64 protein-coding genes, 2 tRNA genes and 3 pseudogenes (1 of these 69 running past the window's edge) are annotated in these 56,461 nt (G+C 38.3%); 27 read left to right on the top strand and 42 right to left on the bottom strand.

Going from position 1 to position 56,461, the window contains the following annotated elements; all coding sequences use genetic code 11:
- The 4 genes in view from M1E96_RS08045 to M1E96_RS08030 are tightly spaced (at most 29 nt apart) and all read left to right on the top strand, a layout consistent with a single transcriptional unit that may run on beyond the window.
- On the top strand, positions 1 to 699 hold the 3' portion of the coding sequence (locus M1E96_RS08045; RefSeq protein WP_369427458.1) for a DNA adenine methylase. Its footprint begins 99 nt before the window's first position; 699 of the gene's 798 nt are visible here — the last part of the coding sequence; its start codon lies beyond the left edge, outside the window; the stop codon is at positions 697 to 699.
- Between the two features lie 11 nt (positions 700 to 710).
- The gene (locus tag M1E96_RS08040) at positions 711 to 1,283 is read left to right on the top strand and encodes a 3'-5' exonuclease (RefSeq protein ID WP_369427457.1); all 573 of its coding nucleotides are present in this window, start codon (positions 711 to 713) and stop codon (positions 1,281 to 1,283) included.
- Positions 1,284 to 1,312: 29 nt separating this feature from the next.
- The gene (locus M1E96_RS08035) at positions 1,313 to 1,528 is read left to right on the top strand and encodes a hypothetical protein (protein WP_163861181.1); all 216 of its coding nucleotides are present in this window, start codon (positions 1,313 to 1,315) and stop codon (positions 1,526 to 1,528) included.
- Positions 1,528 to 2,703 carry a tyrosine-type recombinase/integrase gene (locus M1E96_RS08030; protein WP_369427456.1) on the top strand — a complete coding sequence of 392 codons (1,176 nt, stop codon included), beginning with the start codon at positions 1,528 to 1,530 and terminating at the stop codon, positions 2,701 to 2,703. Before M1E96_RS08035 ends, M1E96_RS08030 begins: the two co-directional genes overlap by 1 nt.
- A 514-nt stretch (positions 2,704 to 3,217) precedes the next feature.
- Here the strand turns inward: M1E96_RS08030 and M1E96_RS08025 are convergent.
- On the bottom strand, positions 3,218 to 3,637 hold the full coding sequence (locus M1E96_RS08025) for a hypothetical protein (protein ID WP_272579995.1): 420 nt from the start codon (positions 3,635 to 3,637) through the stop codon (positions 3,218 to 3,220).
- Positions 3,638 to 3,914: 277 nt separating this feature from the next.
- Between M1E96_RS08025 and M1E96_RS08020 the strand changes: the two genes are divergently transcribed.
- Both M1E96_RS08020 and M1E96_RS08015 read left to right on the top strand, forming a co-directional pair.
- Positions 3,915 to 4,592, top strand: coding sequence for a DUF1345 domain-containing protein (locus M1E96_RS08020; protein WP_070927881.1), 678 nt, complete (start codon positions 3,915 to 3,917; stop codon positions 4,590 to 4,592).
- 15 nt (positions 4,593 to 4,607) lie between these two features.
- Positions 4,608 to 5,156 (top strand): DedA family protein, encoded by a 549-nt coding sequence (locus M1E96_RS08015; protein ID WP_319066556.1) that lies wholly within the window; start codon positions 4,608 to 4,610, stop codon positions 5,154 to 5,156.
- Between the two features lie 44 nt (positions 5,157 to 5,200).
- Here M1E96_RS08015 and M1E96_RS08010 read toward each other — a convergent pair whose 3' ends face one another.
- A complete protein-coding gene (locus M1E96_RS08010) occupies positions 5,201 to 5,935 on the bottom strand; it encodes a bifunctional 2-polyprenyl-6-hydroxyphenol methylase/3-demethylubiquinol 3-O-methyltransferase UbiG (RefSeq protein ID WP_272579993.1) in 735 nt (244 codons plus the stop codon).
- 340 nt (positions 5,936 to 6,275) lie between these two features.
- Here M1E96_RS08010 and M1E96_RS08005 point away from each other — a divergent pair, with 340 nt between their 5' ends.
- On the top strand, positions 6,276 to 6,695 hold the full coding sequence (locus tag M1E96_RS08005; RefSeq protein ID WP_070927877.1) for a GNAT family N-acetyltransferase: 420 nt from the start codon (positions 6,276 to 6,278) through the stop codon (positions 6,693 to 6,695).
- A gap of 25 nt (positions 6,696 to 6,720) precedes the next feature.
- Here M1E96_RS08005 and M1E96_RS08000 read toward each other — a convergent pair whose 3' ends face one another.
- Positions 6,721 to 7,254 carry a GNAT family N-acetyltransferase gene (locus M1E96_RS08000; RefSeq protein WP_349485295.1) on the bottom strand — a complete coding sequence of 178 codons (534 nt, stop codon included), beginning with the start codon at positions 7,252 to 7,254 and terminating at the stop codon, positions 6,721 to 6,723.
- 261 nt (positions 7,255 to 7,515) lie between these two features.
- Between M1E96_RS08000 and M1E96_RS07995 the strand changes: the two genes are divergently transcribed.
- Positions 7,516 to 7,776, top strand: a complete 261-nt coding sequence (locus M1E96_RS07995) for a DinI-like family protein (protein WP_070927874.1) — start codon at positions 7,516 to 7,518, stop codon at positions 7,774 to 7,776.
- A gap of 91 nt (positions 7,777 to 7,867) precedes the next feature.
- Here the strand turns inward: M1E96_RS07995 and M1E96_RS07990 are convergent, their stop codons facing one another.
- Positions 7,868 to 8,668, bottom strand: coding sequence for a MipA/OmpV family protein (locus M1E96_RS07990; RefSeq protein WP_272579991.1), 801 nt, complete (start codon positions 8,666 to 8,668; stop codon positions 7,868 to 7,870).
- A 22-nt stretch (positions 8,669 to 8,690) separates the two neighbouring features.
- Positions 8,691 to 8,933, bottom strand: coding sequence for a hypothetical protein (locus M1E96_RS07985; protein WP_272579990.1), 243 nt, complete (start codon positions 8,931 to 8,933; stop codon positions 8,691 to 8,693).
- Positions 8,934 to 9,253: 320 nt separating this feature from the next.
- Here M1E96_RS07985 and M1E96_RS07980 point away from each other — a divergent pair, with 320 nt between their 5' ends.
- The 4 genes from M1E96_RS07980 (at position 9,254) to M1E96_RS07965 (ending at position 12,904) form a co-directional block, all read left to right on the top strand.
- Positions 9,254 to 9,931 carry a response regulator gene (locus tag M1E96_RS07980; RefSeq protein ID WP_070927867.1) on the top strand — a complete coding sequence of 226 codons (678 nt, stop codon included), beginning with the start codon at positions 9,254 to 9,256 and terminating at the stop codon, positions 9,929 to 9,931.
- A complete protein-coding gene (locus M1E96_RS07975) occupies positions 9,921 to 11,282 on the top strand; it encodes an ATP-binding protein (RefSeq protein WP_272579989.1) in 1,362 nt (453 codons plus the stop codon). Before M1E96_RS07980 ends, M1E96_RS07975 begins: the two co-directional genes overlap by 11 nt.
- Before the next feature lie 88 nt (positions 11,283 to 11,370).
- Positions 11,371 to 11,952: a cysteine hydrolase family protein gene (locus M1E96_RS07970; protein WP_140178520.1), complete on the top strand. Its 582-nt coding sequence runs from the start codon at positions 11,371 to 11,373 to the stop codon at positions 11,950 to 11,952.
- A 376-nt stretch (positions 11,953 to 12,328) separates the two neighbouring features.
- Complete coding sequence (locus M1E96_RS07965; protein WP_140178523.1) at positions 12,329 to 12,904, top strand: DUF308 domain-containing protein; 576 nt, start codon at positions 12,329 to 12,331, stop codon at positions 12,902 to 12,904.
- 479 nt (positions 12,905 to 13,383) lie between these two features.
- On the opposite strand, the gene M1E96_RS07960 is transcribed toward M1E96_RS07965, so the two are convergent.
- Complete coding sequence (locus tag M1E96_RS07960; RefSeq protein ID WP_337979920.1) at positions 13,384 to 13,896, bottom strand: anti-virulence regulator CigR family protein; 513 nt, start codon at positions 13,894 to 13,896, stop codon at positions 13,384 to 13,386.
- A 437-nt stretch (positions 13,897 to 14,333) separates the two neighbouring features.
- On the opposite strand from M1E96_RS07960, the gene M1E96_RS07955 reads away from it, so the two are divergent.
- The 4 genes from M1E96_RS07955 to M1E96_RS07940 all read left to right on the top strand — a co-directional run bounded on the left by M1E96_RS07955 (position 14,334) and on the right by M1E96_RS07940 (position 19,731).
- A complete protein-coding gene (locus M1E96_RS07955; RefSeq protein ID WP_070927857.1) occupies positions 14,334 to 15,599 on the top strand; it encodes a mechanosensitive ion channel family protein in 1,266 nt (421 codons plus the stop codon).
- A gap of 289 nt (positions 15,600 to 15,888) precedes the next feature.
- Complete coding sequence (locus tag M1E96_RS07950; protein ID WP_369427455.1) at positions 15,889 to 18,324, top strand: DMSO/selenate family reductase complex A subunit; 2,436 nt, start codon at positions 15,889 to 15,891, stop codon at positions 18,322 to 18,324.
- An 11-nt stretch (positions 18,325 to 18,335) separates the two neighbouring features.
- Positions 18,336 to 18,953 (top strand): DMSO/selenate family reductase complex B subunit, encoded by a 618-nt coding sequence (locus M1E96_RS07945; protein ID WP_008910766.1) that lies wholly within the window; start codon positions 18,336 to 18,338, stop codon positions 18,951 to 18,953.
- A gap of 1 nt (position 18,954) precedes the next feature.
- Positions 18,955 to 19,731 carry a DmsC/YnfH family molybdoenzyme membrane anchor subunit gene (locus M1E96_RS07940; RefSeq protein WP_283125291.1) on the top strand — a complete coding sequence of 259 codons (777 nt, stop codon included), beginning with the start codon at positions 18,955 to 18,957 and terminating at the stop codon, positions 19,729 to 19,731.
- A gap of 86 nt (positions 19,732 to 19,817) precedes the next feature.
- Here the strand turns inward: M1E96_RS07940 and M1E96_RS07935 are convergent, their stop codons facing one another.
- Positions 19,818 to 20,360, bottom strand: a complete 543-nt coding sequence (locus tag M1E96_RS07935; RefSeq protein ID WP_070929291.1) for a DUF924 family protein — start codon at positions 20,358 to 20,360, stop codon at positions 19,818 to 19,820.
- 753 nt (positions 20,361 to 21,113) lie between these two features.
- Here M1E96_RS07935 and M1E96_RS07930 point away from each other — a divergent pair.
- Entirely contained in the window at positions 21,114 to 21,383 is a 270-nt protein-coding gene (locus M1E96_RS07930; protein ID WP_070929290.1) for a hypothetical protein, read from the top strand.
- 75 nt (positions 21,384 to 21,458) lie between these two features.
- Here M1E96_RS07930 and M1E96_RS07925 read toward each other — a convergent pair whose 3' ends face one another.
- The 5 genes from M1E96_RS07925 to M1E96_RS07905 are packed head-to-tail and all read right to left on the bottom strand — an operon-like array spanning position 21,459 to position 27,629.
- Positions 21,459 to 23,201 carry a biotin carboxylase N-terminal domain-containing protein gene (locus M1E96_RS07925; RefSeq protein WP_319066572.1) on the bottom strand — a complete coding sequence of 581 codons (1,743 nt, stop codon included), beginning with the start codon at positions 23,199 to 23,201 and terminating at the stop codon, positions 21,459 to 21,461.
- The gene (locus M1E96_RS07920) at positions 23,188 to 24,789 is read right to left on the bottom strand and encodes a 5-oxoprolinase/urea amidolyase family protein (protein ID WP_319066574.1); all 1,602 of its coding nucleotides are present in this window, start codon (positions 24,787 to 24,789) and stop codon (positions 23,188 to 23,190) included. Before M1E96_RS07920 ends, M1E96_RS07925 begins: the two co-directional genes overlap by 14 nt.
- A gap of 9 nt (positions 24,790 to 24,798) precedes the next feature.
- Positions 24,799 to 25,605 (bottom strand): putative hydro-lyase, encoded by an 807-nt coding sequence (locus M1E96_RS07915; RefSeq protein ID WP_070929288.1) that lies wholly within the window; start codon positions 25,603 to 25,605, stop codon positions 24,799 to 24,801.
- A complete protein-coding gene (locus M1E96_RS07910) occupies positions 25,602 to 26,375 on the bottom strand; it encodes a LamB/YcsF family protein (RefSeq protein WP_272579982.1) in 774 nt (257 codons plus the stop codon). The genes M1E96_RS07915 and M1E96_RS07910 overlap by 4 nt, the downstream gene beginning before the upstream one ends.
- 15 nt (positions 26,376 to 26,390) lie before the next feature.
- On the bottom strand, positions 26,391 to 27,629 hold the full coding sequence (locus tag M1E96_RS07905; protein WP_283125295.1) for an NRAMP family divalent metal transporter: 1,239 nt from the start codon (positions 27,627 to 27,629) through the stop codon (positions 26,391 to 26,393).
- A 522-nt stretch (positions 27,630 to 28,151) separates the two neighbouring features.
- On the opposite strand from M1E96_RS07905, the gene M1E96_RS07900 reads away from it, so the two are divergent.
- The 3 genes from M1E96_RS07900 to M1E96_RS07890 all read left to right on the top strand — a co-directional run bounded on the left by M1E96_RS07900 (position 28,152) and on the right by M1E96_RS07890 (position 31,996).
- Entirely contained in the window at positions 28,152 to 28,814 is a 663-nt protein-coding gene (locus tag M1E96_RS07900; RefSeq protein ID WP_319066575.1) for a GntR family transcriptional regulator, read from the top strand.
- A gap of 476 nt (positions 28,815 to 29,290) precedes the next feature.
- Positions 29,291 to 30,598: a glutamate/aspartate:proton symporter GltP gene (gene gltP / locus M1E96_RS07895; protein ID WP_140178551.1), complete on the top strand. Its 1,308-nt coding sequence runs from the start codon at positions 29,291 to 29,293 to the stop codon at positions 30,596 to 30,598.
- 498 nt (positions 30,599 to 31,096) lie between these two features.
- On the top strand, positions 31,097 to 31,996 hold the full coding sequence (locus tag M1E96_RS07890) for a glycoside hydrolase family 6 protein (RefSeq protein ID WP_319066576.1): 900 nt from the start codon (positions 31,097 to 31,099) through the stop codon (positions 31,994 to 31,996).
- A gap of 100 nt (positions 31,997 to 32,096) precedes the next feature.
- Here the strand turns inward: M1E96_RS07890 and catA are convergent, their stop codons facing one another.
- On the bottom strand, positions 32,097 to 32,738 hold the full coding sequence (gene catA, locus M1E96_RS07885; RefSeq protein ID WP_272579979.1) for a type A chloramphenicol O-acetyltransferase: 642 nt from the start codon (positions 32,736 to 32,738) through the stop codon (positions 32,097 to 32,099).
- A 317-nt stretch (positions 32,739 to 33,055) separates the two neighbouring features.
- On the opposite strand from catA, the gene M1E96_RS07880 reads away from it, so the two are divergent.
- A complete protein-coding gene (locus tag M1E96_RS07880) occupies positions 33,056 to 34,042 on the top strand; it encodes a glycosyltransferase family 2 protein (protein ID WP_369427454.1) in 987 nt (328 codons plus the stop codon).
- Between the two features lie 794 nt (positions 34,043 to 34,836).
- Here M1E96_RS07880 and M1E96_RS07875 read toward each other — a convergent pair.
- From M1E96_RS07875 to M1E96_RS07765, 23 genes and pseudogenes are all read right to left on the bottom strand, one after another.
- Positions 34,837 to 35,418, bottom strand: a complete 582-nt coding sequence (locus tag M1E96_RS07875) for a hypothetical protein (RefSeq protein WP_319066581.1) — start codon at positions 35,416 to 35,418, stop codon at positions 34,837 to 34,839.
- A 9-nt stretch (positions 35,419 to 35,427) separates the two neighbouring features.
- Positions 35,428 to 35,907, bottom strand: a complete 480-nt coding sequence (locus M1E96_RS07870) for an Hcp family type VI secretion system effector (RefSeq protein ID WP_319066583.1) — start codon at positions 35,905 to 35,907, stop codon at positions 35,428 to 35,430.
- Between the two features lie 317 nt (positions 35,908 to 36,224).
- On the bottom strand, positions 36,225 to 36,308 hold the full coding sequence (locus M1E96_RS07865; protein WP_369119633.1) for a tail fiber assembly protein: 84 nt from the start codon (positions 36,306 to 36,308) through the stop codon (positions 36,225 to 36,227).
- A 213-nt stretch (positions 36,309 to 36,521) separates the two neighbouring features.
- Positions 36,522 to 37,184 (bottom strand): hypothetical protein, encoded by a 663-nt coding sequence (locus M1E96_RS07860; protein ID WP_319066587.1) that lies wholly within the window; start codon positions 37,182 to 37,184, stop codon positions 36,522 to 36,524.
- Positions 37,181 to 37,729 carry a hypothetical protein gene (locus M1E96_RS07855; protein ID WP_369427453.1) on the bottom strand — a complete coding sequence of 183 codons (549 nt, stop codon included), beginning with the start codon at positions 37,727 to 37,729 and terminating at the stop codon, positions 37,181 to 37,183. Before M1E96_RS07855 ends, M1E96_RS07860 begins: the two co-directional genes overlap by 4 nt.
- A 9-nt stretch (positions 37,730 to 37,738) precedes the next feature.
- Positions 37,739 to 38,209 (bottom strand): hypothetical protein, encoded by a 471-nt coding sequence (locus M1E96_RS07850; RefSeq protein ID WP_319066591.1) that lies wholly within the window; start codon positions 38,207 to 38,209, stop codon positions 37,739 to 37,741.
- Positions 38,210 to 38,220: 11 nt separating this feature from the next.
- Complete coding sequence (locus M1E96_RS07845) at positions 38,221 to 39,045, bottom strand: hypothetical protein (protein WP_272579974.1); 825 nt, start codon at positions 39,043 to 39,045, stop codon at positions 38,221 to 38,223.
- On the bottom strand, positions 39,032 to 39,688 hold the full coding sequence (locus tag M1E96_RS07840; RefSeq protein ID WP_070929278.1) for a DUF2612 domain-containing protein: 657 nt from the start codon (positions 39,686 to 39,688) through the stop codon (positions 39,032 to 39,034). Before M1E96_RS07840 ends, M1E96_RS07845 begins: the two co-directional genes overlap by 14 nt.
- A complete protein-coding gene (locus M1E96_RS07835) occupies positions 39,681 to 40,805 on the bottom strand; it encodes a baseplate J/gp47 family protein (protein WP_319066595.1) in 1,125 nt (374 codons plus the stop codon). The genes M1E96_RS07840 and M1E96_RS07835 overlap by 8 nt, the downstream gene beginning before the upstream one ends.
- Positions 40,789 to 41,151 (bottom strand): hypothetical protein, encoded by a 363-nt coding sequence (locus M1E96_RS07830; RefSeq protein WP_319066596.1) that lies wholly within the window; start codon positions 41,149 to 41,151, stop codon positions 40,789 to 40,791. Before M1E96_RS07830 ends, M1E96_RS07835 begins: the two co-directional genes overlap by 17 nt.
- Positions 41,151 to 41,807 (bottom strand): Gp138 family membrane-puncturing spike protein, encoded by a 657-nt coding sequence (locus M1E96_RS07825; protein ID WP_140178589.1) that lies wholly within the window; start codon positions 41,805 to 41,807, stop codon positions 41,151 to 41,153. Before M1E96_RS07825 ends, M1E96_RS07830 begins: the two co-directional genes overlap by 1 nt.
- A complete protein-coding gene (locus M1E96_RS07820; protein ID WP_140178592.1) occupies positions 41,804 to 42,628 on the bottom strand; it encodes a hypothetical protein in 825 nt (274 codons plus the stop codon). The genes M1E96_RS07825 and M1E96_RS07820 overlap by 4 nt, the downstream gene beginning before the upstream one ends.
- Positions 42,603 to 42,941 carry a hypothetical protein gene (locus M1E96_RS07815; protein WP_272579971.1) on the bottom strand — a complete coding sequence of 113 codons (339 nt, stop codon included), beginning with the start codon at positions 42,939 to 42,941 and terminating at the stop codon, positions 42,603 to 42,605. Before M1E96_RS07815 ends, M1E96_RS07820 begins: the two co-directional genes overlap by 26 nt.
- Positions 42,938 to 43,678 carry a phage baseplate protein gene (locus M1E96_RS07810; RefSeq protein ID WP_319066600.1) on the bottom strand — a complete coding sequence of 247 codons (741 nt, stop codon included), beginning with the start codon at positions 43,676 to 43,678 and terminating at the stop codon, positions 42,938 to 42,940. Before M1E96_RS07810 ends, M1E96_RS07815 begins: the two co-directional genes overlap by 4 nt.
- A gap of 59 nt (positions 43,679 to 43,737) precedes the next feature.
- On the bottom strand, positions 43,738 to 45,522 hold the full coding sequence (locus tag M1E96_RS07805) for a hypothetical protein (RefSeq protein WP_319066601.1): 1,785 nt from the start codon (positions 45,520 to 45,522) through the stop codon (positions 43,738 to 43,740).
- 144 nt (positions 45,523 to 45,666) lie between these two features.
- Complete coding sequence (locus M1E96_RS07800; protein ID WP_070929271.1) at positions 45,667 to 46,059, bottom strand: putative phage tail assembly chaperone; 393 nt, start codon at positions 46,057 to 46,059, stop codon at positions 45,667 to 45,669.
- The gene (locus tag M1E96_RS07795) at positions 46,059 to 46,493 is read right to left on the bottom strand and encodes a phage protein (protein ID WP_319066604.1); all 435 of its coding nucleotides are present in this window, start codon (positions 46,491 to 46,493) and stop codon (positions 46,059 to 46,061) included. Before M1E96_RS07795 ends, M1E96_RS07800 begins: the two co-directional genes overlap by 1 nt.
- A 9-nt stretch (positions 46,494 to 46,502) precedes the next feature.
- Positions 46,503 to 47,952 (bottom strand): annotated as a pseudogene (locus M1E96_RS07790) (DUF3383 domain-containing protein).
- Positions 47,949 to 48,449: a hypothetical protein gene (locus tag M1E96_RS07785; RefSeq protein ID WP_140178603.1), complete on the bottom strand. Its 501-nt coding sequence runs from the start codon at positions 48,447 to 48,449 to the stop codon at positions 47,949 to 47,951. Before M1E96_RS07785 ends, M1E96_RS07790 begins: the two are co-directional and overlap by 4 nt.
- Before the next feature lie 88 nt (positions 48,450 to 48,537).
- Positions 48,538 to 48,819: a peptidase gene (locus tag M1E96_RS07780; protein ID WP_233445743.1), complete on the bottom strand. Its 282-nt coding sequence runs from the start codon at positions 48,817 to 48,819 to the stop codon at positions 48,538 to 48,540.
- A 259-nt stretch (positions 48,820 to 49,078) separates the two neighbouring features.
- Positions 49,079 to 49,471: a M15 family metallopeptidase gene (locus M1E96_RS07775; protein WP_272579967.1), complete on the bottom strand. Its 393-nt coding sequence runs from the start codon at positions 49,469 to 49,471 to the stop codon at positions 49,079 to 49,081.
- A gap of 2 nt (positions 49,472 to 49,473) precedes the next feature.
- Positions 49,474 to 49,815, bottom strand: a complete 342-nt coding sequence (locus M1E96_RS07770; protein ID WP_272579966.1) for a phage holin family protein — start codon at positions 49,813 to 49,815, stop codon at positions 49,474 to 49,476.
- 692 nt (positions 49,816 to 50,507) lie between these two features.
- Positions 50,508 to 50,942: an antiterminator Q family protein gene (locus tag M1E96_RS07765; protein ID WP_349485285.1), complete on the bottom strand. Its 435-nt coding sequence runs from the start codon at positions 50,940 to 50,942 to the stop codon at positions 50,508 to 50,510.
- A 187-nt stretch (positions 50,943 to 51,129) separates the two neighbouring features.
- Between M1E96_RS07765 and M1E96_RS07760 the strand changes: the two genes are divergently transcribed.
- The 4 genes from M1E96_RS07760 to M1E96_RS07745 all read left to right on the top strand — a co-directional run bounded on the left by M1E96_RS07760 (position 51,130) and on the right by M1E96_RS07745 (position 53,800).
- Positions 51,130 to 51,753, top strand: coding sequence for a LexA family transcriptional regulator (locus tag M1E96_RS07760; RefSeq protein ID WP_070929264.1), 624 nt, complete (start codon positions 51,130 to 51,132; stop codon positions 51,751 to 51,753).
- Between the two features lie 192 nt (positions 51,754 to 51,945).
- Positions 51,946 to 52,623, top strand: a complete 678-nt coding sequence (locus M1E96_RS07755) for a hypothetical protein (RefSeq protein WP_272579957.1) — start codon at positions 51,946 to 51,948, stop codon at positions 52,621 to 52,623.
- A gap of 158 nt (positions 52,624 to 52,781) precedes the next feature.
- Positions 52,782 to 53,006: an ANR family transcriptional regulator gene (locus M1E96_RS07750; RefSeq protein WP_070929263.1), complete on the top strand. Its 225-nt coding sequence runs from the start codon at positions 52,782 to 52,784 to the stop codon at positions 53,004 to 53,006.
- 212 nt (positions 53,007 to 53,218) lie between these two features.
- A complete protein-coding gene (locus M1E96_RS07745; RefSeq protein ID WP_272579956.1) occupies positions 53,219 to 53,800 on the top strand; it encodes a cytochrome b/b6 domain-containing protein in 582 nt (193 codons plus the stop codon).
- 44 nt (positions 53,801 to 53,844) lie between these two features.
- Here the strand turns inward: M1E96_RS07745 and M1E96_RS07740 are convergent, their stop codons facing one another.
- Positions 53,845 to 54,060 carry a YccJ family protein gene (locus tag M1E96_RS07740; RefSeq protein ID WP_070929261.1) on the bottom strand — a complete coding sequence of 72 codons (216 nt, stop codon included), beginning with the start codon at positions 54,058 to 54,060 and terminating at the stop codon, positions 53,845 to 53,847.
- A 510-nt stretch (positions 54,061 to 54,570) separates the two neighbouring features.
- On the opposite strand from M1E96_RS07740, the gene M1E96_RS07735 reads away from it, so the two are divergent.
- Positions 54,571 to 54,792, top strand: coding sequence for a hypothetical protein (locus M1E96_RS07735; protein WP_272579955.1), 222 nt, complete (start codon positions 54,571 to 54,573; stop codon positions 54,790 to 54,792).
- 23 nt (positions 54,793 to 54,815) lie between these two features.
- Here M1E96_RS07735 and M1E96_RS07730 read toward each other — a convergent pair.
- The 3 genes and pseudogenes from M1E96_RS07730 to M1E96_RS07720 all read right to left on the bottom strand — a co-directional run.
- Positions 54,816 to 54,998 (bottom strand): annotated as a pseudogene (locus M1E96_RS07730) (putative quinol monooxygenase); the annotation flags it as partial.
- A gap of 126 nt (positions 54,999 to 55,124) precedes the next feature.
- Positions 55,125 to 55,529 carry a lysozyme inhibitor LprI family protein gene (umoC, locus tag M1E96_RS07725; RefSeq protein ID WP_272579954.1) on the bottom strand — a complete coding sequence of 135 codons (405 nt, stop codon included), beginning with the start codon at positions 55,527 to 55,529 and terminating at the stop codon, positions 55,125 to 55,127.
- 149 nt (positions 55,530 to 55,678) lie between these two features.
- The gene (locus M1E96_RS07720; RefSeq protein WP_272579965.1) at positions 55,679 to 55,840 is read right to left on the bottom strand and encodes a hypothetical protein; all 162 of its coding nucleotides are present in this window, start codon (positions 55,838 to 55,840) and stop codon (positions 55,679 to 55,681) included.
- On the opposite strand from M1E96_RS07720, the pseudogene M1E96_RS07715 reads away from it, so the two are divergent.
- A pseudogene (locus M1E96_RS07715) lies at positions 55,817 to 56,062 on the top strand (tyrosine-type recombinase/integrase); the annotation flags it as partial. The gene M1E96_RS07720 and the pseudogene M1E96_RS07715 sit on opposite strands and share 24 nt — an antisense overlap.
- A 49-nt stretch (positions 56,063 to 56,111) precedes the next feature.
- Here M1E96_RS07715 and M1E96_RS07710 read toward each other — a convergent pair.
- Positions 56,112 to 56,187: transfer RNA gene (locus tag M1E96_RS07710), tRNA-Thr, on the bottom strand.
- A 5-nt stretch (positions 56,188 to 56,192) separates the two neighbouring features.
- Positions 56,193 to 56,280: transfer RNA gene (locus tag M1E96_RS07705), tRNA-Ser, on the bottom strand.
- Positions 56,281 to 56,461: the final 181 nt, after the last annotated feature.

Genomic DNA, 56,461 nt, shown 5'->3' with positions numbered 1-56,461 from the left:
GAGCCGTTTGGTGGTGCTGCATCGGTTCTTTTACGTAAGCCTCGCTCTGAAGCTGAAGTTTATAACGATTTAGATGATGAAATAGTAAATCTGTTTCGCGTTCTACGTGATAAAGACCAAGCTGAAAAACTTATTGATGCTTGCTTATTAACGCCCTATTCACGCACTGAATTTAATTGTGCTTATGATGTTTCAGGTTGCCCTATTGAACGAGCGCGTAAAACAATTGTGCGTGCCACTATGGGTTTTGGTAGTGCCGGTGCAACGAAAGGTAAAACAGGGTTTAGATTAGACACAAAACGTAATTCAGCGACAGCACAAAAAATATGGACACGGGCACCAGAAAACCTACTCGCTGTAGTTGAACGAATGCAAGGGGTATTAATTGAGAATCGTGACGCTGTTCAGTGCATGAAAGACCATGACACCGCCAGCACTTTACATTTTATTGATCCGCCTTATCTACACGAAACAAGGAGCATGAGAAGCGAAACATATCGGTACGAAATGAATGAATGGGGACACCAGCAATTAATAACCGTCGCTGGCCAGCTTTCAGGAAAAGTTATTATTTGTGGTTATGACAACGATCTATATAACGGCCAACTCTCGGGCTGGCGAAAAGAAGCAAAGACAACAGCAGCAAATGGACACGCAGGTTCTGTAAAACGTACCGAATGTCTGTGGCTAAACTTTTAAGGTGAAATTTAATGAAATATAAACACTTAATGTTAGATCTGGAAACGATGAGCAACAAAAGTAATGCAGCTATCGTTTCGATTGGTGCAGTAGCTTTTGAACCCTCGACGGGTGAATTAGGCCCCGAATTTTATTTGACTGTTGATCTGGTCAGTTGCGAAAAGCTCGGCATGCATATTGATGCTGATACAGTGCTGTGGTGGATGAAGCAAAGTAGTGAAGCTAGAGCCGCTATCGTTGATGAAGATTCTAGAACTATTCAATCGGCACTACTCGCCCTATCCGCTTTCGCTGAAGAACATTTATCTGACAATGTATGTGTGTGGGGTAACGGTAGCGATTTTGACAATGTTGCCTTAGCTAGCGCTTACGATGCATGTGATTTTAACCCGTTTTGGAAATTCTGGAATAATCGAGATGTACGCACGATTGTAGAGCTAGGCCGTAACGCTGGTATTGATCCTAAACGAACACTCGAATTTGAAGGAGAGCAACACAATGCTTTAGCTGATGCAATTCATCAAGCTAAGTATGTGTCTATTATCCACCAGCATTTAATTAAACCAGTTAACGACGATATTTAAATCTGTATGCGGCAGATGTGGGGGTAATTATGTCTAGTGGAAAACTTATGAAAGCTAGCGCATGGGCTAAAAGAGAGTTTGAAAAAGGCTCAATACCAGACAATAGAACCATAAAGCGCTGGGTTGAAATTGGCGAAGTTAGGGGCAGGATCGTTGATTGCTCTGTATGGGTTTATGCTTCCGAGCGCTGGGGAGTTGAGTCTGATATTTCATCATGTGTGAGTGATTTAATAAGGGCTTCTTGATGGCAGGTCGACCACGAAAAAGAGAGTTCAGGCATTTGCCTGACTTTCTCTACTATGACAAAGCGGAAAAGCAGTATCGCTTTACGCTAGTGAATGGCGTTCGCAAAAGCATTGGCGCAGATAAAGCAAAAGCGATCGCGATTGCAAAAGAATATAACAACATCATGAGACCGGAAAAGATGGTTTCTGTTAATGCTTTAATTGTAGATTCTGGCGGTAAAAATGGCGAGTCTCTTCCGTTTTCTGAGCATCTAGATAAATTATTTGGCAGGATGGTTAATGATGAACAGCCGGCGGAAAGCACTCTTAGCGATTGGAATAACGATCTGGAAAGGGTTAAGACTTATTTCAATGATATCTCACCGATCGAGGTTACGCTTGAGCACGTAAACGGATTTATAAACGAATTTCACGCTGAAGCTTCAGCTAATGTGCAAAATAGAAAAGTTGGCTTTCTAAAGAAAATATTCAGTTATGCGATGGATGAGTCACTTATGCTAGACAATCCAGCAGAGCGTAAAAAAATGAAGCGCGTTGACGGCAAAAAGCGACGTCGTTTATCTTACAGTGATTTTATTAAGATCCGCGCATCAGCGGAGCCTTGGTTGCGAACAGCTATGGATCTAGCGCTACAAACAACACAAGCCCGACTTGAGGTTTCTCGTATTAAATACAATATTAAAACCCCAAAAAATAACACCTGCGGTTGTGTTTGGTTTGATGAAGAAAAGGACGGGATTTACGGTATGATCTACATTCACAGACAGAAGGTGCAGCACAAAGAGGCGTCTCATGTGGCAATTCCCATCGGAAAAAAATTAAAAGAAATCATTGATAATAGTCGTGACAATGTAGCCAGCCCCTACATTGTGCATAGGCTACCAATTCGAATTCCGAATAATATGAGTAAGCGAGTAAACCATCCCACTCAAGTTGCTCCTGATTATCTTAGTCGTGCTTTCTCAGAGCTTAGAGATCGTGTTGGTGTTGCTGCTAATTTACCATTGGACGAGCGACCAACGTTTCATGAAATACGAGCGCTGGCAGCATTCATGTTTAAAGATCAAGGTTACGATCCGCAAGCAAGGATGGCTCATAGTGATGCTGAATCAACAAAAATTTATACTGAAAATCACGTTGAATGGGTACAAGTTCCGCACTTTGAAATAGCTTAAAAATGGGCGGTAAAAGTCAACTTAACTCATTGATTCGTATAGTGTGGTTTTTGCATATTATGCACTGTTTGCATAACCAGCACAATTAATTATTTTCCTTTCAAATCAATAGCATCAATATATTACAATCGGTGTCATGGGGTGTCGGGGGTCGTAGGTTCAAATCCTATCATGCCGACCAATTTTTTATAGAGAAACCAACCTGTTAGGGTTGGTTTTTTTGTGGGTAAAATTTGAGGTGGTTAAAAGTCGGGTTGGGTTACGCTGATTTTGCCTTTCTTTTAGAGCTCATATTAGGCCCCGCGCAGAAATATAGATTAGTGTACAAGCCTATTATGATTCATGAGTAAGTTATAAAGGAAACGCACTCAGATTAAATCAACATTAACCATGCTTAATCAAATGGTGTTTCTGATTGGCATAATGAAAAATAGAAATGAAGTGATACTATTATTCTATTAATAGAAAAATAGTATATTAAGTAAGTTCAATATAATATTTCAGCATACTCAGGTTACTGGATCGCTTTGGTGGCCGGTGCTTCACAATATTTAGTCCATAGACCATCCACTTGGGCTTCTGTCAACAATTCATCTATCCCATCAATAACAGGTATAGAAATATTAATGGCACCATCGGGTCGAGTATATGTTTTGACAATAAAACGCTTATCTTCTGTTTTCCTTGAAAAATCATAATGTCGTGAAACAAATCCACAAACGTAGCCAACCTCTCCACCATTATGTGAGATTTTATTAAAATGGTAACTTACATCCTTAAATGTTTCTAATTTAGGATTTTCTAAATAACCTAATACTGTACGTTCAACACGTTCAATCATGTTGATGTCATCTTTATAATTTAATGTCATACCAAATAAAAAAGCAGAACCAAGAAGAAATAAAGCAATAATGACATAAAATATTTTATTCATAAAAAGACGATCTAAATAACTCACTAATAAAAAATTCACAAAACGAGGCTATAAAATAGTTTCGCTAGTATAACAATTTATTTGAAAACTACCTCAATTTTTAGCAATATAATCTATTGTATTAACCATCAGTTATTGATTAATTGAAGTTTATATATAGCAAAAATGTAACTTTATCCAGTATATCCCATCAATAAGAGCACCAGTAAATTCTCTACAACATCACTTCAACCATTTGATATAATAAAATTATTTTGTTCATGTTAAGGAATGCATCATGTTACGTTACATCTTTCGAATAGTTCATCTTTTTCATCATGCATTTCATTCAAGGCCTCGCTTTATTATTTCTTTATTTGTTGCAGTTGCGACTTTTGTTGCATTACTTCCCTACCAAAATACCATGATGTGCTTAATTCTAAGCTGGAACGCATTTGCTTGGATCTATTTATTATTTCTTTTTGCTCGCATAATTAATCGTAAAACTAAGAACATTCGAGAAATCACTAAAGTCGAAGATGAAAGTGCTCGTATGGTGATTTTTTTCCTCGTTGCTGGTTGTTGTGTCAGTTTACTGGTACTATTTTTTGCATTAGGTGGACATGGCGACTTTCCGAAAACCGATAAATTTGTGCCCTATGCACTCACCGCTTCTACACTCATTTCTTCATGGCTATTACTCCCTGCGGGCTTTACGATGCATTATGCGCACCTATACTATAGTAATGAAAATCAGCAACAACCATGGCTACGTTTTCCTGATGAGATCCTTGCCCCAACATATTCGGACTTTATGTATTTTTCTTTTACCATTGCAGTAGCATCGCAAACTGCTGATGTGGAAATCGCCTCAAGCCCGATGCGCCGAGCAGTATTACTTCAGTCCGTTATTTCATTTGTATTTAATATGGCAATATTAGGGTTATGTATCAATATTTCAGCGAGTTTCTTTTAGACTAATTAGGTAAAAATGACAGCAGAATTCACAAATTGGATCACAGAATATGGTTATTGGGCTACCTTTTTTGGTGCCATGATAGAAGGTGAGACCGCCGCTTTTCTATCTGGCGTTGCTGCTCATAACCAATTACTTTATTACCCTTGGGTGATGTTATTTGCCGCTTTAGGGGGCATAGTCAGTGATAATGTTTTATTTTACGTTGGTTACTTTGCTGGCTCTCAGATCTTACCTAAATTTCACCGTCATCAGAAAAAAATCAATCGTGTCCAACAATTGATCCGTCAACATGAAAATTTCATTATTATCGCTATTCGCTTTGCTTATGGCTTGAGAACTGTGGGCCCAATCATTATCGGAGCGAGTAAAGTTAATCCATTTAAATTTTTTATATTAAATATTTTGGGAGGAGCCTTATGGGGGGTCATTATTGTTTCTTGCGGATATTTTATTAGTTCAGCGATACTCGCCTTACCGATACACTCTTCTTTAACGTGGTTTTTACTTATCATTATTGCCGTAGTTCTCTTTATTTTTTTACGACGTCAATGGAAAAAATAGAAGCTCAACCCCTTATATGCTAAAGCTTCTATCTGATGATCAGTTTAAAGTGGTTTACGTACACTTAATAGAAACAACATTGGCCGTTCTTGCTCTTCTTCAAGTAACGGATTTTCTGCAATTTGCGCAGCTGTAGGCCCCCACTCATCTATTTCAATGATTTCAAAACCAGTTTTAACCAACATATTTATCCAACTGGATAACTTACGATGCTGTTTTATTACCCCTTCCGCAAACCAGTCCATCCTTCTATCACCTTCTATCTGATATTGATTTACAGGCCATGATTTATATCCTTCATTGTCAACACACCAACCTTGATGGATAGCCGCAGTAAAAATAGGATGTTCAGCAGAAAATACAAACTGGCCGCCAGGTTTAAGTGACTGGAAAACAGTTGAAATTAAAGATGAAATATTTACGATATAATGTAGTGTCAGCGAGCTATATACTAAATCAAATTGTTGTTTAGCTAACGAAAGTGTTTCTAAATCGGCTTGTTGATAAACTATATTATCATCTTGAGTAAGCTCGATCGCTCTTGCTAACATTTTACTGGATAAATCAAGTCCAGTAACCGATTTTGCCTGTTGCACACCCGCCCATCGGCAAAACCACCCATAGCCACAACCAAGGTCAAGCACGTTTTTAGCTGAAAGAGAGGGGAGTAATTGTTGCATTTTTTCCCACTCTGGCGCACCTGCTAAGCCATGAATAGAGCGAGGTAACGTTGCATAACCGGCAAAGAACTGTGGATTATCATAAATATTTTGTGACATGGTTAACTCCCTCGTTTATATGGAGTTATTATATGAATAAGTATAATTAATCATCAACTGCGTTTTTAGATACGCTATTCTCTTACTTGCGTTCATCTTGTTGATTTTTATCTTCTGCTGGGAAACCAGTAAAATAGATACCAATAATGGTGATTAACCATCCTACCTTTTTACTATTAAGAACTTGGTTAAATAGATTCATAACAGCCCCAATAAATTTATTTTTATCCTATGCACACTATCATTATTCATCATACTCAAATATTCTATTTAGCTATATTTACACAAATTTCAGTCTTTGTTGGCTGATATCGCGTTACTTTATCAATAGGAACTTGTTTTGAATCACTTCCGCCTTGCAACTCCACAAGATATTGATGGCTTAATTGAGATTGACAGTATAAAAACCCACGAACGTGCACTAAAAATTGCTCAGTGGGTAGCAGATAAAAATTGTTATTTAATTGAACAAGAAACACAAATTTATGCTTATGCTGTTTTGCATTATCACTTTTTTGATTTTGGATTTATTGAGATGTTGATGGTGAGCAAGCAATTTCGGCGTCTTGGTTTAGGCGTTGAGCTGATTAATCAGCTCAAACTCATTTGCACAACTAGCAAACTATTTACCTCCACTAATCAATCTAATACAGCTATGCAAGCCTTGTTAAATCATACACAATTTTTAGCTAGTGGAGTTATTGAAAACCTTGATGACGATGATCCTGAATTAATTTATGTCTGCAAATTAATAGATTAATTCACCAATAGACCGATTATTATTGCTATAGCAATGCAGGATCCATCACCACATCGGCAAGTTTTTGATTAAATTGTTGGTAAACTTGCCAATCAATAGTGGTTGGAAAGCTCAAAACCTCTAATTGATGTGGTGCAAACTCGGTATGGTAACTTGGATGAAAATGCTGATACTCATTTTGCTTAAAACCACAGTGCTGATAAAAACGTAATCTTTTTCGGCTTATTTCATCTATAACAGGATCGATTTCTAAAATAATATTGTTCACTTGCTTACTCAGGAGTTGCAATATTTTTTGCCCATATCCATTACCTCGTAGATTAGAAGATATGGCAAAGTGCTCAACATAATAAAAATCATTAATTTTCCAGCACTCAACAAAACCTATAAATACCTCGTTCTCAGTAAAATAGTATAAATAATAATCTTGATGATTAAGGATCAATTGCCGCCCTTGAAAACTTCTTTTTTCATAAGCTGGAAATGCTGAATCATAGAGATGATTGGTATTGGCTATTTCTAACGTATCTTTACTACTCAGTCTTTTTACTATCAACATTACGTGCTAAACCCATTCTTATTTCGTTAAATAATGATGGTTAGCATACCCAAACTCAATCAGCTAGCAACTGGTTTTTTTTAATCTCATCAACAAGCCAATATCTTAACTTACTGTTTTTAATTAAATAAATTAACAGCCCCTCCATTATATTTTAGATGCCTTTCAAATTATAAAAAATATTATCATCCAGATATTGACTTTATCCCTCACTCAATTTAAAAATACTGTATATCAATACAGTATTGAGTTGAGGTGAATATGTTACGCATTGAAATTTTATTTGATAAAAATGCACCACAAAAACCAAGTGATGTGATGCTGCAAGCTCTAGAGGCTGAAGTCGCACGGAAGCTTAGTCCGCAATATCCCGATATGGTCACTCGCGTTGGTTTTAGTTCAGGCCAACGCATTAATATTTCAGGAACTAAATTAGCGCAAGATAAAGTTCGCATTGAAGAAATATTAGAAGAAATTTGGATGGATGATGGCTGGATCCCTGAACAAAATCCAGAGGAATAGCCCACACATTCAATACCAATGAAAGGAATGTGAGGTCATTAACTCAACATTCCTTTCATTATCAATAGATGCTTTAAATTATAATGATAGTCTAAAATGTATACCTAATACCGCCTAGACCTACCCAGCCTAAACGTTGTTCAGTGAGCGAACTTTTTGCTGCATCGCCAACAAGGTAATAAGCGCCAATGCCGGTATAAAGGATCATATTTTCATTGACGTTATAATTTAAAATCGCGCCGCTATGAATATCTTTAAATCCACTACCTGCATCGTACTCATTAAAACGTGAGCGATTAGCTTGTTGTTTAGAAACACCAAAATAGGCTTGATTATATGCTTTATTTCCCCACACGGTAGCCAGCGTATATTCAACATCCCACTTATCATTTATTTGATAGTAGCCTATCCCACCTAACTCTACATTCACCGTTCGACCAATATCACGACCACCATATTTACGATCTGAGGTTGCCATATCAACAGATGCGTATAATTGGTAATCCTTTATGCTGTAATTAATTTCCGCACCGACGGTCATTGAACCATCAAGATCCCCCATTCCTTTGAGATCTTCATTTTTACTTCCCAAAATACCAATTTTTTCATCACGACCTGCGTCATAACCGATTCGGCTAGAAAAAGTCAGACTTTCTGTTATTCCTATTGCCCACTCAACCCCCTCTAAACCTATGCTGAATACACCATAATCATCAGAAATGTACCCATAATTCAAATCAATCAGCGGTGAAAACAAATATTTACTTGATCCTTCATAGGCTGGCATAAAAGAAGCTCCGCCACCTAATACCAAAACACTTTCTCCTGCCATAGAGCTACTAAGCGGCAATAGCCCTACAACAATCGTTGCTACCGTTTTCAATCTTTTCATTAATAAATCCTAGATTATTTTATTAATATATTTTTTTACGAATAAAAGTTCTAATTTCTTTTATTGGGTTAAGATCGCTTTTTATTCCACCCGTGATTTTTCCAGTGGTAATACACTGCTTCTCTCTTTTACAGGTATTAATTTCTTTCAATGAAAGCATTGATAGTGATGTTTTTGATGTATGTTCAATATTTTTCCCGACTAAAACCGACGCAATGGAAATAACCATCACAAAAATAGGGATCTCAATTAGTTTTAATTTCATTTTCTTTATTCCAATAACTGAGTAGGTGCTAAGATAATAATCTTATTCATATTTCTTACCTTAAAAATTGGTTAAACCAACCTTAAGGATTTATTAAAGACGCCATTAGTTTTGTCGGGTTAACCTCTATATAATTCGAGATGCCGCTAAGCAATAAGTTAGTGAGGCGGCGCTGACAAGATGAAAACTGTGTGACGGGCACGAATAGACATCGTTTCTATCCACAAATGAAAAGTACGACAAATTAAAACATGACGATTATAATCGTTAATAAATGACTACCTATTGATACCGCGCTCTAGGTCTATAGAGGTGATAAAATGAATATCTTATTAGTTGAAGATGATCTTCAACTAGGCAAAGCGCTATGCCGTGGTTTAGAGTTGGCTGGCTTTAACCCGCTATGGGTTCGATTACTTTCTGACGCAAAACATCAATTAAATACACGTAATTTCGACTTGATGTTATTAGATTTAGGCTTACCTGACGGTGATGGCAATGAAGCATTAATCGCCTGGAGAAATTCGGGCCAGTCAATTCCAATTATTATCCTAACCGCTCGTAATCAAATGGATAATTTGGTAACTAGCCTAGATTCCGGTGCGGATGATTTTTTAACTAAACCATTTGCAATGCCTGAGTTGATTTCTCGAGTCAAAGCAGTCAGCCGCCGTATGGCTGGGTTTTCCTCTGAAATTTGGCAACTGGATAACCTCCAACTAAACCCATTAAACCATCAAGTATCACTGAATGAGCAATTACTATTACTTTCAGGTAAAGAATATCAATTATTATATGAATTGGTAAAAAATGCCGATAATGTGGTGCGTAAGGCCGATCTCGAACAACGCTTATTTGGGCTAGATGATAAAGTTGAAAGCAATTCTCTCGAAGTCCATATTCATAATTTACGCCGTAAAATAGGTAAAGACCGCATTATCACGATCCGCGGTATTGGTTATTTACTCAAAAAAGAAGCGCAACCAAGTGAAAGTTAAATCCTTTTTTATCTATACTTTTTTCTTACAGATAAGCTCTGTCGTTTTATTGTGGGCGCTATTTGTTGGCTGGCTACAATTTTTCTATCTACCGGATATTGACGATGACTTTAATCGCCAACAAAAAATAGTGACTCAGGGTTTTGCGGATACGCTAGGTGCGGTATCTAACAATCCTGAATATTTTGACCAAATCGCTACCTCATTACAAAAAATGTATACCGATGCGATGGAGAATGGATTAGAGGTATCTTATAAACCTTTCGTGGTCGTTCGCAATAGCAAAAGTGATGTCCTTTATCGTAATAGTGATGAGATTAATATTTCAGCTGAAACGACATTCGAACATTTAAAAAAACAATACCCTGAATGGCATTTCACTGTTGCATGGAATAATACACACACTATCCAAGTGATCTTAGGTGAATCCTATTTTGATCGCAAATCGATAATCGGCAGTCCGGCTGAAGGGACAGCCATTCCCTTATTATTTATTTTAGGTCTTATGCTGATTGCCATCATTGTTACAGCTTATTTTAGCTTACGGCCATTAAGGCAAGCGGCAACCATTATTTCCAGCCGTCAGCCCGGTAACCTAACGCCAATAGCAGTAAAAGAACAATACAAAGAAATTCGCCCTATTATTACAGCAATTAATAATTTAATGTCTCGTGTTGATTCTGCGAATCAACGTGAAAAACGCTTTATGGCTGATGCTGCCCATGAGTTAAGAACTCCGATTGCCGCGGTTATTGCTCAACTCCATTTGCTCATGCAAATACAAAATATAAAAGAAAAAGAAGAAATTATTAAAGATATGCAGGCGACATTAAATCACGCAGCATCATTGTCCCACCAGCTGATTGATTTAGCACGCTTAGAAGCTGAAGATTTTCCCTTAAACAAAGAGCTCATCGACTTACCCGCATTAATTTCCCATATCACCTCATTACATGTACCACATGCAATTAACCAGAACATTGATATTGAGTTACAAAGTCCCAATAGTGTTCTAATTACCACCGATAAACTAGCCTTAAGCACCATTTTTACTAATTTGCTAGAAAATGCGATTAAATATAGTGATAAAAAAGGTAAAATCAAAATAACCATTAAGGACTTAACCCCTTTTGGAGCCACGATCACAGTACAGGACAATGGACGAGGAATACCCGATGAAAGTCGCCAACTTATTTTCTCTCGTTTTTATCGAGTACCTGGAACAACCGAAATTGGTAGTGGACTTGGACTTTCAATCGTACAAAATTTAGCAACCAAAATTAATGCGGTGATCCGTGTAACCGACGGCTTAGAGAAAAAAGGTGTGGGTTTCATTATTGATTTACCTTAATGTTGATATACTTTATGTTTCTACGTTGATATACCTACACATTGGGTGATTAAAATTTAGATAATAAGTATTCACTGAAGGAAAACACATGTCACAAGCTCTGATTATTATTGACTTGATTGAAGAAATAGTCGGTAAAAATGGTTTATCAAATACCAGCTATCAACAAACTCAAGAACGTAATGTGATTGAAAAATCTAATCAAGCAGCTGCTTATGCCCGCGAGAACGATATTCCTATTATTTGGGTCAAAGTTGGCTTCGCGGATGATTATCATGATATCCCTGCTGGCTCGCCAATGTTTAATCGCGCAAAAGCATTGGGGGCATTAAAACTCAGTAGTGTAGGTTGTCAATGGGTCAACGAATTAGATGTCCAGTTACGTGATCTGATTATGATAAAAAAAGGTGTTAGTGCCTTTACAGGCAATAAATTAGATCATTGGTTAAAGGAAAATAATATTAACCACATCTTGTTTGGAGGAGTGAGTACATTAATGGCAATTCAGAGTAGCGCCCGCTTGGCTCATGACCTCGGTTATCAAGTAACTGTCATTGATGAACTTTGTGCCGCAGCAACCCTTGAATTACATCAACAAAGCTTACAAGCACTCCAAGGAATGGCCACAATATCTTCACTATCAGAATTTTTGCAAGGGAAGATTAAATAGCCTTCAAACTTTATATTCCTTTCTCAAAGCCAGTGAGTTAATACTTCTGGCTTTCCTACAATTGAGTTATCCATTTAAATCAAAAAACATTAACTATCTATCTCTATCTTAAACTGACCATGAATTTTGGTTTCCTTCGCAAATCAGTTCAAATCCCAACAGATAAAACTCTAAACTAGAGCAATAATTCTACAGATGCGCCATTTATTGATTCAATTAGTCATGTTTAACGATAACAGCGAGTATTAGCAATAGGTATTTTTTATTAATTTTGTGAAATAGTTATTGAATTACCTACTAATGGTCTATATTTTTAGCATTAATTCTAATCACCCTATTCAATCACTCTTTATTTGATGTAAGGGAGTAATTTATTATGCTTAATCTCAATCAGAACCAACTCAAAAATCTTGCCGAATCACAGTTAAAGGGCCATAGAACCATTATTTATCTAGTTGCCTTGCTATTGTTAGTCGGGGGCGTAGTTTGTATTACTAATCCCATCGTATCAGGTATCGCTTTTAGCTCGTTAATTGGTGTCATGTTATTAATCAGTGGCGTTGCCGTAATTTTGAATATTGTTTTCAACCGCCTGTATGCCAATGTTTCAGTATTTTTTAGCTTAATCGCAGGTATTGCCTATCTTATCTTAGGTTATGCGTTTATTACTGATCCACTACAGAGTTTGCTATTTCTTGCGGTATTTGTAGCTGTGTTATTTATTATCGGTGGGGTAATCCGTCTCTTTGTTGGTGCTAAGTTATTTAGCTCAGCGGCGGGGATGATGAATATATTGATCGGTATCTTAGACTTTATCATTGCCTACATGCTACTTAGCGGTAACGCTCAAACATCAATTACCCTATTAACATTATTTATCGGGATCGAGTTACTATTTAGCTCTTTTAACCTATTCTTGCTAGCGGGTGCACTCAAGAAAAACGCCAAATAATGTAGTCATTGACGAAGTGGGATAAAAACGAGTTTTTTCCCGCTCCGTGTGACCAGTCGAAAATCAATAAATTGATTTTCCTCGTTTATTTCAAGACCGCCGACAAACCGAATACGTTTGTCAGCGGCCTGAAAGAGTATATTGATGGCAAGTGGTATTTTAATCTCACCCACTTGCCATCAAATAATTTTTAAATATTAAAAAATTATTTAGCCACATGCTTGACTTTACACTTCTAAAAGTTAGAATGCTCTCAAGTGATCTAGATCACAATCTAACATTTGGAGCTTCCATGAATACCATCAAAGAATTTATTAGCAATGTTCAAGAAGTCATTGAATTACTTGCAAAACGTTTTATGTAAGACCACGTTTTCCTATTACCTCATCTTTAGCGTTTTTTGACTCAAATTAACTTCAGTTATGATGAGTATCTGCATTTTTTGCAATACAGCCTTAAATGACTTTAAGGCTGTTTTTTTATTCAAAAACGTCCTCAATCACTTTCACAACCACTGCGGTCCCTATCGCCATTAGCACCAAATCACGGCCACTCATACGCCATTCATAACCATCATAAACAGGTAGACGTGATTCAAAATGCCTTGGTAAACGTCGCTTAGCAATACCGGGTGGAAAAGGTCTTCCCACAATAACCTGTTTTGCAATCCCCGGAGGTAAACGTGAATAGCCTGTCATACCATAATCAACTGCTATTGGTCTTACTGAACCAAAATTTAAATTAATATTAAATCCCGGTGATACTGGTTGCTGAACAACGATAACTTCATTTGGGTAATATCTCTTTTCATGATGCTTTTTGCCGCGCTCATTGTGTTTATGGTTGTGTGAGTTCTCATAATAATTTTTCTGACGCCCATTTCCTTCACCATGATGACCTTTTGGATCAGCTTGTGCAGTATAAGGTAATAGCCCGCTACTCATCATTAGTAGAGCAGAAAGTAAATACTTGCTAATTGCTGTTTGTTTCATGATTACGTCTCCCGCGACTCATTGCGCTTAAATTAGTCGGGCTGACAACTTTCAACAATCGGAATTTATCCCATAATACGTAATTATAAGTAAATTTGGACTTGATAAGGCCACGCTATTTATAATATCCTGCCTGATGATATATCTATTTATTTATAACTTATATTTATCTATTTTTGCTTATTTTTAACTTTTATTTTTAACTACCTTAGTTTTTTTAACCATAAACAATGAAGTGTTATTAAATTTATGTTATTGTTTCTCAGTAGGTTATCGCATTAAACACTTAATACATCTACTCTAAATAATTCGAGGTGTAGCTAAACGCTAAATGATGATCGCTAGGAGCGCTAGAAAACTCAGCGATTTGTACATCTATTGACTGCTTCAACTTGAACTATGACGAGTCTATTTGATGTCAATTAGAAGGAGAAAACATGCAGCAGCAACTGCTAGACTGGGTACGCCAGTTCAATCAAGATTATGCCGATATTGCTTCACTTCTCATGGTGCTAGGTTTGATCATCGTCGTCGCGCTGATCTTGCATTTCATCTTACATAAAATCATTTTACCTCGCATAGAAAAGCAAGGTCAGAAAAAAGGCCAAGGTTGGCAACGCCAATTAACTCAATTTAGCTTATTTAACCGAATCGCCTTTGTTATTCAAGGTGTTGTGGTTAATATCCAAGCGGTATTGTGGTTGCATGCAGGCTCTACTCCTCAACAGATTTTAACTGTTGCTTCGCAAGCTTGGTGTATGCTTTTCGGTTTGCTAACTTTTTACTCTGTTCTCGATATATTGCATAGCGTATTACAACGTGCAGCGAAAACAGCTCACTTGCCATTACGTGGTATTTTTCAAAGTGTCAAACTGATTGCAACAGTACTGGTTGCGATTATGATCATTGCATTGCTGATTGGTAAATCCCCTCTGATTTTACTCAGCGGTTTAGGTGCAATGACCGCCGTCATGATGTTGGTGTTTAAGGACCCAATCATGGGGCTGGTTGCGGGGGTTCAACTGTCCGCCAACAATATGGTTAATATTGGTGATTGGCTAGAAATGCCGAAATATGGTGCAGATGGCGCGGTTGTTGATATCGGTTTAACTACCGTTAAAGTGCAGAACTGGGATAATACGGTTACAACCATACCTACCTACGCGTTAATTTCTGATTCGTTTAAAAACTGGAAAGGAATGACGGAATCAGGTGGTCGCCGTATTAAACGCAGTGTTCGTCTAGATACCACCAGTATCCATTTCCTTGGGCAAGAAGAGATCGCTTCTTTAGAAAAAGCCAATCTGCTTGAACCTTATATGGATAATAAAATCTCTGAGATCAGCGTATTCAACTCTGCTATCCCTGAAGATAAAGCGACGCCACTTAATCAACGCAGACTCACCAATATAGGGACATTCCGTGCCTATGTTGAAGCCTATATGAAGTCACATCCAAATATACATAAAGGAATGACGATTATGGTTAGGCAACTTGAGTCAGATTCCAATGGTTTACCGATTGAAATTTACGCCTTCACTAACACAACGGCATGGGTAGAATACGAACGGATCCAATCAGATATTTTTGACCATATCTTTTCGATATTGCCACAGTTTGATTTACGTGTTCATCAGTCACCAACAGGTACTGATATGCGGGCTATCGGTCAACAAGTTTCACTATCCGATACTCACCAGTAATTAGTTAGTTTAGCTTATATAATTACAACTTAAGTAGTATATCTACAGAGGGGGAAACCCCTCTTTTCCTGCCTTTAATGCCCTCCTCTATATATTTAATGATATAACGATAGATAATTTAAATGTGACTATTCAGTCTAATCACCCAAAAACTCTTTATAAATTAAAGCGATAATAATCAATAGTCTTTCATTTATCAGGGATATTGTTGATGTAGGTCATGTTACTTATTCGCGACTTTTTTTAACATGAAAAGTAAGAAAGTGATATCGATCTTTACATATAGGCAATGTCAATGCATAAAACTACTAAAAATACTCATTTAGGAGAGTTGAGCAGGCGCGAATTTATTCAAGCCTCCGCAACAGTTGCAACCGCAGCAGCGGTCGCGGGCTCAATCAGTCTCCCTTTTGCTGCTCAAGCAAAAACACCAGAAATCATGCCTGATGAAATCAGTGAGAAAATCAGTTATAGCGCCTGTTTAGTGAACTGTGGTAGTCGCTGCCCACTAAAAGTTCATGTAAAAGATGGCGTTATCAGCCGAATTTCCAACGAAACCATGTATGACGATTCTACTTTAGGCGAACATCAAATTCGTCCATGTTTGCGTGGTCGTTCAGTACGCTGGAAAACATACAATCCTGACAGATTAAAATATCCGATGGTACGTGTGGGTAAACGTGGCGAAGGTAAATTCAAAAAGATCAGTTGGGATGAAGCCACCACTATCATCGCCGAAAAACTCAAATATACGATAGATAAATACGGTAGCGATGCTATTTATTATCAATATGGTACAGGCTCAACAGGAGCTAACCTACACGGACGCGCCGCTTGTAAACGTCTGCTTAGCCTAACCGGTGGTTTTCTCGGTGACTACGGCACCTATTCCTATGCACAATTAATGGAAATCACCCCTTATGTGTACGGTAGTGTTGAAGAATCATTATTATCTGAAATTCAAAACTCTGATCTCGTGGTGATGTTTGGTCATAACCTTGCAGAAACGCGTATGTCAGGTGGTGGTCAATTTTATGAGACTTTAAATGCGCTCGATAAGAGTAAAGCAAAAGTGATCATTATTGACCCTCGTCGTACAGACAGTGTCACGACACTTGGTGCAGAGTGGATCCCTATTTATCCGGGAACTGACGCCGCATTAGTGGCTGCATTAGGTTATGTGATGATCCAAGAAGGCTTAACTGATGAAGCTTTCTTGAAAGATTACTGTGTTGGTTGGGATGAAAGCACGCTACCTGCTTCCGCACCACGCAATGCCTCTTATAAAGATTATATTTTAGGTAATGGACCTGATGGCATAGCGAAAACGCCTGAATGGGCAAGTCAACTCACCGGTATTTCTGTATCACGCATTATTCAACTCGCTCGCGAAATTGGTAACTCCAATCATGCATGGATTTCACAAGGTTGGGGGCTACAGCGTACAGAAAATGGTGAGCAAGCATGTCGTTCTATCATGATGCTCCCTATCATGTCCGGTAATATTGGTCGTCCTGGTACCAACACGGGTCTTTGGGGCAACAGTGTCGCTTACCCTGTTGCAGGTTTCGGCTTACCAAACCCCGTTAAGGCAACCTTACCTTCATTTATGTGGACTGAAGCGATTGTTCGCGGTAAAGAACTGACCGCTGAAAATGGGGGTATTAAAGGTGCCGATAAACTGAATAACGATATTAAGTTTATGTGGTGCTATTCCAGTAACGTCATTGGTAACCAACACGCTGACTTGAATAAAACCCATGAAATCCTTTCTGATGAATCAAAATGTGAGTTTATTTTAGTCTGGGATAATCATAATACTCCATCAGCACAATACGCTGACCTATTATTACCAGACGTAACCCCGGTTGAAACTAACGACCTTATCAATAACTCTTATGCGAGTGGTGCTTATCACTATCTCGTGCGCTTACAAAATGCAATAGAGCCTCTGTGGGAAAACCGCCCTAACTACGATGTCTTAGCTGAAATTGCTGAAAAAATGGGAGTTAAAGATCAATTCACCGAAGGTCGTAGCTATGAAGAGTGGATTGAGTTTTGCTACAACAAAACGCGTGAAAAAATGCCGCATTTACCTGAGTTTAGCGAAACTAATGGCGGAGGCATTATTGATCGTCAATTTGCTGACACCTCAAAATATATTGCACTAAAAGATTTTCGTGATGACCCTGTGGCAAACCCACTCAAAACGCCATCAGGCAAAATCGAAATCTATTCAGAACAATTAGCTGAACGCGTAAAAAACTGGGAGCTACCAGAAGGACAGCGTATCCCTGCTATTCCTGAATACTGTGTCAACAAAGAAGGTGTTGAACAGCAACGTAGTCAGCAAAAATTCCCTCTGTTAATGACAGGTTTCCACGATAAAGGTCACGTTCACTCAAGTTATTTTAACGTTGAGATGCTACGAGAGGCGATCCCGCATCAGTTTTGGCTCAACCCAGTTGATGCTCAAGAGCGTGGTTTAAATAACGGTGATATTGCAGAGATTTTCAATGACCGTGGTCGTATTCAGATCCAAGTTAAAGTTACTGAGCGCGTATTACCGGGGGTGATCGCTGTGCCACAAGGCGCATGGCGTACATTAGACACAGCAGGATTAGATACAGGTGGCTGTATCAACACCCTCACCTCACAAGTTCCTTCCCCATTGGCAAAAGGAACACCACAACATACAAACCTTGTTGAAGTGAAACGCGCTTAAGGAGTTAATTTATGAAACAGTATGGCTTTTATTTTGACTCCACAAAATGTACTGGCTGTAAAACATGTCAGGTCAGTTGTAAGGATGAAAAAGATCTCGATTTAGGCCCTAAATTCCGCCGAGTTTATGAGTTTGGTGGGGGGAGTTGGCAAAAACAAGACGGTATTTGGCAGCAAAATGTGTATAGCTACTATTTGTCGATCTCTTGTAACCATTGTTCAAATCCCACTTGCGTTGAAGGCTGCCCGACAGGTGCCATGCACAAACGCGCGGAAGATGGCCTTGTGGTGGTTGACCAATCTGTATGCGTAGGCTGTCGTTACTGTGAGTTACGCTGTCCATATGGTGCACCGCAGTACGATGAAAAGAAAAAATTGATGAGCAAATGTGATGGCTGTTATGAACGTGTAGCCAAAGGCATGAAACCCGTCTGTGTTGAATCATGCCCACAACGTGCATTAGATTTTGATGATATTAATGTGCTACGTGAATTGCATGGCACTGAGTGTGGTATTGCTCCAATGCCAGACCCGAGTATCACAAACCCTAATATTGTCATCAAGCCACATAAAGATGCGAAACCATCTGGCGATAAAAGTGGCGAACTGAAAAACCCTGCGGAGGTGTAAAATGCATGAACTACCACTCGTTTTTTTCACCGTGCTGGGTCAGTCCGCTGCGGGTTTATTTTTGCTGGCTTATCTAAGCAAAAAAATGGGTTCAATTGATGAAAAACAATTGAAAAATGCCAATATCCTAGCCTTCATTGTCGTTGTGATTGGTTTAGGTATTGGTGGCCTACACGTTGGGCAGCCATTACGTTTCTTCAATATGCTGCTCGGTGTTGGTCGCTCACCAATGAGTAACGAAGCATTTTTGAGCGGTATATTTGTTGGTTGTGCAGCAGCGACACTGTTCTTTACTCTATTTTATAAAAAACCACTACTGCGTGAGCTAGCCAATATTGCTACCGTAGTAACTGGTGTGGCTTTTGTTTGGTCAATTCCACAAGTTTATAATATTGCCTCAATTGCTAATTGGAACACCGGTTACACAACACTCCAGATGTGGATGACGATGTTAGTTGGTGGTGGTGCTTTAGCAATTGCTATTGGTGCTCGTGGTTTGGGGATTGCTTCTTTCTTAATTGGTGCTGTGGTTATTTTCGCTAGCCGTGCGGGATATCAAGCATTTCTTTCTGAAAGTGGACCGGCCCTAAGTGCAGAACAAACTGGTTTTTGGGGATTCCAAGTCGTTGTTTTGGTTATTGCATTAGCAGGTTTTGTCGGCATGGCATTAAAACAACGTGCGCCAAAAGCCACTTTAGCCACTTGTGCCGCCGCAGTACTACTTGCTGAACTAGCAGGCCGTATTGCCTTCTATAATTTGTGGCAAATCACCATGTAACCCCTCTTTTAATTTCATGTTAAACCAAAGAGCCTGCTGTTGCAGGCTCTTTACTGTAGATACCCCATTGATTCACCTATTTACTCTTAAAAAGACGAATTGGGTTGTTGGAGAAATGCGATCTCCTCTTTAGTCGATAAACGTCCAACTATCTCATTACGATGTGGATAACGACCAAAACGATCAATAATTGCCTTATGCTGCATTTCATAATTCAAGGTATTATCATCCCCTAAACCGCGAAATAGCTCCACCGCTTGTTGATGAATAAAACTGGATTCGGAATGCATAAAAGGCATCAAAACAAATTTACGTTGTGACAACGACAATAAGTTATAATCAGGCTGTTTAATTGCTTCTTGAGCCAGTACTAATGCCATTTGGTCTTGAGCAAAAGCTTTAGGTGTATCACGCCAAATATTACGTGAGAACTGATCGAGTACAATAATTTCTGCCAATCGACCACGAATCGAAATTCGCCAATATGCCAACTCCCCTTTTGCAGCCCGATCCAAAACGCCAGCAAAGCGTTGTGTAATCACTGCATCAAATTTTGTGCTTTTTTCAAACCACTGTTTTGGTGTTGACTCCTCAAACCAAAATGTCAAAACGTTTTCCATGGTATTCATTGTTGTTAGATACCTAAGTTTGTTAGTGATAAGTTATTTTTTATCGTAAATAAAACCGTTAATCATTGTCATGAGCTATCTCTTAAAACAACAATAATTAGAGAAATATTTTGTATTTTTGCGAACCAGTTCCAAAATATTCGAGTATCGATGCACGCATATTAATCAACAAGTGATCATTTATTCTTTAAACACTTCCATTATTAATTATAAACTGATTGATTATATTTGATGTTCAATAACCATTAATTAATGCTGCTATCTGTTGATTTGGTATTTAATGCCAATTTATAATGAATTTTCACGCCATTACATACATTTGATGAATCCAATGATAAGATTTATTCCGTAGCCATTAAGTGTATTCTTTACTCATCTTAATAAGGCTAGTTTGGTATCACCAAATAACTGAATTTATCAACTGTCAATTCGTCCGATACTCTAACGAATTGAGAGCACAGCTCTCGGTAGCAAGTGAACAAATCGCTAGAAGCATAGAGAACGATATAACTAGTACAAATGGGAACATAATCGATAACGCTGCAAGTTGACGTATTACTAGTATATTACCTACAGCTCAGTGTTTGACCTAATATTTGGCTTTATACTCTAAATAATTCGAGATGCAGGTAGGCGACAAGCGAAGATAGATGGGGAGCATAGATGAACTATGTGACTCGGCGAGCATAGCGCAATCAACAACCCGGCATCTTGAAGTATGACGAGTATATATGTGTTGAAGGAGCAGTTTGAATGGCAGGACATATGGTACTCATTGGGTGGGCATTGTGGGTTAGCCCTTGTGGCACTGATGCCTGTGATGCACTTCCCGTCACTGAGTCCATTTTTACAGAACAACAATGTATAACGCGTAAATCCTACCTTGAGTCTAAAAGACCCAACCTCTATTTTATGTGCGGTGAAGTCTATCGTGATAGTGAAGAGATAAAAAAAGACGATCATCACAGCGTTCCTGCACCTAATCCGCCATTACGCTCGCTCCCTGAGCGCAAATCACGTTAATCTCACTTTAGGGGCGTTGTTTTTACAACTTTAAAAGCCCCTAGAAGAAAGTAAAATCACCACTATTTCGACGACTTAGCAAATTTCAGCAATCTTATTTTCTGCATCAATGTAATCGCCTTTGCGTGCAATATATCTGAGTGTACCCGCTCGATGCGCCATAACTTGTACTTCCATCTTCATCGCCTCCATCACCCCAATCACTTCACCTTGTGATACCTGATTACCGTCAGCCACCAGCCAGTTAAATAACACTCCTGAAATAGGCGCATTAACCACATGTTCCTGATGTTCATTATTGGCTGTGGTTGTCACGGGTTCAGAAGATGATAATGATAAACCGGCTAACAACTGTACTGGCAATCCTAACTCGCAGCGTTTACCGTCAATTTCAATAAAGGTACGTGTCAACTCACTATTGTTTTGAGGTAATTGACGTTTCGCCGGCGCAATATCAGCCTTAAATTCTGTTTCAATCCAGCGAGTATGCACTTTGAATTGTTCACAGAAGTCAGCGTGTTGCATAACAGCACGATGGAATGGTAGTACCGACGCGACACCCTCAATCTCGAATTCCGCCAACGCACGGCGAGCCCGTTGAATAGCCTGCTCACGACTATGACCTACAACAATCAGTTTTGCCATCAATGAGTCAAATGTACCCGGTATTACTGATCCTGAAACAACACCACTATCTAAGCGGACACCCGGCCCTGTAGGAGCATCAAAACGCAAAATTGTGCCCGGTGTCGGTAAGAAACCATTGCCTGCATCTTCCGCATTAATGCGGAACTCAAATGCATGCCCTCTCGGTTTTGGTGTTTCAGTCATGCTTAATGGCAGCCCTTGAGCAATTCGCAGTTGCTCAAGGACTAAATCAATACCTGCCGTTTCTTCTGTGACTGGATGCTCTACTTGCAAACGTGTATTGACCTCAAGAAATGATAATTTACCATCTTGGCTTAATAAGAACTCTACCGTACCTGCGCCGACATAATTGGCTTTAGTACAGATATCCACGGAAGCTTTAATGATCTGCTGTTGCAACTGTTCGGATAAAAATGGTGCGGGGGATTCTTCGACTAATTTTTGATTACGGCGCTGCAATGAACAATCACGCGTCCCCACAACAACTACATGACCATGTTGATCTGCAATAACTTGCGCTTCGATGTGGCGAGGGTTATGTAAAAACTGTTCAAGGAAACATTCACCACGACCAAACGCTGCGGTCGCTTCACGAACTGCTGAATGGTATAGCTCTTCCACTTCCTCCATTTGCCATGCCACTTTTAGGCCACGGCCACCACCACCAAATGCGGCTTTGATTGCAATGGGTAAACCATTTTCATGAGCAAATTCGACGACTTCTTGTGCATTCTTAACCGGCTCTTTCGTTCCCGAGACGAGTGGTGCACCTACCTGCATGGCAAGTTGACGTGCCTTAACTTTATCGCCTAATACTTCGATCGTTTCTGGATTTGGCCCTATCCAAATTAACCCTGCTTTTTTAACCTCTCGGGCAAATTCAGCTCGCTCAGATAGAAATCCATAGCCTGGGTGGACCATTGTCGCACCTGATTTTTTGGCAATATTAATCAGCTTTTGCATATCCAAATAGCTATCTGCTGGTGTATTACCTGATAGTCCATAAGCTTCATCCGCCATTTGAACATGCAGTGCACTCATGTCCATGTCTGCATAAACCGCTACAGAACCAAAACCGATATCACGGCAGGCACGGATAATACGCACCGCTATTTCACCACGGTTCGCGATCAACACTTTATGTTGGGTATTGTTATTAATTATAGGCATAAGCGTCACGGCTCCCTTCGCTCTCTTTAAAAGCTCTAATTGGGTTAAACTGTATTTTGGCATTAACGGGTATTTGCCCCGCCAAATCTAAATGGTATTCACAAACCGCACCGATCACTGGGTAGCCGCCGGTTAAAGGATGATCATTTAAGAACAAAACAGGCTGACCATTTGCTGGGATCTGAATAGCACCAATACAGGTTCCTTCACTCGGTAATTCTTGATGTTTTTCTCGTTCAATCGCAGTGTCCCCCAGAAGCCTTAACCCGATACGGTTAGAATCCGCAGTGACTTGCCATAATTGTGAAGTTAATACTTGAATGGCTTGTGAAGTGAACCAATCCGTACGCGGTCCTAAAATAATATCAAGAGTCACCACATCATCTGCGGTTGGATAAGCCAAACTAGGTGTCTCATTTAACGCAAGCGCCGTTTGTAGCTGCACTAATTTCACTGCTAACGTTTGTCCATTAACCAATGGCGATGGACCAACCTGTGCTAATGTGTCAAATGAACGGCTACCTAATATAGGAGCAACGTCAATTCCGCCCCGTATAGCCAAATAACTACGCACTCCTGCGCTGGCTTTGCCAAGACGAATAGTGTCTCCTTGAGCTAAATGGATAGGCTGATACTGTGATGCAATGTACTTAATGTTATCAGCTGTCATTATTTCAACCTCACAACTGGCACCAGTTACTGCCACCAGCAAAGATTTATTCGCTTGAGCCTTAAAGCCACCTTGCGTAATTTCTAATGCAGCTTCATCGATAGCATTACCCACTATACGGTTAGCGGCGCGTAAAGCGCTTTTATCCATAGCCCCCGATTCTGAAATCCCCAGTTCGGATTGCCCTTTACGTCCAAAATCTTGCAGTAATGTTTGTAATCCAGTAGCAATGATCGTCAGATCTTTCGCAGCCGTGTTGCTATCGAATATCTGAGTGCGTGGTAAACTATGTGTCACCCTCGTTTTAGCCGCATCAACATAATTAACGCGATAGCCCGGTTTGAGTAACGCAGGCTCAGTGCGTTGCAAATCCCACACTGCCGTTTCAGTGATCCCAATCAACTGCCAACCACCCGGACTTGCTTGTGGGTAAACACTACTAAACTCCCCCGCCAAAGCCACAGAGCCAGCAGGAATACGGATCCGTGGTGATGAGCGACGAGGGACATTTAGCTGCGCATGTTGCGAAACCATATAAGCAAAACCGGGGGCAAAACCACAAAAAGCCACCTGATATTCATTTTCTGTATGTCTTTCGATCACTTCTTTAACAGAAATTCCGAGGTGTTGCGCAACATCGCCTAAATCTTCCCCATTATAATGAACGGGGATCGTGACTAATTGACCCAGCTTCAAATCCGCAGTAGCTACATCCAGTTGTGATATTTTGCTAACTAACCAATTTACCTCTGTTGTTAACGGATTAAAACGAACCAAGACAGTACGAGCAGCCGGTATAATTTCTTCAATTGCTAACTGTTGTGACATGTTACGCAATAAATCAGTCAAGGCCATTGTCTCTTCAAGACTTTGTAGCTCAATCATGAAAGCACTTAAATTGACAGGTAAAAATCGCATTAGCCCCTCCTAAACATGATAAGCTGCATCAGGCACATCCGTAATAAACATATGACCCGGTGCATGGCTAAGTGCAAATGGTACCCCTGATTTCATGACTGCGGCCTGTGGTGTCACACCGCAAGCCCAAAATACCGGTATCTCGCCGCTTTGAATACGTACAGGATCACCAAAATCGGGCGCCATAATATCCGTAATACCGAGTGCTTCTGGAGCACCAATATGTACGGGTGTCCCGTGGACAGAAGGGAAACGGCCAGTAATACTGACTGCATCAGCAACACGCTCAGCAGGAATAGGACGCATCGAGACCACGAGTTCCCCTTGTAAGCGGCCCGCAGGGCGACATAAACGATTGGTTTTATACATGGGCACATTGGTATTATCGCTAATATGGCGTACATCAATACCCGCTTCCATCATTGATGTTTCAAATGTAAAACTACAACCAATTAAAAAAGTCACTAAATCAGGGTGATCACGATAAATCTCTGTCGCATCAGTGATCTCAGTTTCTAGCTTTCCATTTCGCCAAACACGATAGCGTGGAATATCTGTACGTAAATCAGCACCTTCTGCTAAAACAGTCTGCCAACTCCCCGCTTCACAAACATCTAATACAGGACAACTCTTGGGGTTTCTTTGCGCATATAACAGAAAATCAAATGCCCAATCACGCGGTAAGGCAATCATATTCGCTTGTGTCATACCCGCGGCAAGACCCGCTGTTGGCTTATCAAAGCCTTGGCGGATCGCCTCTCGGGCTGATCTTGCTGCTGCAATCGCGTGTTCCGATGCTTTAAACAGTGTTGTCATAACGCCCCTCCCGCAAAAGCAGAGATACTCACACCATTTTGTTGCAATAACTCACGCACTTGCTGTGCCATCGCCACCGCGCCTGGGCTATCGCCGTGAACACAAATAGAACCCGCTTCTATCGGGGTAAATTGACCTTCAATGGATATCACTCCACCTTCATTCACCAGTTGCAGCATGCGTTGCGCAACTTGCACAGGATCATGTAATACCGCCCCGGCTTCTTTGCGTGAAACTAATGTGCCATTGGCATGGTAAGCTCTATCCGCAAAAGCCTCTGCAACCACTGTCAAACCACGCTCTTTCGCCCATTCAATCAATGGTGAACCCGCTAAAGCGACTAATATTAATTTTTCATCAACAGCATTAATTGCATCAATCACCGCCATGGCTTGACGTTTATCATGGGCAATCGTGTTGTACAGTGCTCCATGTGGTTTCACATATTGCACTTTGCACCCTGCCGCTGAAGCTAGCCCTTTCAGCGCACCGATTTGATAAATCACATCTGCAATTAATTCATTTGCAGCGATATCCATATTGCGGCGACCAAAACCGACTAAATCGGGGTAGCCAACATGGGCACCCACTACCACACCATTTTGCCTTGCCGCTTTTAATGTTTTTAAAATCCCTTCAGGTGATCCGGCATGAAAACCGCAAGCAATATTCGCACTGCTGACAATGTTCAACATCGCATCATCATTACCCATTTGCCACTGACCAAAGCTTTCTCCGAGGTCACTATTTAAATCGATTATTTTTTGCATCCGTTTCATTGACCTCTATTTTAAGTAATTAAAGATAGCTTCTACTGACATCACGCCCATGTACCATGTTAATGCACAAATGATGACACCAGACCACAGCAACCAACGTGGATAGTGATACCCAGACATCAAATCAGCACGTTTCCAACCGATATACACAAAAATGGTTAAGCCAATTGGTAAGATCAGCCCATTAAAACCACCAGCAAACACTAATAAAGCGGCAGGTGCCGTCCCCATCATTAAATAAACAGCTAAGGAAATCGCGATAAAAATGATGGTGGCGATATTACGCTGTCTTTCTGTGACTGATTTTTTAAACGCAGTGATAAAACTCATAGAAGTATAAGCAGCACCAATAACACTGGTCAGTGCCGCAGCCCATAAAATCAAACCAAAAATACGTAATCCGAAATTACCTGCCGCAGCTTGAAAAGCTTGAGAAGCTGGATTTGCTGATTGTCCTGAAATATCAATGGTTACCCCACTTGCAACCACACCTAAAATGGCTAAGAATAAAATGTAACGCATTAAACCAACAACTAAGATGCCCTTGGTTGCAGCACTTGAGACAACGTTAATATTTTCGATACCCACAGCACCTTTATCGAGTAAACGATGCGCACCTGCATAGCAGATATAGCCACCTACCGTTCCACCAACAATTGTCGTGATCATCGCAAAATCAACTGTGTCAGGAAGTACACTCTGACGTAATGCTTCACCAACAGGTGGGTTTGATGCAAAAGCAACAAACAGAGTTAAACCAATCATTACCAGACCTAGCACAATAATGATCCGATCGATAAAGGTACTGGCTTTACGAGAAGAGAAAATATAGATTGCCAATAATGCGCTAATTAACCCTCCCCATTTTGGATCTAAGCCAACCAACGCGTTTAATCCTAAACCTGCACCCGCAATATTACCGACGTTAAAGATTAATCCACCAAAAATAACCAGTACAGCCAGCAAATAGCCACTACCCGGTATAGTTAAGTTAGCAATCTCTGACGAATGCATTTTAGTTAATGTCACAACACGCCAAATATTTTGTTGTACAACAAAATCGATGATGATGGATGCAAGGATCCCAAAAGCGAATGCTGCACCTAAGGTAACGGTAAAGGTTGCCGTTTGAGTGATAAAGCCGGGGCCAATCGCTGAGGTCGCCATTAAAAAAATGGCACCTATCAATGAAGTTCGCCTATTTTTCACAAATTCTGCGGTATTGGTACTTTCTTGAGATGCCATGTGCATACTCCTTTCGGATTGTTTTTGTCGTTATTGATGTTGTGATCGCCATGTACTCTAAATAATTCGAGGTGCAGCCGGGCGACAAGTGAATGAATTCGCTTGGCGCATAGAAAATACAGTGACTACCGCAAGTCATCGTAATCACCATACCAACGAAAAGCGCTGCAACTTGAAGTATACCGAGTAGGAGGCAACTTTCGTGCCATTGTTCTACCAAGAGTAATTATTGTTAATTAATCTTCACCAGATTGTTGAACAATTAATAAGGAATGGTGAATTAACAAGCAATAAAAATCGTTTTTTGGTGTTTAAAAATCAAATACTGATCACTTTTTTAACAAATCATGCAAATAATTAACATTAATTGAAACCAACGATTCGACAATACGCACCAAGTTAGTGCAAAAATCATAAATTAGCCTTAACAATGCACCAAAACGAGCCTTGATGCCTTTTAGGTTATATGTGAAGATAATCTATTGGCTGTGTATAACTGACTCTTTATAGTACAAAATACTTATGACTAAACGACCTGTAGCACAAACATTAGCTGTCACTATTGCAGAAACTATCCGCTATAAAATTACTATTGGCGTGCTCACACCAGGTCAACGTCTGTCTGAAGCTGCCTTAAGTGATGAACTGGATATTTCACGTAATACACTACGTGAAGTGTTTAGAGTTTTAACACAAGAAGGGTTACTTACTTATGCACCAAATAAGGGCGTGTTTGTCTCTGTTCCTGATATGGCTGCAATTATCGATATCTATCAAGTCCGCCGTTTAGTGGAATGTGATTCCTTAATACATGCTTACGCGTTGCATCCCGCAGTGCAAAAAATGAAACATGCAGTCAGTGAAGCACGTGAACAAGAAAAAGTGGAAAATTGGATTGGTGTGGGGACTGCCAATATGAAATTTCACACTGCTATTGTTGAACTCTCTGATAGTGAGCGACTAATTAAGTTATATCGCAATGTCGCGGCTGAATTGCGCTTAGCATTTGGGCATCTTAACGACCCTAAAATTCTTTATGCTCCTTATATTGATAAGAACCAATTTATTTTAGAATTACTTGATACTGGTAAAAACCACGAAGCAGCCGAAACACTCCGACAATATTTAGATCTCTCAGAGCGCACATTACTTGCCGCTTATAAACGTAGTCAATCAAGTTATTAAACACTCGGTCTTTATATTTAACAAATCTATATTTATCCTTCTTGGAACTAAATTTTATTTAATAATAATATTGTGCTAATTCTCACTTCTCAAAACCCTCTTCTGAATATTTAACACTTTTATCGTATTTATTGATTTTTTACTCACCACTTTTTTACTGATACTTTTTCACTCACATGTTCATTTTACATACAAAAAAAACAAAAAAGTAACAATAAGAAAACAATTAATTAATATTAAGATTTACTCCTATCGCTTAAAAAATAATTTTTGATAAGACAAATAGCGCATGACAGTATTAAATTGTTACAAATTAATACATATCAACAATAAAAAATAGTTGCTTACATCAATTACTCGACTAAATGACTCAATATTTACGATCTAACAGTTGTAGTTTTAACGAATATTCGCTATAAAATTTGCGCTAGTAAAAATACAAACATAAAAAATATTAATATAATTGAGATCCCATTATGACTTCAAACCACATTTCGACGAAGAAACCGTTTAAGTTTGGCCTCGGATGGCAAATTTTAGTTGCACTAATTTTAGGGGTTGTTTTAGGCGCTTTTCTGCATGAAAGCGTAGAATATAAAGATTGGTTAATTGTGAATGTATTATCACCAGCAGGTAAAATATTTATTCAATTAATTAAAATGATCGTCGTTCCAATTGTTATTTCAACTCTGATTGTCGGTATTGCTGGAGTTGGAAATACTAAACAACTCGGTTCGTTAGGTTTTAAAACCATTCTTTATTTTGAAGTAATTACCACTATTGCAATCATTGTTGGTATTAGCTTTGCCAATATTTTCCAACCTGGAGTTGGCATTGATATGTCACAGCTGACGCAGGTTGATATCTCTCAATATGAAAAAACAACTCAAGAAGTCGAAAGCCACCCTTCTGGTATTATTAATACCATTCTGACGATGGTGCCAAGCAATATTTTTGCCTCGATGGCCGGTGGTGAAATGCTACCCGTTATCTTCTTTGCCGTATTATTTGGTTTAGGCCTCTCATCCTTACCAAAAGAAAAAAAGCAACCTTTGCTAGATGTGCTACAAACGTTCTCTGAAACTATGTTCCGAGTGACTAACATGATCATGCTCTATGCACCTATCGGTGTATTTGCCTTGATCTCAGTGACCGTGGCTAACTTTGGATTTACCTCATTAGTACCGCTGTTGAAACTAGTCGTCCTTGTTCATTGTGCCATCCTCTTCTTTGCTATTGTGGTATTAGGATTAGTTGCACGTTATTGCAAAATTAACATTTTCACTCTAATGCGCATCTTAAAGGATGAGCTATTATTAGCCTACTCAACCGCCAGCTCAGAAACAGTATTGCCACGTATTATGGATAAAATGGAGCAATACGGCGCACCTAAATCTGTAACCAGTTTTGTTATTCCAATCGGTTACTCATTTAACCTTGATGGCTCGACCCTTTATCAAAGTATTGCGGCTATCTTTATCGCCCAGCTCTATGGTATTGAGCTATCCATCGGACAAGAGTTGATTTTAGTATTTACCTTAATGATCACATCTAAAGGTATTGCTGGTGTACCGGGCGTCTCCTTTGTGGTACTGCTAGCCACATTAGGTAGTGTCGGGATCCCACTTGAAGGCTTAGCATTTATTGCCGGTGTTGACCGAATTCTTGATATGGCGCGTACCGCACTGAATGTAGTTGGTAATGCCCTAGCTGCACTGGTTATCGCTAAATGGGAACACAACTACGATGAACAAAAAGCACGTGAATATGAGAAAACATTTTAATCATTACATGCTTTAGGTAAAAAGGCCGAGATATTTCTCGGTCTTTTTTATTTATAATTTAAATAAGTTGATATTTCATTACATATATAGATAATAATGCAAATAAGAGTAAAAACCCATATATTTAAACATGTTAGTTTTATCATTTCGTATATAGGAAAAATATTATTTTACCTTCAATAAAAACAAAATCGTGACCTTCCACACACAAATATCAATACATTCCAGTAAGTATATTTACTTCACACTAAGGCCGTGTTAAAAATCACTTAAATCGACTAATAATATTTATATAACAATAAAATTAAATATAGCATCTATAATAAAAGATAAATATTATCTATTATTTGGCTTACATATCCTTAATTTTTACAACACCAATTTATTTTATTTATTAATACTAAATAAAAATCTGATAATGCTTTGCTAACAGGAATGGATATAATGAATAACAAAATTCTTTTATTTTTAATTTCATCTTGTTATATGGGAGATATTATGGCAACAAACTATTTTGTTGATCCTCAATCTTCCTCAGCATTATGGGTTGAGAAAAATAAAAGTGATCCACGAGCAGAACCCATTAATAAAAACATTGCCTCTGTCCCTACTGCTATCTGGTTATCTTCCATTCAAGAAAGTGAATTTGAATTAACACAGAAGATCACAAACTATATTGCACAAGCCGAAAAGCAAAAAACTGAATTAATGTTTGTTGTATACGGTTTACCCAACCGTGATTGCTCAGGACAAGCCTCCGCAGATAACAGTGCAGATCAACAAAAATATAAAACATGGATTGATACTCTGGCAAACACCATCTCTGACACTAAAATGACAATTATTTTAGAGCCGGATGCGCTAGCAGATATAAGTTGTCTAACAGAAGCACAGCGTTCAGAAAGGATCAATTTAATTAATTATGCTGTCTCAAAATTTAAAACAAAATCTCCAAATGTCTATGTCTATCTAGATGCAGGAAATATGAAATGGGTGACAGCAAAAGAGATGGCTCAATCGCTAATATCAGCAGGAATTAAAGATGCTTATGGTTTTTCTTTAAATATCTCTAATTATCACGCGACTGACCCAACCCTAAAATATGGTAACGATATTAATCAATATTTAACTGAGCTAGCTAATGTACAATCAAATATCATGATTGATACATCACGTAATGGCAATGGTGCTTCAGGACTGCCTAATGATTGGTGTAATTCAACAGGACGAAAAATCGGTGATAGGCCAAAAGATATATCCGCAACAGTTAAAACCGCTTGGATTAAACCACCTGGAGAATCTGATGGTGATTTTTCTCCATCAGCAGACTGTCATGGTGGCCCTAAAGCCGGTGTATTTAGCCCAGAATTAGCAATGAAATTAATTGAAGGGAAGTAAGTGATCAGGATGGTTATTCAGGAAAGAAAATAATCATAAAATGGAAGGAAAAATAGAAATGCCGATAGAATATCGGCATTTTTTAAGCATAACCACAATATTAAGCGTGAAAATTGTCACATCGTATTTGTAACTGATTAACTATTCTCGCCATATGAAACCCATCGATAGTTGCATGATGAACTTGTATAGAAAGTGGTAATAAACATTTTTCACTTGATTGGTAATATTTCCCCAGCGTAAAAATAGGCGGAAAATAATCAGTGAAGTTTGCTACATTTAAATTAAAACCATCAAAACTCACCCATGGGATCATCGAAATACAAAAATGATTTTCAGGAAGATTTGGCTTAGCCATCAAATCAATATTGTCTTTGTATAATCGCTGGTCGTACTGATAATTAGCCAAAAAAGCTGACCAGTCACTATCATACTCCGTCCATAACTGGGAAAATGTCTCCGTCTCTGGATGAAAAACCGTATAGGCGGGGTTTACCTGATCCCACAGTATCAGCTCATTATCTTTTATCGCCATTCTCGATTCAGGATATTGATTCACCACCTGTGCAATTATGTGGATCATGGCTGGATAGAGTTTATGCCCTTTATTGCGAAGCTCAGTCTGCAAAGCCGTAATGTCTAACTGGGTAGTTAAACTAAAACCGCAAGGCACAGTTTGACGGTAAAATAGGAAATGCTGTTTTCTATTCCACTGTTCGATATTGACTTTTGTATAATGCATTGAATTGCCCTTCTCATTGATTAATAAAATTTTTAATGAAGAAGGGCAACTCTCTCTGCTTTGATTGGTGACATTGGTTAGTCCTTATGCTTTAGATTACAAATGAAATACTAACAGATCTAACCTAGTTTATTGAAGGTTTAAGTGCCCCACTATATTTTCAATAGAATGAGTAAACACTTTTTGCTAACTTTATGTTTTGATATGATCTGTTGTCTTAACGACTTAAAATGAATATATAACTAGCATTCTTATTAAGAGCTTAGATTTAAGAAACGATTTGACTTACACTTCAGGGTTGCTAAAAGGAATATTTAATGAAAAACAATGTGTTACTCTCTGTGATTATTCCTTGCTTCAATAATGAAGAATATGTTTATACATGTCTATCTTCCTTACCTCTCGTACAACATGAGCTACTTGAAGTGATTATTATCAATGATGGCTCCACCGATCAATCCTTAACTGAAATTCAGCGTTATATTTCTGAGCACGACAGCACCAATATTCATATTATTAACCAGCCTAATCAAGGGGTTTCAATCGCTAGAAATGAGGGATTAAAATATTCAAATGGGAAGTATATTACTTTCTTAGATGCAGATGATTTGTGGTCACCATCGCTATGGGAGAAGCTATTTCCGATACTTAGCGATAAATCACCTGACATGGTCATATATAACGCGTTGAAGTTTTATAATAATGATTTAAATGATAGTCATCAATTAAAGATGACTAAACTAGCGGATGGGTTACATACTATTAATAGTATCTGTGATTTATCTGACCTTTTCGGCGAGAATAAATGGTTTGCTTGGTGCCGTGTGTACAAAAAAGAATTATTAGACACTATTTTATTTCCTAAAAATAGAGAATATGAAGATTTAGCGATAGTTCCAATCATTACCGCTAAAGTAAAAAGATTGTTTGTGATTAATACTCCATTGATATTTTATCGTGTTAGAGAAAATAGCATTACCAGTAAGCCAAAAGAAAAACATATTGATGACATCATATATGCGATGAGTTGCATATATGATGCCTATTTAAACTCAAATCAGAGTCATAATTTTAAACAAGTGTTAGCCCCGACTCTGCAACATGAGTATAGCTTACTCCGTAGTATAAGCCGAAAAGTTCACGGTTATTGCTATTTTACCAAAGAGCAGCAACACAACTTAAAGAAAATACTAAGACCATTCCAAACCGAATTTAAATTTAGTTTTAAAATGAAAGCAAAGTTTCTTGGTGTGTATTGTTTATTAGGTAAAATAAGAACAAAAAGAATGTATAAACATAGCTAATTTATGCCCATATACATCCAATTTGCATGATGCCACATTAAGATTAGATACCCCATAAAATCAATCAGATAACCATTCAAATATATTCATTATAGTAAAACTTTTAACCTTTACTTTCAAATTATTTCTAATCTATTAGAGACAAGATAACTCATGACTACTAGTACTAAAATGATTGTAGAGCAAATAATATTGAAATTACTCCTAAAATTACCCCTATTAATGTTTACATTAATAGGGGTAACACCATCACTGAAAAGTAAACTTAAATTTATTCCTTTGTTCAAATACTAAAAAAAATTCACTAACTCATTTTTATTTCTAAAAATAATCAATCTCAATAAATAATCAACCAAATAGGAAAAAAGTGTTATAAAAAAAACAAATTGAATGATATAAGAAGTTATAAAGATATCTGACAAAATAACGCTAAATCTCATCGTTCCATTTGTTACATTATCATTAGACAACCAAACAACAATATTAATCCAATATGGAATTAAAAAATAAATAATTAAACGATATTTCTTACTAATCATTAATGATTTAATTGATGAAAATACAATAAAAACACAAAGAAACGCCAAATACACAAATAAAGAGTAAGACATTGATTTTATGGAAGGTATTATTAGATTTGAATTAACTGAAACAGGGTAAAATCGAAAAAAATACTCATGAACCAATTCAAGATAAAAAAACAAAATACCAAATAAGAGTGAAAAATACGATATAGCTAATTTTAATTTAGCGTCATTCATAATCTTTTAAATATCCCTGTAATTTATAAGGCACTACTTTATAGTGTAGGTCATAAAACCTCTTGTACTTGGAAAATACAACTCAAGCAACTTATGCCTTAATGTCCATGGATCTTCACGCATTAGCGAATTCGCTTCAAGTGAGCTAAAGATACCACCACTTTGCTTCAAAATAGTAAACACGGTATCTGAACACATAGCCCATCCAGCCATACCATGATTATAAATTAATTCTGTGATTTTTTCTGCTTGTGCTCTAGGTACTGTAAACTCAATAATTTGAATATCTTCACCATCCCATTTTTGAAATGAAAGATAGTCATCCCATGTAAATTCAGGATAGTTAAAAAATTCGCCCGCACTTCTAGGTATTCGATATAATTCTATACTACTGAAACAATCATCAGAACCACACTCACCATACCCTCCAGAAGGATCATACAGAAGTGCTTCTTCACTTTCTCCCACAACTAAACCTGTGTGCCCAATTCCCCGGTTATAATTTATCATCACAAATATTTTTACTGGATCTTCAATTAAAGAATCTGCATAAACATTAGGTGAGATAACAACGGGAATATTGAATCGATTATAATGTACATCGTTAATTTTCATTTCAATCACCTATTTGATTGCTTCATCTCGGATACAATAGCCTGATGTATTAGCACTAATATGTGTATAGGTGATACTTTCATATAAAATTGCAACTTTCTCAAAGGGTTGTAAATCATTTTGAGTCATTGAATTAGGTGCTTCGTTTGTAATACGAGAAATCGAAGCTTTTGTCAGCTTTATCTTTTTGTAAGGGTGCATTATCCCATTCCTATCAACACGATAGTATTCAAAAAGAAAATCCAACATCTCATTATTAGCAATAGCAGATAAAAGAAGTGGTGATGATTTATCATCTGCTTTAATCATGATGAAAGGGGCATGAGAAACATTTCGTTTTCGCGCTAAATCATAGATAGTAGAATAAACGAAAATTTGGTCTTTGTGATCTACTTGATATTTGTTACCAATCGAATCATAACTAGAACATCCCGCAGAAATCAAACCTTGTTTATTGCCATTTAGTGTTAAGTAAATTAAATCAGCCATACATTTCCTTATGTTAAGCAGTCGAATTTGACTTAATTAATACATTTATTTTAATAAATTGCAATAAGAAAGATTCCCCCTTGTCACATAACCAATTATTATTCTACCTAAAAAATATTTTTAGGATATGACATAATTCTATTTACATATATTGATAGGCAGGCACAGAATACCTATATATTTAATAATATTATAGAACATATGTGTACTAATATTAGAGCGTATTTAGAAAAAAGATAATTATTATTTTAAACCAGTCAAAAATATTTAATGTAATAAGAAGCCGCTTTTTTATAGCGGCTTTATTTTGATAGAAATTAAGGTTTTTTAGGCCAATCAATATCAGGTGCGGTTGATGTATCAACACGGTTTAACGGATATTGTCTCGTATCTAATATCAACTGCTCTTTTATTACTTTAGACTTCAATTACATAGATATTTAGTTTTCATTCATATCTCTTGTCGATTTAATTTTTCACGAATTTTAAAAAAACAGGAAATTATCAAGCTCTTTTTGAAGAAAGTGAATATTAAACTCTGCAACATCATTTCTACTACTATTAATAGAGTCAGATTAAGGGTAAGCGTCCTCCCTAAATTATCTTAAAATAAATCATCGTAATTCACTCCAGACTTCAATATTAGGCGTTCCGACCACTTTGTATTTAGACCCAACAGGAACAATAGCAAAAAGAGAGCCACGAACAAATGTAGGATAATTGCCTTCAATACCACTTCTTGCAACAGAAACAGCATCAACGATCAACTCCATCCGATCATCATATTCAACCCCCCTAGCTTGGATTGAAATCGAGATATAAATAGGTTTGCTAGTTGTGTTGATATATTCAGTATTTTTAGCTCTTGATGCTGTTACATTACTCCATTTTTGCCCGTACCCTACCCCTGTTGATCCTGAAATTTTGTTATCAACCTCTGCTTTAGTATAAGCCCCTACATCCCCCGCAGTTAAAGTAATATCCGCACTCAACGGTTTATTATTAACTTTACGTGTATTTGGCACTCTTCCATTGGCATTATTATTAGCATTAGTCGCATTTGTGTTAGCTGTATTCGCTGTAGATTGCGCATCAGTACCCGCTTTTTTAGCATCAGCGATTTTGGTATCCGATTCTGCTTTTGTATAAGCCCCCACATCCGTTGCATTTAAAGTAATATCCGCAGTTAGAGGCTTATTATTGACTTTTCGTCCGGTAGAAACTGCCCCTATCCCTTCAGGTGTCACTCGAATTAATTTTCCAGTTGGTTTACTCATTTTGTTACCTCAATTGAAATAAAATCTGTATTTTTAAGTGCTTCCGCAAGTAATAAATTAGTACCTTCAACCGTATAGGCGTAACCTTGAGGTTGAATAAGTCCATTAATTTGCACCACAATGACTTTAGTTGTACCAATAGGGAAAGAGGTTTCCCCGCCTTTTACGACAGGAATAATGGCCTCAACATTTAGATTAGCATTATCACCTTTTGGGCCTTGAGGACCCGTATCACCTTTTGCGCCCTGTATACCTGTAGCACCTGTTTCACCTTTCGGGCCTTGAGCACCGGTGTCGCCTTTTGGCCCTTGCACCCCAGTCGCTCCTGTGTCTCCTTTTGGCCCCGCTGCACCTACAGCACCAGTGTCCCCTTTAACACCTTGTAGCCCTTGAGCTCCAGTCTCTCCTTTTTCCCCTTGAATACCTTGTGGGCCTCGTTCACCAGTGGCACCTTGTTCGCCATCATTAACGACAAACGCAACCGGTGCCAACGCTTGCCCCGCGCTATTTTTAAAAACCAATGATACCGTGCGACTTTTTGCCATGTTTTAACCTCACGGATTCTCTTTAACCTGAACCTCAACGCTCACAATGCTTGCACCTTGTGCGCCTGCTTCACCTTTAGCACCTGCATCACCTTTTGGCCCTTGTGCGCCTGTTTCACCTTTGGCACCTGCATCACCCTTTGGCCCTTGTGCGCCTGTTTCACCTTTAGCACCTGCATCACCCTTTGGCCCTTGTGCGCCTGTTTCACCTTTGGCACCTGTATCACCCTTTGGCCCTTGTGCGCCTGTTTCACCTTTAGCACCTGCGTCACCTTTTGGCCCTGGTGCGCCTGTTTCGCCTTTGGCTCCTTGTATTCCTTTTTGTTCGGCAAGAAATTGTTGTTCTGTTTTTTCTTCATTGCCCGGTTGTTTTTTCCACAGTTCAAATGTCGATGCACCATCAGTAACGACAAATGATGCTGGCAGAACTTTGCCATCGCTAGTTTTAAAATTAAGTGTGACAGTTTGTTGTTTTGGCATGGTTGCTCTCTTTAATTATCTTTGGTTTCTACGTCAATGGACTCAATTTTTTGAATTTCGTTTTCTGATAGATAAATACCATCATCGGATCCTGACTTAACAATGTTCTTAATATCGTCACTGATAAAATCCTTTCCCGACAAGCTATTCACTTTCAGTTCTAGCGCCTCCAACTGCTGCTGAATATCACCATTCATCACTCTTGCACTAGTTAAAGGCACATTAATCAATACTTCGACTAAATCATCTTTTTTGAGCGGCTCGGCAAAATAAAGCGTGCTCTTCTCAATAGCGAATGCATAATCAACATATTGTTCCAAACCATTTAAAAAGGTTAGGCAATGCGTAAAATCATAAGGAGGCTTGATTGTCTCCTCACCGCCTTTCGCTAAGTAACGCCATGAGGCCAAAGTTGAGTTATTTTGTTTACCGGCCAAAGCGGTATTCATTTCACTCTTAGTTGGGTAGTCACCTTTTGGCTGTAATTTATCTAACTCCAAAAACCCCGCCAACGTTGACCACGATGCCTGCGATTTATCAGGCTGCTCGCCTTTAGTTTCTTTAATCGAAACATAGATAACGCTATTAAATTGAACAATGGCGGTTTTTGGGTAGGAAAGCGTGGCATCCCACTCTGCCACACCACGCTGCGTCAGATACATCAACCACTCATCGGTACGTTGACCTATTGCATTAAACCACTCAAGTGGCGGCTTGCCTGCGGTTCTATCAAGGGTGATCCCCCAGCCACGTAATACATCTGGAAATGTTTCAATCTCCCCTGTTTTCGCATCTTGCGCGAAAATTTTTAAGTCTGGCTTTTTAATGACTGACATTCATTAACCTCGTGAATTTTCCATCGTTAAAACCAAAGGCATGCAGATCACTTGACCAACCAAATGGATGCGTATCGGTAATGACGAGATATTTATAACTAACACCTATCGGTCTAGATAAGATGTCGAGATTTTTAATTGCATAAAGTCGAAATGGCGTTAAATAATTGGCTGCAATCACCACATTCATCGTCATATCATCGTTATCAATAACAAAAGATTGCTCACTGAATAAATGAGCAATGGAATAACTAATGTTGGCAATATCAGGTCGCTGGTAATTCTTAATAATTTTCGCTTTGATAAAGAAACGATAGTCTTCATCATCCAGTACTGATGAACCATTTAATGAATCGCCGTAGCGATATAGCACGCCGACATCAAAGGGTAAGGCGCCCTCAACGCCTAAAAAACCAAAGTAATCTTTTGGAACGACTGATTTCATGACACGGCTGATACCAACGTGCTTGCCAATTAAATCAAGCCCATAACCTGAAGCCTTATTCACATCGAGCACCTCGGCTAATTGAATAACCGACTCGAATGCGGCTCGTGTTTCAGAAAGCAAAAGCCCGACAGTTTGTCGGGCTTTCGGTTTCTGGCGATATTGCCAAATCAGGAAATCTTCACCTTGTTTACTCAATCAGCACCTCCACATCTTCAGGGCGGATCACGGCACATTGGCGAAGGTTTACTGACACCCTCTCTTGGCCATTTACCGTAATACTTTTGATATAAAAGCCTGGTACTTGATTGACCTGACAAATCAAACGTGTCGCATATACTGCTTCACCGATAGCAAATTCTGTCTCCGCTAACAGTGACTTAATACTATCAGTATCAATATCATGGAAGCCGCCCACGCGTTCAATTAACAACTTCACTTGAATATTCACTGGCTGTGCCCGATCAAATTTGACTGTGCGCATTCCCCCCGCATAGTGTTGTGTATTGCTAATGCTGCCGAATACGCCACAACCGCCAATTTTCTTTTTCAAGATCGTTAAACCAATCGCGTCATCACTTCCTCCAATCACGACTGCATTTAATGAGTGAGGTGGAATACCTTTCTCATCAGTAAGATGGGTGAAGTTTTCATAAACACGCGCTTGTTTCACATCGGGTAAATCCAATAACGCACCTTCTAGTCCTTTATAGTCATCATGGTTATTAATCGAGTGTGAACGCATAAACCGCAACAATAAGTTGCCATCCGTTTCTGTGAAAGCACCTTCTTTGGCCGCTTTAGTGGTCAGCACTTTGTCAATTCCGACAGTGACCGTATCCATAGTTAACATTTTCTCTGCCGCAAGCGAAAAAGCGCCCAATTCGCTGCTACGCATATTCACCCTAGCCGATCCCGTTGGGCCTAATGTCACTTCACTGGTCGTTACCCACCGAGCACGGTTATCATCAGTAAAACGACTGCCTTTTGCAACAACCGTGCCCTGCTTACCTGTAATCACCACATCATCAAGATAGCTATATTCCGCGCCACGACGCACAATCCCTGCATACATAGCCCGCTGTTCCAGCCATGATCCCATCGCTTTATAGGGATCTAACATCTGTACTATCATTGCAATAGCTTGATTGATGTTATCTATTTCCTTAGAGAATAAACCTATCATCTGCCCATCAGGGGTGTCGGCATCAAGGTTGATATCATCGCCATAGATTTGTTTAAACCCTGCGGTTAGCCGTTGATAGACATGGGTTAGTCGATCAATCACTATGCCTGTTTCAGTTATTTGGAGCATCTGTCGTTACCTCCGTTTTGTGACCATAAATATCGATATATGAGACAGAGATCGTGATTAACCGTGTATCTGGATTAAGTTGAATATCAAATGCAGTGATCTGCTCCATGCCTTGGGTATTTAACACACTGTTTTTGATTTCTGATTCCATCACCGCTAAGTTCGGATTTTTACGTAAATAATCAAACCATTTGATGCCATGGTCTCGATTAAGAAACCAATCTTTATTTAATGACAGTAAGCGTGTTAGTACTGATTGCGAAATGGCGCTCGATTGTCCGCAATAATCTGTGCGCCCTCGACCAAAACACCAATCATGATTGTCATCAAGCCTTCGTACTTTCATTAATTAGGTCCTCCGGTATTTCCTCCGCCGGTCTGCACACCACCATGCGTATGCGTATCACCAATGTTTTTACCATTATGTTTCAGTGTGCCACCTGATGACTCACTATTACCCTCTACTGAATGATCGCCTTTAATCAAAGCATTACCTTCCAATTGATAATTACCTTGATGCTGGATATCACCTTTAATGATTATTTTTCCTGCTTGTATACGAATAAATGTTGAGCCATCATCGGTTTGTAATGACAGCGCATCATGTGAATAATCAGGGATCTTATTGGGTAAACTGCTCGCTTGAGGTAAAAAAAAAGCATCTGACAAATCATGAAAGCGTTGATCAAGCGGCTGTGATTGCTGCCCAGACACATACCATCCATCAATACATCGTTCCGCAAAAATAACTAGCCCTTCATCGCCAGCAGCTAAAGGCACAGTCACACAAAACCCACCGCCACGATAAAAACCAATAGGGACATCCACCAGCGGAGGGAGTGCTATTACCTGCCCTTCTTTATTTATATGGCTGATCATTAATTCGACGGTCGCACTATGCCCATTGGATGAAATAATTTTAGCTGGTAGCGCAGTGTGAATTTCATAGCGTTGGTTCTGTGCATATTGATTGATAACATCAAGAAAAGTAGGTTGTTTCATAATTTAACCTTATTAAATTCACCACCAATACAAACTAATTTGCTATACCAATCCTTTTCCATAAAATCACCCATATGGCTAAGTTCAATAATCTTATAATCACCATTCAGTTCAGTAGTCATCGAATTAATGCGTACCAATGCACCTATTTTCAACGCAGGATTACACAAACAGGTGATAACTAAACCCGTTTCATTTTTTTCGGGCTTACCAATTAATCCTGTTTCCTGAGATAAAATAAAACCTTCGTTATCAGTAACCACTTTATTTTTAGGTAATAATGTTAATTGACCATCTTGCACAGACCAATCGGCTTGATTGTTTTTGGCTATTTTATGCAGTATTTCCCTTGCGTCCGTAAACATCACCTTACCACGAGGTAGTTGCCTATCATTAGGTAACTCCGTAATCCCAATCTCAATCCCCATTGCTTGGGCATTTTCTTTTAAAATATCGGCATCACTATTGCCTGCGGCGAGTGTTTTATTAATTAGCGACGAGGTATAAGCGCTAAAACCATCACCACAAGCCAATTCACAGATTAAATCTTCTGCACTCTCCGTAATTTTTGCATCAATAATATCGCCTGAATAAATTAAACGCAGTTCATCATAACCAACAGAAAGCGCCACTCGGTTAAACACTTTGCTAGTGAGTAAATTACGATGTGATGTATTGAGATTATAAATACGAATAATTGCTGGATTAGGCTCTGAAGATAATGTTTTTTTAACATCAAAAGTTACTCTTAAATTAGTGACTTCAAATGCTTCATCTTGATTACCAATAACTAATTTAAGCTGTCTGCCAAATTGTTTCATGCCAGACTCCTTTATCAACGATATAGAGTAATAACCGTTCACCTAATTCATTCTGAGTGATTGCATTAATACCAAAACGTGATTTATCACTGAGTAGAAAAATAAAAGGTAAATTTTTTTCAATTAAAGACGGGGCATTGACAGCTAATCCTTGCATCTGGGTGATCATTCGATTGCTATTTGCATCAAACAAATCAAATTGCCACCCTTTTGAAAGTCGATTGTAATACAGTGTTAATCGTAGATTCATGCCAAATACAGTAAATAATTGCTCTTGGATTGGCTCATTTGATACTGGTATTTTATATATCATGACGTTATTCCTAGCATTATAGATGTGTCGTGAGAGGAATTAATCGCCTGAAGTTCAGGTTGTGTTCTACCCATATTACTTTTCTGTGGTTGCTGCTTTAAATCAGGATGTAGCCCAGTTACAACTTGGCTTTCAACAATAAATATTTCTTCCAGATTTAAAACAAAATCAGCCGCTGCGGGGGTATCTTGTGTCGTGCTAATACTGGTTAGCACCATATTTTTATACAGCCTGATCCCCGTTTGTACATCAATGGGTTGCCCCATTCGTTGGATCGCTAACAAAGACTCATAAGCACGCCCTGCGCGATCTAACGTTTGTGAACTGTCGGCAAACGGTTTCAATGCATCGGGGTACCAAGGTGCGATCACCTTTTGAGTTTTATTTGCCAACACACGACCAACGGTCATATATTGAGCCAACATTGCTTCTGCCTGCCGTATCGATGAGGATATTTCTAATGGCAAAGGATAGTCATCCATGGCATCTGTATCCAACCCCAACAGCTGATTAAAATAGTTAGCGGGTTCATAACCCACGACTTTCCCCGTGATAGTCAACGATTTGGGTTCAAGTACCGCATGATCAGCAATATCAGCCCCTGATTCGACAGGATTTTTTGTCACTCGCAGCGAAGAAGTATGAGATTCCCGAATCGTACAATCAAACTCAAATTGGCCAATAGTTCGGGTGATCACGGAGGCGCGCCCCGTAAATATTCCACTTGTGATATCCATAATCTGTATCCAATAAAAAAGCCACAATGATGTGGCTATTGTATTATTTAAATATCTAATTAATTGCTATGAGCACTTTGCAGTGAACGATATAAAACCTGAGTCAGATTATCATTGATCCCATTAATGGCTAACGATGCAGCCTGATAAGGATCTGAGCTCATTACATTTTGTTCAACATTCACACTGCCTTGATTAACAATAATATTTTTATTGTTGCTTGTAGTAACATTAGATAAATTAGGATTTGCCAAGTTTTGAGCAATTAATTCCCCTGTTGCGTTTGAAATGTTCAGTAAACTATTTTCGCCTTGTTTGTCTTCACTGAGTACTCCAAGCTTTTGTAGCCCTGACGTAACCCCTGAAATAACCCAGCCAAACTTTTCATTTACCCATTTAAACGCGATATCAAACGGTTTTTTAATTAACTCGGTAACACTGTTAAACGTATTCGCAATATCATCAATAAACTTATCAATATCGGTATTACTAATATTGAATATCTCTTTAATATATTGCCAGCCAGCCTCAAATGGTTTGATCAGATAACTGGCAATGGCATAAAATATTAAGCCTAACTTCTCAGTCCATGAAGTTGAGTCATCTGTAAAAATGGCAAACAATGCATTAATTAATGCAAACGCATTTTCAAAAGGTGCGAGTATATAGTGAGTGATCGCTAGGAAAATTTTCGATACATTATCAACAACAGATTTAACAGCATCAACTAACCAATCAAACAGCGCTAATGCAGATGTTTTAATGATGTTCCAAACATTGGTGATCACTTGAACCATCATATTCCACATCACACCAAAAGATGCGACAAATCCAATAAAGTATTGTTTTAATCCCTCCCATATTTGTATTAAACCGTCAGTCATGCCTTTCCATGCTTCAGACATCATGGTGGTATTACCGCTAAATAAACCTACAAGTAATTTAAAAGCATTACTGATATATTTAAAAAAACCACCAAAAATCATGGTCACACCCTCAAACATGAGTGACCACGCAGCAGCCATAGCGTCTAATAATGCTTTATTTTCTGTATAAAATGTATTCCACCAAGCCAATACCGACTTTATCCACTCAACAGCAGGAGCCCAAAAGCCGGCAAATAGTGATTCACCGCCATTTAGGTAAGCCATAAAATCGCCAATCAGTACCATTAAACCGGCAATCGCCGCGACAACCCACATTACAGGATTGGCGACAAAAGCCATCAACATGGACTTTTTAAATATGGCCAAAACAGCCACTATACCTAAAATGGTTGCTTTCCAACCAATTGTATTTTCAATTAATTGGCTAATTGCGCTAACGGTATTGCGGATCATCAATATCGCTTTTGAGCCCCATTTCACAACTTGGGTTAACCCTTCAGCGATTAATTCCTTATTTACACTCAACCAAGCGTTAAAATCGTCAATGACCGCGGTTAAATTTGGCAATAATCCCAACGCTATTTTGGCTTTTATCGCGTCTATGGATAATGCTGTTTTCTGTGTTGCGACTTGATATTCATCGGCTTGCTGTAGCTCTTTTTCTGAAATGTCAAATAACAGATCTTTTTGTTGAGCGAGATTTTTTACCCCCTTTACCGTGCTATCAATAAACCCCATAAAACGGTTAGCCACAAAATCGACCGCCATAGCGAGCGTAGAGAGTACCGCTTTAAAATTATCAATTGTCAGTCCAAAACCTTTAAGGTTTCTTTTTACCTTGCTAATTGTCTCTGCAATTGAAGCCGCCGCCGTGCCGAGGGCAGTGACGACACCTTTTAATTGCGCCACTTGCTCGACCTCAAAGCCGAGTGTGGTGAGAAGCTTTTCTATTTCCATTCTCTGCCCTCTGCTGTGACAACAAACGCTCGGCATAAGCTTCATGAAAATCAAGCACATCGCCGAGCGTTGCTGTCGTTCGAAGATCGTGACCGGTATAGATGCCTTCCATAATGGGTAGCATTTTCAACCAGTCAACGTCCGTTATGCCGTCAGACTGACCAAGCTGGGCATATTTACTTTGGATGCGACTCCATCGGGCAAAAAATCAGAAAAGTGAAATATCAAACCATTCACAATTAATGGATAATAATGTGAACGGTAAGTATTAAAATGCGTATTAAACACATCTACTTTATCTAATTGAATCAGATTATTATCGACATCTTTCGCCGTCACCCACTTTAAAATAAATTTTTCCACTCCCTGCATATCTGGAGAGCCAATATTGGCTAAAACACCGCCCACATCAATATCAACGTGCTCGCCATTCATCGCAATGCAGCCTTTTAACATACCCAATAATTTCATTGCGTGACTTTTGGCTTCGACAAAATTGCTATGGCGATGCTCATAAGTAATGTTATCTTTTTCCATCAGTTAAACGCTCCTTTACCTAGTTTGGTGATCACGCGTTCAAATTGGATCACCCATGATTGCGCGTTATGGGCCGAGCCACGAGATTGGGTTGGCGGTGTTGTGAAAAAGCCAACATGACCAACAATTTCATCACCATTCCAAGTATCTTTAATATACAGTTCTAGCGGTGCAGGCGCAGACTGGCTGCTTAACATTTGATTGCGTAAGTTAGATAAAAAATGGTTGTCCGCTGAATGTTGCAATAGCTTCATTGTCAATGTACCTGATTGGTTGCCACTAAATACGTAAACACCCCGCCCATTGGCACCGAAGATCCATGCACCATCATCACCGACAGGCGCAATAGATAAAGCATCAGCAGATTCATCAAACGCGGTAAATTCGTAACCATTGATGCTAACCATCAGACTTTTATGATTATATACAGACATAGTGACCTCTTAACGATTGAATTGAATAAGTAAATCCGCAGAATGCCCCGCACCTGCTAGCTTGATAGCGCACATAATTGGCATCATTTTGCGTGCTTCACGATCAGCTTGTGACTGAACATCAAAACTGTCTGAATAAAAATAAAAACCTTCATCTAGACGATCGCCAAAGGTGATTTCACCAATGTCATTGCCTCGCCAAATTCCACCGGCTAAGAAACCATTACGATTGAATTCATTGCCTATAACGGTCAAAGAACCAATTAACATTGCTTGCCCTTTATCGGTTTGCGCAATTTTAGTTGGACTTGCCTGTAAAGTAGTAAAAGCTTGTTTTTGGCATGCATCAATGAAAGCATCTAGCCCCATCACTTCATCAATAAACGTACCGCCAAGCATAGTCCCTTCGGCTAACATATTGATACCGTCATAATCTGTGTAGAAATTTATCCCTAAGCGACGACATTTTTGTGCCTCATCCTGTGTGACGCGGTCGTCGGAACGCACGGAAAATAGCCAGTAACTCAGCTGCCGCATGGTCGTCACCGGTCTTATTGAATTGCACCATTAAGCGACCACTGTTTTTGTCATACAATTTTTTGAGTATATTGCTGTTTTGCCACTCAATTTGTTCATCACGAGTTGCGGTATAAGCCATGACTTTTAAGTCAGCAGCACTAATCCAAGCATGAGCATCTTCAAGCTGCTCATCAGTGAGTTGATCCGCAAAATAGACGCCGTACCAGTTTTGATAGCTATTTTGCAACTGATGCAATGCCTCAGAAGGCTGCTCCGCATTAATGATCTGAGCGGCAGAACCAATACTCAACGTGGCTTGACCTTCCTCTAATTTCAGCAAATGGCCAATGTAACTGCCGTTTTCGGCTGGAGTCACATAACCTAACCGAGTTTTTGCATCAGCACCGGCAGTTTTTGCTTCAATAATTATTCGATTACCAACTTCGTCCCACTTAGTTTGTAGATTGCTGCCTTCAGGCAATTGAGCATCAATCACTTGCGCAATATCGCTAAAATCGATCGCTTTACTAAAATCAAGATCTGCCAGCACCGCTTCTTGACCCGCAATATTTAATGTCATGGTTCCATCAGTGATCTGCTTCAGTGTATTAACACCAATCGACAATGTAGAACCTTTAAGCGCATTTGCTGTAGCTGCAATTTCTTGTTTTTCTTTTGCAAAACGAGCAATCATCGCTCGTTTTAATTTTGGGCGAGCAGAAAACAGCGCTTGAGCAGCTTTATATGTCGATGAATGAGAGCCAAACAAATTAGCGACGTCTTGCTCATTAGAAACAAATAGATAACGTGATGTGGCATCCGTAAATGCATTACCGACCTCAGAAGTAAAAATAGCCACCATACTCAGATCACGGCGTTGTGCTGCCGCTGCCTGTGGCAGAATTTGTGCATTAATGATCTCTTTAATTGATAAACTCATATTGATTCCTTTAGAGTAGTAATAATCACCGATTCACCATGAGTAAGTGATGATTCGATACGATGAATATGTGAAAGTGTTAAATTCAGTTGTGTTGTTTGTGGTTTTCCTTCTATTGGATCTTCTGGGTAATGTTTAATCGCCGATTCACACACAAACCCTCCCCCCATTGCTTTAAATAATTGTTGAGCAATGTAGGTTTGTAATTGCGTAGATAAATCTTCGATAAGCAAATAACAACGTTCCCCATAAGCTTTAATTGCAATCATGGTTTCACGTGTTGACGTGATAATTTCGCGATTATTTTCCGCATCAAACTTGTTCTCTATTCCAATAGGTTCAGATGTCAGCGGAGTGACCGTAATAAATTGACTCCATGCAGATGTATCAGTGTAGGTGCTACCATCAATAACTTGCTTTTCAGGAAGTTGAGTTAACATTGCGATCACTTGTCGCACTTTACTGATATCAAGCCTTGAAAGTGTGTTTGTTGTCATATTTCATTCCAATAATGGCCAAGTCACAGACGTACGAAATCGCCTATCTCATCATGTGAATAGATAGCCTTTTAACTAATCCCTCAATTTACTTTTTATTTGGGAGTTGGATATTACTTAATGTTTGTCGCTGTTGTTCAATTAACTTGAGCGCTTTTTTATCTAAATTACATAACTCGATAACAGTTAATAATGTCTGATTAAGTAATAATGACTCTCCCCAAGTGAGTTCACTTGGAATAATAGGCGGTAAGCAATCATTGAATAAATAATCAGGGATACTGACTTGAGGTATTTGAATATATTCTTTGTGAGTGTTGGCGCAGCCGGTTAGCAGCATCACTAGGCACAAGCTGAGTAGCACACTCATTATGGAAAAACGTTTCTTTAATAATTTGTTTATTCCTTTCAGAATAAATAATCGCGGCCTCTTTTTGTAAAAGATTGTGGTTTGCAATGTCATTAATCTTTGATGAAAGTTTTAAATTAATATCAAATATAAACTGCTGAACTAATAACTGATGATTTAATAAAGTATATTTTTGCGTTAGTTTTTCATAATCATTAATTACCCACCATAACCAAAAACTCAATATAAGACTACTTGTCATAAATAGTTTTTTCATAAATCATGCAGGATAAGCTTGGTGTGATAATTGAAAATGAGGTCCATCTTTAAAATTAACCCAATCACCACCCCATTCGATATCCACTTTTAATTCTTCAGCCGCTTTTTTCATAGCCACAGCAACTTGTGCAAATTTAGACCAATCATCCCACGGTATTTCGCGGTTAATAATAGGAGCGCAATCAATAGCATGTCCTGTTAAATGACGACTGTTCATGGTTTTACTTTTTCCACTGGCAAACAACTGCCTTTGGCGAGCTTCATTACGTTTACCTTCAATAACCATAAAATCAACATTAGATAATTCTAAAGCACGACGCACAACTTTAACTAAATCAGGATGTACGCCGCGTAGATTTTCTTCACTACGTCGACTCAATAAAAATTTACTCATAATTAAACTCCAAATCGTTTTTTTATAAATTGTATAATGAGTTCAATAAGACTATAGAGTTTCTTCGTTCCTAAAAAACCCACAACAACCCCACAAAATTCAGCTAACAAATCCCAAGCCTCTGTATTGCCACTCTGCGCTAACCACCATTCAAGAAAACGGATAGTCCCAACACTGAGTAGACCACACATTAGTGCTTCACCTAAAGACTGCTTCCATAACATACCTTGTTGGCGTTCTCGGATATAAGCTACTAACGCAGCAAAAGTAAAACCACCAATAAAAGGTAAATAGGATTGTAGCCATCGAAAAACAGATCCCCACCATTCATATTTATCAGGCATACATACATTCACTTTAAAATATTATTTTGCATATAAGTTTGACTAATCTAACTCTTTGATAAATTTAATCTAGATTTTCAGTGATTGTTAGCAAGACAATAATCTCCTGATAAACCATCAATTTTTATCAATGACTTTCATTTAGTCGATATTAAATAAGATATACATAACATATTTAAATGTTATTCATAAATTTCAGTTTTAGCAGATTAGCGGCATTTTTGCGCGCGCACCAATCTCTTTTTTAGATAATAGAAACTGGACTCAATTAGCAGTTACCTTTCTATTAATGAAAAATACACTTCCAATACTAAAAAAGCCCCTTTTAAAGGAGCCTTATATTGGTTAATCAATTTCAATGTTAGCAGATTAACGCCATTTTTGCGCGCGCACCAACCTCTTTTTTAGATAATAAAAACTAGACTCAATTAGCGGTTACCTTTCTATTAGTAAAACGCGCGCTTGCAATACGAAAAAAGCCCCTTATCAAGGAGCTTTATATTTATCATATTAATTTCAGTTTTAGCAGATTAACGCCATTTTTGCGCGCGCACCAATCTCTTTTTTAGATAATAAAAATGGGGCTCAATCAGCGGTTAGCTTTCTATTAGTGAAAAGCACGCTTCCAATACGAAAAAAGCCCCTTATCAAAGGAGCTTTATATTTATCATGTTAATTTCAGTTTTAGCAGATTAAAGCCATTTTTGCGCGCGCACTAGTTTGTCTGATTGTGATAATGGTTGTTTGCAGATAACATCAATATCTAGTTGAATATTTAATGTTTCTAGGCACCCTAAAATAAAACTTTCTGCGATTTGGATCCTTTCGCGGATTTCGCCTTCACGAATTTTATATTTACGTCCAATTGCTCTCTTTGAATGCCCTTTAACATAAAACTCTTCAATATAGCTACGCTCCCTTTCCATACCGACCAAACCTAATTTAGAGACGCATAAATCAATGACCAAACCATCTTCATCACTACACATTGGTCTATTGTTTTTTGTATATGACACTAAATCACGAAAGCCCGCCGCAACAGATGACCAGCCTATCGAAGCATAATGTTCCCCACACGACCAACCTCCCCAGTAGGATAAAATTTGCTGTATATTTCTATTCATCATTTAAAGGGCCTCTCTGCATCACTCATCTTTAACAACCCGCTACTTGCCAATTTAAGGTCATTTTTCGAACAAATCGTTTTAACAATATTGATTGTATTTAACTACCATGATATTTGTTTGTCAAATACAATAAAAATTGTATTATGAGTAGTAAGAGAATTTTCATTATTTTAACGAGGGTTACCCTATGTCTTTGGCTAGTAGGATCCGGCAACGCCGGCAAGAATTAAACCTAACACAAACAGAACTCGCTGAACGCGCGGGTATTAGCCAGCAATCAGTTGAGTCGATTGAAAATGGTCGAACAAAGAAACCTAGAAACATCATCGAAATCGCAAAGGCACTTCAATCTCATCCGGAGTGGTTACTAAACGGTAAAAGCATCATGCCTATGTCCGAAGTCAACTCCCGTCGTGTCCCACTTCTTAGCTACGTACAAGCTGGGCTATTCAAGGATGCAAATCCAATAACGGACTACGAAGGAAATTTTGAATATATATTAGTTGATGATGACATCAGTGCGAACGCATTTGCTTTACGGGTTGAAGGCGACAGCATGACACCTGAGTTTAAAGAAGGCGATATTGTGGTCATTGATACTGAGATATGGCCTAATCCAGGCGAATTTGTTTTTGCTAAAAACGGTGGCAACCAAGGTACATTCAAGAAGTATCGTCCAACAGGCATTGGCACAGGCGAGTTTGAGCTTGTTCCACTAAACCCTGATTATCCAACACTCAATAGCCACGACTATCAAATATCACTGATTGGCGTTATGGTTGAACATCGAATTTATCGCCGTAAAAGATAACGCTCTTCTCATTACTTCTTGTTTCCTTGCGGGTAATAGGTAAGGAAACAAGGTGCTCCTGCTCAGTTTCCTTTCCTAAAACAATTAGATAAGTATAAAATAAAACAATTACTACATTTATAGTTTACATTTACTATTTTTATAGTATTATCACCTCCATAGATACAATTTATATAGTAATAGGAGATTGTCATGGAGCTCAAACAAGCTATCAAAGAAAATACGCTTGCATTACGTCAGCTGATCACACTTTTACAGTCCCAACACTCCGCACCTGCTCATAACCTCGAATCAATGATTGATTTTAATATGCAGAAAAAACAATCTGTTATAGAAAACCAAGTCAACATATCAGCAAATATCGATATAGATTCATTAGATCTTAAACAAATTGTTGCACTGGCAGTATTATTTAAAGGTGATTTTGAGCAAATTAGCCAGCAACATATGGAAAAAATAATAGCCGCTATTCAAGGAGACAATATTGAGCAACTCCCCCAAATAAATGCATTGTATATGACATTAGCCAATTTAGAGCCTGTTACTCTATTACCGAATATGGCAGTGCATAATTTATGTATCGAAGTACTCGCAAATTGGACAAATTTAAATGGCATTGCCGAACGTTGTGAATATGCCCTTTCACTTATCGAATCGAAAAAAATCACAGCGAATCAACCTAAAAAAACAGATCCTCAAATATTATTTTCACAAGCAGAACAATTAATATTACAACTTGCTAAAAATGGCTTGCGTAATGAAGCCGTTGGAATTTTAAATCAATTTAATGCTAAAAAATTAGGGCAAGTTTCGGTAGAGAATTTACCTGAAGTTATCTCTATTGCGAAAACATTACTAAATAACCAATAAACTCTTTTTTAAATCGAACTATACATAATTCGAGGTACTGCTAAGTAGCAAGCGAACAAATCGCTAAGCACATGTAGGCGTTAATATTTCGCATCATCATACCTTAACGCCACAATTTAAAATAGGTGAGTATCTCTATCTGTAATATTGGAGACTATATGTTAACTCAAAACAATGACGGCCCACTTTACTATCGTGCTGCTCGAGATGCTATTCGTTTAGAACGTTCAGGTAAATACTTTGAAGCTTCAAAGGCATGGTCACAAGCTAATCGACTCTCACGCGTTTATCGTAATCAAATATGGTGTGAGCACCGAGCCAACTTTTGCTACATGCAAATTCAAAGAGAAAAATATAAACTTATGGATGAAGAATATATTTAAATTATAATTTACATAACAAACATTCTATTCATGATTTTTTGATTTAACTCGCTATTATAAATTATAGCGAGTTAGTTATAATGGCAAATGATTATAGCTATCATTCTTAATTAACTTATTTATTCTTATTTTTATCATCATAATAAATTCATTGATTGTTTGTATGAAAAAGATTACAAAGATAAAAATTTTTTTGTTAATCGAGAGTCATTATGTGTCCACTAAAATCAGTTTGGAAATTCTTTGGCTTGTATCAAACACACACAGTCAGAATATTGCATATGTTCATCCTTTTGTTAGTGATAACACAAATCATTATTAGTAATTGGATGGATGTTTCAAATACAGGTTATATCCCAACGAGTGGCTACATATTTTATTTTACTTGGCTACATATTATCGTGGGAATTAGTTTACTTTTTTTTACTGCATTTTTAATTACCATCTGTTTCTCTAACCGTGGATTACGTTACTATTTCCCTTATTTATGGGGAGAGTTTTCCCAGATAAATGATGACATTAAAATGCTTATCAAGTTTAAATTACCCGATAGCTCACCAAAAGGGCTAGCAACCTCCATACAAGGATTAGGTTTAGGTGCTTTAGCCTTAGTTGTATTATCCGGGATCACCTGGTTTATTCTATGGCTACAAGACTCAACATTTGCCAATGAAGCCAAAAATATTCATAAAACGCTAACAGGCTTAATCGAAGCTTACATTATTGGTCACGGGGCAATGGGATTACTACATTTTATTTTATGGTATAGAAACTCAAAAACAACCAATCAATAATTAAAAATGCCCTACATACTTGTATGTGGGGCAAACAGTATCATTCAAACATTTTGCCGTTCGATCGTTTCTTCTCCCCAAAACAATCTATCTGCCTTTGTTTTTGAAAAAGCTAATGGCAAAACTTCATCAGATCCTTCTTCCCATATCTGTTCCGCCAAAACTTCATCATTATTTGCCAGTTCAAAGATAGCCTGAGCAATTTCAATTGAGGTTTCTCTAACTTTCGCCCATTCTGCAATATTATGAGGATCTTTCATTTTTAGCTCCTTAGTTCAGTTTTAACTTCAACATAAATGGAGTCTTCTAAATAATCAATAGTTATGTGATCTATCTTTAACACTTACATAAATATTAAACCATATTCTAGCAAGCAAGCTTTTGCATAAGCTTCAGAACATAAAGAGTGTATATCAAATTAGGACTGTATATTCACTATTGCCCATTCTTTATAGAGACTATTATATGCCGGTTATCTCTATTCAATAGCATAACTAACCATAAAGCAGGATACTCTTTGGCAACACTTGTAATATCAGTACAAACACACATATCTGCATTTGGAGTGATAAAAGCCACATTATTATTCTCTTGTTCCACTAACAGCCTTTTCAAGTGGCTAGGAATATTTTTTTATTATGGAATACTTACTGTTTTAAATTTGATAAGGAAATTAATCAAATACAGAGATAAAAGTGCATCTCATTAACTGATGACTATTAAAATTTCACTTAATCTTGTATCATTACCCTTCTAAAAAAGGGAATTGTATGTTCGAATTTCTAGAATCATTTTTTTCTGCTATTGCAGATATATTATCCATCTTTAAATGGCGTACCATGCTCATGATTGTTGCAGGTATTATTGTCTTATTTAGTGGATTCAACAAATTTTGCATTCTTGGATTTTTCTTAGTTGCGCTTATTTTGTATTCACCTGAAGTGTGGCGATTTATCAGTAAGAAACAGAAACTAAAAAAACCATTCAGTTAACCCCACTGTTATGGATACGGCTGTCAACTAACAGTAGTATCCATCAATATAAACTTTGGTTCAGACTTTTTGTGTTGATTGATCATAGGTACCAGTCGCTGAAAATAATCCAAAGCGTAGTGTTTATCCAATGCGGGTCTATCTGGCCACTCTTCAATAAAGATAAAATGCCCAGGGTCTTTCTCATCAATATACAAATCATATGATTTAGATTTAAGCCGCTTTTATGATGACGTTTGATTGTTTTACTTCACATTATGATCCCAGATATCAGTTATTCCATTATTTAGAATATGTAAACGCACCAAAACTCCGGAAGGTTGGAATTTAAATTACAATCTTAAGTTTTTGGCTTGCCAGTTGTTAATCTCTATTTTACAAGACAATAATTCATCACCAGAACCAGAGCCCCCCATCATTGCATCTGAACGCCGCTGACACTCTTCTTCTCTGAATTTTTGAAAACTTTTTTTTGAGTCTTCCAAAGATTTCAGTGCCTGTTTAGTTAATACAGAATCAACACTTTCTAACTCAGCTTTATTTTTTACGTATGCTTCATTTAATAATTTTTCTGAATCATTAAGCATACCACTTAAACATGATTGAACAGCTGTTCTTGCTTGCCCTTCGGTTGACTCATAACACTGCTCTATTGGACTTTTTGCATTCGCCATTGAAGCACCGAATAAAAAAGATACTGATAATATACCAGTGGCTACTAAGCTATAATTTTTCATATGTCATCCAGTGATTGCATCGTTACGTTAAACCATATTGAAACATAGGCCTTTTTACTGAACATTAACAAATACAATTTTTTACAGTTGAATATCGTACATTGTTCATTTCGTATTAATTTTTTAGGTTTTTACAGCCTGCTTTGGATTTACCCTTCTGCCACTTTTGATGCTGTATGATTGCGATAGCTTATAAAGAAAGAAGCTGTAACATTGATTAAATCCACGCTTGAAATATTTAGATTAGTTGCTACCTTTTGATTATCCGCCAATAATATCACTAAAAAGGTATTGAAAACTTTTGATTTCATGACTTAAAGCATACTTGAGCGAGTTGGCTTGCTCAGTCCGGAACTTCATTATCTGCACTTCGAGAAATGGGAGGATGGTGTTCAATAGAAATGGTGAGAAGGTATGCTCATTTAGCACCGGATCATCTAACTGAACATGTTATGAAGATCAACGAACTAATGTCACACGATGACACAAATATGGCACAACCACTACTTAGAGCATTGTCATTATGCACATAAATAAAAAGAAAAAACCCGCTACATCTATGAAATGTAGCGGGTTCTTATTTGGTGCCGGCTACCGGAGTCGAACTGGTGACCTACTGATTACAAGTCAGTTGCTCTACCAACTGAGCTAAGCCGGCGAATATGGCGGAGAGATAGAGATTCGAACTCTAGGATGGTTTCCCATCGGCGGTTTTCAAGACCGCTGCCTTCGACCGCTCGGCCATCTCTCCATGGGGCGCGATTATGGAGGAATCAGCTCAGCTTGTCTACCCCTGAAAGTAAAAAAATTGATTTTTTTGTTCCGTTTGGCTAATCTTCATTCAATTGTTCTCTATTACATAGCAAAAGTGTTAATATCTGTGCAAAATAGGTGCATTAAACCTTTATAGGCGTATGATTTTTAATCAATTA

Origin of the sequence: Providencia sp. PROV236 (genome assembly GCF_033676985.1) — a bacterium.
Taxonomy (GTDB): domain Bacteria; phylum Pseudomonadota; class Gammaproteobacteria; order Enterobacterales; family Enterobacteriaceae; genus Providencia; species Providencia manganoxydans.
This window is presented reverse-complemented; position numbering and strand designations above follow the sequence as displayed.

Coding starts and splice junctions, on each gene's coding strand:
- M1E96_RS08040 (WP_369427457.1), top strand. CDS start 711: ATGAAATATAAACACTTAATGTTAGATCTGGAAACGATGAGCAACAAA.
- M1E96_RS08035 (WP_163861181.1), top strand. CDS start 1,313: ATGTCTAGTGGAAAACTTATGAAAGCTAGCGCATGGGCTAAAAGAGAG.
- M1E96_RS08030 (WP_369427456.1), top strand. CDS start 1,528: ATGGCAGGTCGACCACGAAAAAGAGAGTTCAGGCATTTGCCTGACTTT.
- M1E96_RS08025 (WP_272579995.1), bottom strand. CDS start 3,637: ATGAATAAAATATTTTATGTCATTATTGCTTTATTTCTTCTTGGTTCT.
- M1E96_RS08020 (WP_070927881.1), top strand. CDS start 3,915: ATGTTACGTTACATCTTTCGAATAGTTCATCTTTTTCATCATGCATTT.
- M1E96_RS08015 (WP_319066556.1), top strand. CDS start 4,608: ATGACAGCAGAATTCACAAATTGGATCACAGAATATGGTTATTGGGCT.
- M1E96_RS08010 (WP_272579993.1), bottom strand. CDS start 5,935: ATGTCACAAAATATTTATGATAATCCACAGTTCTTTGCCGGTTATGCA.
- M1E96_RS08000 (WP_349485295.1), bottom strand. CDS start 7,254: ATGTTGATAGTAAAAAGACTGAGTAGTAAAGATACGTTAGAAATAGCC.
- M1E96_RS07995 (WP_070927874.1), top strand. CDS start 7,516: ATGTTACGCATTGAAATTTTATTTGATAAAAATGCACCACAAAAACCA.
- M1E96_RS07990 (WP_272579991.1), bottom strand. CDS start 8,668: ATGAAAAGATTGAAAACGGTAGCAACGATTGTTGTAGGGCTATTGCCG.
- M1E96_RS07985 (WP_272579990.1), bottom strand. CDS start 8,933: ATGAAATTAAAACTAATTGAGATCCCTATTTTTGTGATGGTTATTTCC.
- M1E96_RS07980 (WP_070927867.1), top strand. CDS start 9,254: ATGAATATCTTATTAGTTGAAGATGATCTTCAACTAGGCAAAGCGCTA.
- M1E96_RS07970 (WP_140178520.1), top strand. CDS start 11,371: ATGTCACAAGCTCTGATTATTATTGACTTGATTGAAGAAATAGTCGGT.
- M1E96_RS07965 (WP_140178523.1), top strand. CDS start 12,329: ATGCTTAATCTCAATCAGAACCAACTCAAAAATCTTGCCGAATCACAG.
- M1E96_RS07960 (WP_337979920.1), bottom strand. CDS start 13,896: ATGAAACAAACAGCAATTAGCAAGTATTTACTTTCTGCTCTACTAATG.
- M1E96_RS07955 (WP_070927857.1), top strand. CDS start 14,334: ATGCAGCAGCAACTGCTAGACTGGGTACGCCAGTTCAATCAAGATTAT.
- M1E96_RS07950 (WP_369427455.1), top strand. CDS start 15,889: ATGTCAATGCATAAAACTACTAAAAATACTCATTTAGGAGAGTTGAGC.
- M1E96_RS07945 (WP_008910766.1), top strand. CDS start 18,336: ATGAAACAGTATGGCTTTTATTTTGACTCCACAAAATGTACTGGCTGT.
- M1E96_RS07940 (WP_283125291.1), top strand. CDS start 18,955: ATGCATGAACTACCACTCGTTTTTTTCACCGTGCTGGGTCAGTCCGCT.
- M1E96_RS07935 (WP_070929291.1), bottom strand. CDS start 20,360: ATGAATACCATGGAAAACGTTTTGACATTTTGGTTTGAGGAGTCAACA.
- M1E96_RS07930 (WP_070929290.1), top strand. CDS start 21,114: ATGGCAGGACATATGGTACTCATTGGGTGGGCATTGTGGGTTAGCCCT.
- M1E96_RS07925 (WP_319066572.1), bottom strand. CDS start 23,201: ATGCCTATAATTAATAACAATACCCAACATAAAGTGTTGATCGCGAAC.
- M1E96_RS07920 (WP_319066574.1), bottom strand. CDS start 24,789: ATGCGATTTTTACCTGTCAATTTAAGTGCTTTCATGATTGAGCTACAA.
- M1E96_RS07915 (WP_070929288.1), bottom strand. CDS start 25,605: ATGACAACACTGTTTAAAGCATCGGAACACGCGATTGCAGCAGCAAGA.
- M1E96_RS07910 (WP_272579982.1), bottom strand. CDS start 26,375: ATGCAAAAAATAATCGATTTAAATAGTGACCTCGGAGAAAGCTTTGGT.
- M1E96_RS07905 (WP_283125295.1), bottom strand. CDS start 27,629: ATGGCATCTCAAGAAAGTACCAATACCGCAGAATTTGTGAAAAATAGG.
- M1E96_RS07900 (WP_319066575.1), top strand. CDS start 28,152: ATGACTAAACGACCTGTAGCACAAACATTAGCTGTCACTATTGCAGAA.
- gltP (WP_140178551.1), top strand. CDS start 29,291: ATGACTTCAAACCACATTTCGACGAAGAAACCGTTTAAGTTTGGCCTC.
- M1E96_RS07890 (WP_319066576.1), top strand. CDS start 31,097: ATGGCAACAAACTATTTTGTTGATCCTCAATCTTCCTCAGCATTATGG.
- catA (WP_272579979.1), bottom strand. CDS start 32,738: ATGCATTATACAAAAGTCAATATCGAACAGTGGAATAGAAAACAGCAT.
- M1E96_RS07880 (WP_369427454.1), top strand. CDS start 33,056: ATGAAAAACAATGTGTTACTCTCTGTGATTATTCCTTGCTTCAATAAT.
- M1E96_RS07875 (WP_319066581.1), bottom strand. CDS start 35,418: ATGAAAATTAACGATGTACATTATAATCGATTCAATATTCCCGTTGTT.
- M1E96_RS07870 (WP_319066583.1), bottom strand. CDS start 35,907: ATGGCTGATTTAATTTACTTAACACTAAATGGCAATAAACAAGGTTTG.
- M1E96_RS07860 (WP_319066587.1), bottom strand. CDS start 37,184: ATGAGTAAACCAACTGGAAAATTAATTCGAGTGACACCTGAAGGGATA.
- M1E96_RS07855 (WP_369427453.1), bottom strand. CDS start 37,729: ATGGCAAAAAGTCGCACGGTATCATTGGTTTTTAAAAATAGCGCGGGG.
- M1E96_RS07850 (WP_319066591.1), bottom strand. CDS start 38,209: ATGCCAAAACAACAAACTGTCACACTTAATTTTAAAACTAGCGATGGC.
- M1E96_RS07845 (WP_272579974.1), bottom strand. CDS start 39,045: ATGTCAGTCATTAAAAAGCCAGACTTAAAAATTTTCGCGCAAGATGCG.
- M1E96_RS07835 (WP_319066595.1), bottom strand. CDS start 40,805: ATGCTCCAAATAACTGAAACAGGCATAGTGATTGATCGACTAACCCAT.
- M1E96_RS07830 (WP_319066596.1), bottom strand. CDS start 41,151: ATGAAAGTACGAAGGCTTGATGACAATCATGATTGGTGTTTTGGTCGA.
- M1E96_RS07825 (WP_140178589.1), bottom strand. CDS start 41,807: ATGAAACAACCTACTTTTCTTGATGTTATCAATCAATATGCACAGAAC.
- M1E96_RS07820 (WP_140178592.1), bottom strand. CDS start 42,628: ATGAAACAATTTGGCAGACAGCTTAAATTAGTTATTGGTAATCAAGAT.
- M1E96_RS07815 (WP_272579971.1), bottom strand. CDS start 42,941: ATGATATATAAAATACCAGTATCAAATGAGCCAATCCAAGAGCAATTA.
- M1E96_RS07810 (WP_319066600.1), bottom strand. CDS start 43,678: ATGGATATCACAAGTGGAATATTTACGGGGCGCGCCTCCGTGATCACC.
- M1E96_RS07805 (WP_319066601.1), bottom strand. CDS start 45,522: ATGGAAATAGAAAAGCTTCTCACCACACTCGGCTTTGAGGTCGAGCAA.
- M1E96_RS07800 (WP_070929271.1), bottom strand. CDS start 46,059: ATGGAAAAAGATAACATTACTTATGAGCATCGCCATAGCAATTTTGTC.
- M1E96_RS07795 (WP_319066604.1), bottom strand. CDS start 46,493: ATGTCTGTATATAATCATAAAAGTCTGATGGTTAGCATCAATGGTTAC.
- M1E96_RS07785 (WP_140178603.1), bottom strand. CDS start 48,449: ATGACAACAAACACACTTTCAAGGCTTGATATCAGTAAAGTGCGACAA.
- M1E96_RS07780 (WP_233445743.1), bottom strand. CDS start 48,819: ATGAGTGTGCTACTCAGCTTGTGCCTAGTGATGCTGCTAACCGGCTGC.
- M1E96_RS07775 (WP_272579967.1), bottom strand. CDS start 49,471: ATGAGTAAATTTTTATTGAGTCGACGTAGTGAAGAAAATCTACGCGGC.
- M1E96_RS07770 (WP_272579966.1), bottom strand. CDS start 49,815: ATGCCTGATAAATATGAATGGTGGGGATCTGTTTTTCGATGGCTACAA.
- M1E96_RS07765 (WP_349485285.1), bottom strand. CDS start 50,942: ATGATGAATAGAAATATACAGCAAATTTTATCCTACTGGGGAGGTTGG.
- M1E96_RS07760 (WP_070929264.1), top strand. CDS start 51,130: ATGTCTTTGGCTAGTAGGATCCGGCAACGCCGGCAAGAATTAAACCTA.
- M1E96_RS07755 (WP_272579957.1), top strand. CDS start 51,946: ATGGAGCTCAAACAAGCTATCAAAGAAAATACGCTTGCATTACGTCAG.
- M1E96_RS07750 (WP_070929263.1), top strand. CDS start 52,782: ATGTTAACTCAAAACAATGACGGCCCACTTTACTATCGTGCTGCTCGA.
- M1E96_RS07745 (WP_272579956.1), top strand. CDS start 53,219: ATGTGTCCACTAAAATCAGTTTGGAAATTCTTTGGCTTGTATCAAACA.
- M1E96_RS07740 (WP_070929261.1), bottom strand. CDS start 54,060: ATGAAAGATCCTCATAATATTGCAGAATGGGCGAAAGTTAGAGAAACC.
- M1E96_RS07735 (WP_272579955.1), top strand. CDS start 54,571: ATGTTCGAATTTCTAGAATCATTTTTTTCTGCTATTGCAGATATATTA.
- umoC (WP_272579954.1), bottom strand. CDS start 55,529: ATGAAAAATTATAGCTTAGTAGCCACTGGTATATTATCAGTATCTTTT.
- M1E96_RS07720 (WP_272579965.1), bottom strand. CDS start 55,840: ATGAAATCAAAAGTTTTCAATACCTTTTTAGTGATATTATTGGCGGAT.